This window comes from Flavobacterium fragile (genome assembly GCF_023634865.1).
Taxonomy (GTDB): Bacteria; Bacteroidota; Bacteroidia; order Flavobacteriales; family Flavobacteriaceae; genus Flavobacterium; species Flavobacterium fragile.
In genome coordinates this window covers 1-57671 of sequence record NZ_JAMLJN010000002.1, presented here as the reverse complement: position 1 = coordinate 57671, position 57671 = coordinate 1, and the positions used below count along the sequence as shown (strand labels likewise).

Below are 57671 nucleotides of genomic sequence, written 5' to 3'. Positions count from 1 at the left end.
GTTCTACTAGAACAGTTTTACGTTTACCTTCGGTATTAGCACCAACAAAAGCTGCTGTTTTACCATTGGTTAAAAAAGACGGTTTACCAGAAGTAGCGCGTAAAATTATCGATGATTTGAAATGGGATTTCAACGTAGCCTATGACGAAAAAGACGCCGTAGGAAGACGTTACAGAAGACAAGATGCATTAGGAACACCATTTTGTATTACAGTAGATCATCAAACACTAGAAGATGAAACGGTAACCATTCGTCACAGAGATTCTATGCAACAAGATAGAGTAAAGATTTCAGAATTACGCGATATTATCAACAACGAAGTTTCAATGAGAAACTGGTTGATGAAAATGTAATTAAAGTATTAAGATTTAAGTATTAAGATTTAAGACAAAATCCCGAACTTCATCTGAAATTCGGGGTTTTCTAAATTCTAAATTCTAACTTTCAAGAGCATTCCAACCTCTAGCTTTCAATTCAATCTTAGTATTGGCTCTTGTGATTAAATGGTTTCCTTCGGTAGCCGCAACCATGTGACCGATTACGGTGAAATTTGGATTGCCTTTGATTTTATCAAAATCTTCCATTTTAATAGTGAAAAGCAATTCGTAATCTTCGCCACCACTTAACGCTACGGTTGTGATGTCTAAATTAAATTCTTCACACACATTAATCAACTGTGGGTCAACTGGAATTTTCTCTTCGTATAAATTACAACCTACATTACTTTGCTTACATAAGTGTAAAATCTCGGACGACAAACCATCTGAAATATCAATCATGGCAGTTGGTTTAACTTCTAATTTTGCTAAAAGTTCTTTGATGTCAGTTCTCGCTTCTGGTTTTAATTGTCGCTCGATTAAATAGGTGTAATCGTCTAAAACCGGTTGGTTGTTTGGGTTTACTTGAAACACTTGTTTTTCGCGTTCCAAAACTTGTAATCCCATATAAGCCGCACCAATATCGCCTGAAACTACTAATAAATCATTTTCTTTTGCGCCATTTCGGTACACGATATCTTCTAAATTTGCTTCACCAATTGCAGTTATACTAATAATTAATCCTTTTTGAGAAGAAGTCGTATCGCCACCAATTACATCTACATTGTAAATTTTAGAAGCTAACGTAATTCCTTCAAACAATTCTTCCAAAGCCTCCAAGGGAAAACGATTCGAAACCGCTACCGAAACCGTGATTTGAGTTGGTGTAGCATTCATGGCACATATATCAGATAGATTTGCTACAACCGCTTTGTATCCTAAGTGTTTTAACGGCATGTAAGCCAAATCAAAATGAACGCCTTCTACTAATAAATCAGTAGAAATTACTGCTTTTTTATCGCCAAAGTTCAATACTGCAGCATCGTCACCTATACTTTTAAGAGTTGATTCTTGATGGATCGTAAAGTTTTTAGTTAAGTGTTCGATTAAGCCAAATTCACCTAATTGAGCCAAACTCGTTCTGCTTTGATTTTTATCTTCTAACATGGATTATTTTTTTGCAAAGATAGGTTTTTTAGGTGAAAGCAATTGGGTAAAGGGTAAAAGCAACATTAACAAACCCAACGTCCTTTATCTAACACCTTTTACTTTTCAAGTTCCTTTAACTTTTCATAAATCAAATGTGTTTCATAGCCTTTTCTAAGTAAGAAATCTACGAATTTTTTGTTTTTCTTTTGCCCTTTTCGTTCGGTGATGCTGTTCCAATGTTTTTCGGACAATAGGTGGAAATTTTCTAAATAGGTTTCTTCAGGAATCTCTTTTAAGGCAATTGTGATGATACGCGATGAGATATTTCGGAATTTTAATTCGTTTACAATGCGGTTTTTACCCCAAAACTTATAATTGTGCTTGCCTCGAACAAAACTTTTTGCAAATCGCTCTTCGTTGATGAAATTGTGTTCGATGAGATGAGTTAAGATGGCTTCTTTTTCCGCTAAATTGAGCGAAAAAGAGTATAATTTTTCTTCAACTTCCTTGTAACAACGCTCCTGATACGCGCAATAATATTCCATTTTTGCTCGTATTTCTGAAGGGTTTACATATGTTTTTTGGGGAATCAAAAAAATATTAATTATTTGTTAATACGTTTTTTTTATGATTATTGAGAAATTATTTTAAATTTACCACATAAATCTGAAAAGATTTAACAAAAGCCAAATCTATAACATAAAATTTTATATATGAAATTAAAATTACTAATTTTCACATTGTTGTGTGCAGTGATGTCGTGGGGGCAGGGAACAGAATCTTTCACAAATTCAAATGCTACATCAACATACAGTTCATCTAATTTTGTAGGAGAAGGTTCTGTTACATGGACATATGTAGAATCAAGAAATGAAGATGTATATGGCATAACAGGTAAAGGTTTAATGTTAAGGAGGGCTTCTAGTTCAAGTAAGGTTACTTCTTCTTCTGTAGCAGGAGGAATAGGAAATTTTACATGTAATTTAAGAAAAGCCTTCACGGGTACCGGTAATAGACAAGTTGAGTTGTTTGTAAATGGAATCAGTAAAGGAACATCAATAGCATGGGATAATACGTCAGTACAAACATTTGTAGTTAATAATATAAATATTGCTGGAAATGTAATTATTGAGATAAGAAATATTACTGGTAATCAAGTTGTTATAGATGATATATCGTGGACAGCTTACACAGCTTGTACACCCCCATCAACACAAGCAACAACCTTCACAAGTTCAGCTGTTACACAAACAACCGCTACGTTAGGTTGGGCAAGAGGTAATGGTAACAATGTGTTAGTAGTAGCAAGACAAGGGGGTGCGGTTAATGCAGACCCAGTAAGTGGAACAACTTACACGGCTAATGCTGCTTTTGGTTCAGGTACTCAAATAGGTACAGGAAATTTTGTGGTATATGATGGTGCGGGAACTTCGATTAACTTAACTGGTTTAACAGCTGGCGCTAACTATCATTTTGCGGTTTATGAATATAACACTACAGGTACTTGTTATCATTTAACAGAATTAACGGGGAACATTACCACTTTGGTTCCTTCAGCTCCTGAAATTAATCTTCAAGGGAATAATACTAACATCGTATCAGGAGCTCTTACAGCTACTACAGCAAATCATACTGATTTTGGTTCTGTTTCAACGGTATCAGGTACGATGGTGAGAACATTTACAATTCAAAATACGGGTACAGCGGATTTAAATGTAGGGGCTATTTCAATTTCAGGAGCTAATGCATCAGATTTTACAGTTACTTCATCTCCTTCAGCAACAGTGGTTGCAAGTAATTCTACTACTTTTCAAGTTACTTTTAATCCTTCAGCAGATGGAGTAAGAACTGCAACAATAAGCATTGCTAATAACGATTCAAATGAAAATCCATATACTTTTGCAATACAAGGAACAGGAGTAAGTGCTCCAACAATTACTAGTGCTCTAACGGCAACAGGTACGCAAGGAGCTGCTTTTTCTTATACCATTGTAGCTACCAATACCCCTACTAGTTATAATGCTACGGGTTTACCAGCAGGTTTATCCATCAATACTACTACGGGAGTAATTTCGGGTACACCAACAGTTTCAGGTAGTTTTACTATTTCAATTTCTGCAACAAATGCATTAGGTACTGATACACAATCTTTGGTTTTAACGGTAGGAACTGGGCCTTGTTTAACTCAGTCTACTTTTAGTACACTGCCGTCAGGTTGGGCTGGAACAAATATAACTTATTCGGCTGGTGAGGCTAATTTTGATGCAAATACAGGTTCGTTGTCAACAATAGTAATAGCTAATCCTCAAAGTTTAACATTCGATTTAAGGAGGTCGACTAACACAACTGCTAAGTCGATGATTGTAGAGGTTTCTACTACAACTCAAGGAGGTACATACACTTCTGTAGCTACTTTTGATCACAATAACACTACATCTGGAGGTACAACTATTTGTACAGTTGATTTGTCGGCATATTCTTCATCTTCAGTTGTTTACATAAGATTCAGAAAGGCTTCTTTAACGACATCTCCATGGTATTTAAGTAATGTTAATGTATTTTGTGGTGCTCCTTCCCCAGAAGAGATTTCTATTTCAGGGAATGGTATTGAAATTTTAGATGGAGATACAACACCGGTTGTAACAGATAATACGTATTTCGGTTCAGAATTAGTAGGTGTTGGTGTAACCAAAACGTTTACAATTTCTAGTCAAGGAACAGCAGCATTAACATTAGGGGCAATTACCATTAATGGAGCCAATGCATCTGATTTTGTTGTAACTAGTGCGCCAGCTCCAACAGTTGCAGCAGGAAGTTCAACAACTTTTTCAGTTACATTTACTCCATCTGCTTTAGGAGATAGAAATGCTGAAATTTCAATTGTAAATAATGACCCTAATGAAGATCCTTATAATTTTTTAATTAGAGGAACTGGTGCAGAACCAACTATTACAGTAACCCCTGCAACTTTAACAGCACTAAACTATAATGAAGGTTCAGGGCCTTCTGCAAGTGGGTCTTTTGTGGTAAGTGGTCAACTTTTAACTTCAAACCTTGTAGTAACAGCACCTACAAATTATGAAATTTCTTTGGCTGCAGCTTCAGGTTTTGGAAGTTCAATTACTTTAACACCAACTAGTCGTACAGTTGCCAATACCACCATTTATGTAAGATTAAAAGCTGGTTTATCAGCAGGATTATATAATTCGGAAGTTATTGATGTAACCTCTACAGGAGCTACAGCTAAAACAGTTACTTGTAGTGGTCGTGTTTTTCCACCGCCACCAGTAAATGATGTATGTTCAGCTTCAATAGAGTTGTTTAGTAATGTAGCACCAATTTCAGGAAGTTTTATAAATTCTTCATCTGAATCTTTGGATTCTTATAAAGACGTTTGGTATAAATTTACACCAACATGTACAGCTTCTTATTCGTTTTCGGTAGCTGGTTTTTCAGGAGACATTGATCTTCATTTGTATCAAACTAGTTGCCCTAGTACTACTACATCAAAAATAGCCAGTTCGGCATTGTCTTCTGATCCTGAAGTACTTACTTATCCATTAACCTCGGGTATAACTTATTATTTAAGAGTTTATGCTTTTAATACAACAGCTGCAATGTCTGATTTTACTGTTGCAGCAGCTACTACAGGGTCTTTAGCTTTAACAAATGCTGGTAGTCCAGCAGCAGCTAGTGTAAGTGCAGGTACTCCTAATTATGTTGTGATGGGCTTTACCTTAAATCCTACTTGTGCATCAAATTATGGTGTGTCTACAGTAACTTTAACCAAAGATGCAACAAGTACAGTTGTATCCAGCGATATTTCTAATTTTAGAATTTTTAGAGATGTTAACCAAAACGGTATTATAGATGGAACCGATATTTCTATTTCGACTTCTGGAATTCCATTGGCTAACTCTATGTTGTTTACCTTAAATGGTCAATCTAATGTTTCGGGTTCTAAAAGTTATTTGTTAGTTGCAGATATTTCTCCGTTAGCAATAGCAGGAAGAACTATAAAAGTAGATTTAAATCCAGTTTCTAACATAGTTACTACGATTCCTATTTCGGGGTCAGCTATAGGTACTGTTCAAACAATTGTAGCGCAATCTTGTACTCCAGTTAGTATTGCATCTATTTCACCTGCTACTGGTCCTGCTGGTACCGAGGTTGTTATTACTGCTTCATCTGGTAATTTAACTGGCGCAACAGCTTCCTTCAATGGTTTAACGGCTACTGTAATTTCAAGTAGCACTACTCAATTAGTTGTAAAAGTGCCATTAGGTGCTACGAGTGGAGATTTAGTAATTTCGGATGCGCAACCTTGCTACACTGGAGCTTACTTTGAAGTTATTAGTGAAGTTATTTCAGATTGTGAAGGCTCTGTTTCTGATTTGATTATTTATGAAATTTTTGACGAAGAATCTGGAAGTGGTGGAACTATTGTTTTGTATAATGGTACTACAGCTCCAAAAGATTTAAGTGAGTATGAGTTATTTAGAGATGCTGATAACAATCCCGCAACTAGCTCTTATAGTAATTTTATGAAGGTTGCGTTACCTTTAACAGGTATTTTAGCCCCTGGTCAAGTTGCCATATTAAAAGTTTCAGGTAGTGATTGTGGTCCTGTTGCAACAAACAACGGTGAATTAAATGGTGGATTTAATGAAAAAGATGAATTTCAATTAAGACTTAAATCTAACGGTACAGTTATAGATCATGTTGTTGCTCCTTTAACTGTTGGATATTATTTAAAGAGAAATCCTGGTAGCTATACTGCAAATCCTGTTTATGTTGCTACTGATTGGTCATACACTGATATGGGTGTTGATGTTAATGGAGATAACGAGTGTGTTACTATGGGTATTCCTCCAACGAGTATAGGAAGAAGTCCAATTATTACATCTCAACCTTCTAACGTTTCTGCAATTTGTGGTACTTTACCAGCAGTTTTATCTGTTTCAGCAGTTGAGGGTTATGCAGGAGGTAGATCACTTACCTATCAATGGTTTTATGTAGCTCCAGGCGATACCACTTGGATAGCTGTTACTGATGGAGGGCTTTATAGCGGCGCTACAACAAACTCTTTGACGATTTCAGATGTAAACCCTATTTTAGGATATCAATTTTATTGTCAAGTTAAAGAAGATTCGGCAATTTGTTACATAGCTACTGAAGCTATCAAGTTAACCAATCTGTCTCCAACTACATGGGATGGAACTTCTTGGTCTGATGGCACTCCTACATTATTAAAACCGGCTGTTATTAATGGAAATTATGATACAAGTTTAAATGGTAATATTGAAGCGTGTAGTTTAACCGTAAATCCTGGATTTACAGCAAGAGTAACAACTGGAATGTATTTCAATATTCAGAATGAAGTTACTGTTTTGTCTGGGGCTAATTTAATTATTAATGATGATGGTTCATTAGTTCAAATTAATGATGCAAGTGTTAATTCTGGTAATATTCGCTACGAACGTACGGCGAATGAGATTCATTTAAGCGATTATGTGTATTGGTCATCTCCAGTTCAAAACTTTCTAGTTAGAAACATTTCTCCAACCACACCGGCTTATTATCACTGGAAATGGGGAACGACGGCTCCTAATTACAACAATGGTGAAGGAAATTGGGTTGCTGCTTATAATGATACTATGATTCCTGGTAAAGGTTACATAGTTCGTGCTCCAAATGGATTTAGCAATACGCTGACACAGCCATGGAATGTTGCTTTTACAGGTGTTCCAAATAATGGTTTAATAACTCCACAGGTTTTAAGAGGTACAAACAGAAATTTAGGAACAGTAGGTCCTGATGGTTCCATTAGATCGCGTTATGGGGATAATTTCAATTTAATTGGTAATCCTTATCCGTCAGCAATAAGTATTAATGCTTTTCTTATGGAAAATCCATTTTTAGATGGTTTTGTTAATGTATGGACTCACGGTTCTTTGCCATCTGTACTTAATCCAGATCATTTTTACGATGACTATGATGCTAATTATACTCCAAACGATTATATTACTATTAATAGTGTTGGTGTTCATTCGGGTCCAAATGCTATTAGTTATATAGCTGGTGGACAAGGTTTCTTTGTTGAGATTTCAGAAGATACGCCAGATAATAATCCTGTTGATACAACAGTAACTTTTAGAAACTACATGAGAAGTAAAACATATCACAATCATGAGTTTTTTAGGCCATCGAGAGAAGAGTCTAATTCTGTTCCGGCTTTATCACAAAGTAAAAATAGAATTTGGTTAGATTTGGTTGGTCCTACAAATGTTTCACATAGAATTTTAGTAGGTTATGTGGCCGGAGCTACAAATCAAAGAGATAGAATGTATGATGCAGTTGTAGGATATGGTTCAGGTCAATCTTTTTATTCAATAATCGATAATGATATTTTTAAAATTCAAGGTAAATCGTTGCCATTTGATGTAAATGACAGAATTCCATTAGGAGTAAAAGTGGGCACAACAGGAGTTCATCAAATAGCTATAGCTTACAAGGACGGTCTTTTCTTAGGAAATCAGAATATTTATTTAGAAGATCTTCATTTAGGAGTTATTCACGATTTAAGAGCCACTCCTTATTCTTTTACAGCATCAACTGGAATTATTAATAATCGTTTTGTTTTGAGATATACTGATGTAACATTAAGTAATCCAGATATTCAGAATAACTCAGATGTTTATATTTCTACATCTGAGGTAATCGGAATTGATGCTATTAGTTATCAAATCGAAAGCATCCAAATTCATAATATTTTAGGACAATTGTTATTTCATAAACGTCAAGTGAATTCAGGAAGTTTTCAAATTTCAGATTTACAGAAAAACAATGTGCCTTTAATAGTGCAAGTAACTTTAGATAATGGTGTTACAATAACAAAGAAGATTATTTATTAATTCATTCAAGGTGTAATTAAGCCCAATCGTTAAAGATTGGGCTTTTTTTATTTCATTTGAAATCAATTTTGTATTTTTGAACTTTATCAAACAATCACAATGGACAATATAAGACAATACGTTCAAGAAAACAAAGAACGTTTTTTAAATGAGTTAATCGAACTTTTAAAAATACCATCAGTTAGTGCAGACAGCGCTTATGCTCATGATGTTGTATTAACAGCAGAAGCAGTTAAAGCTAGCTTAGAAAAAGCAGGTTGCGATTTTGTCGAGCTTTGTGAAACACCAGGGTATCCTATTGTTTACGGAGAGAAAATCATCGATAAAAATTTACCAACGGTTTTGGTTTATGGTCACTACGATGTGCAACCACCTGATCCAATCGATTTATGGACTTCACCACCTTTTGAGCCCGTAATTAAAACAACAGAAATTCATCCAGAGGGAGCTATTTTTGCACGTGGTGCTTGCGATGATAAAGGTCAAATGTACATGCATGTCAAAGCATTTGAATATATGATTCAAAATAATTGCTTGCCATGTAATGTTAAATTCATGATAGAAGGGGAAGAAGAAGTAGGTTCAAAAAGCTTAGGTTGGTTTGTAGAGCGTAACCAAGAAAAATTAGCCAATGATGTTATATTAATTTCAGATACAGGAATGATTTCCAATCAGCAACCTTCTATTACCACTGGTTTAAGAGGTTTGAGCTATGTTGAGGTTGAAGTTACGGGGCCAAACAGAGATTTACATTCAGGATTGTATGGTGGAGCTGTTGCTAATCCAATCAATATTTTAGCTAAGATGATTGCGTCGTTACATGATGAAAATAATCACATAACTATCCCTGGTTTTTATGATAAAGTAGAAGAATTATCTGCTGCAGAAAGAGCGGAAATGGCCAAAGCACCGTTCTCGTTAGAGAAATATAAAAAAGCTTTAGATATTGAAGACATTCATGGAGAAGCAGGTTATGTTACCAATGAAAGAAATTCAATTCGTCCTACTTTGGATGTGAATGGAATTTGGGGTGGTTACACAGGAGAAGGAGCTAAAACGGTTATTGCAAGTAAGGCGTATGCAAAAATTTCAATGCGTTTGGTGCCAAATCAAGATTGGGAAGAAATTACAGAATTATTCAAAAAACATTTCGAAAGTATAGCGCCTAAATCGGTTAAAGTGGTAGTAAAACCGCATCATGGCGGACAAGGGTATGTTACTCCAATTGATAGTATAGGATATCAAGCGGCTAATAAAGCATATACTGAAACTTTTGGTGTTCCTGCAATTCCTGTTCGTTCAGGTGGAAGTATTCCAATTGTGGCGTTGTTTGAGAAGGAATTAAAGAGTAAAACTATTTTAATGGGCTTTGGTTTGGATAGCGACGCGATTCACTCACCAAATGAACATTTTGGAGTTTTCAATTACTTAAAAGGTATTGAAACTATTCCATTATTCTATAAGTATTTTACAGAAATGAGTAAATAAAACGAATCCCGATGAAAATCGGGATTTTTTTATAGATTTTTGTGCGTATCCAAAACAGCTTTTTGGTTTTTGTAATCAATCCAAGCTTGTCCTTTTCTTTTTCTCATAAAATTATCGTAATGGCGCATGAAAAACACATTGTAAACGGCTTTTGCCAAATTAGCTGGTTTTCTTGGGAAAGCTCTTAAACTCATTGAAAATCCTGGTGTGACATATTTCATGTAGTGCCAATAACCTTCTGGCATGTACAACATTTCACCGTGTTTTAGATTACAAATTAGTCCTTTTGCATTTTTTAAAGCAGGGAATTTTTCAAAATCAGGATTCTCAAAATCAATATCTTCTCTTGAGATTAATGAATAAGGCACTTTGTACATAAATGGCGTTTGGTCTGGAGCAAACAAAACACATTGTTTTTCCCCATGAAAGTGAAAGTGTAAAATATTCGAATAATCAATATCAAAATGCATGAAGACTTTCGAATTTTCGCCACCAAAGAACAACATCGGTAATTGTTTAACTAGTCGTAAACCAATTTTAGGCCATTTAAAGTCGTTTTGAAGTTGTGGTACTTCATTCATTAAGTTATATAAAAAGATGCGGTAATTGGTAGGTTGAGATTGTAATAAGTCGATGTAGTCGCTCATTTTCATTGTAGCATGTGCTTCATTAAAACCATCCTTATGCGAAACAGGTCTGTCGTCATACAAAGGCACTGTTTTGTCACCAGCAATATCTTTTATGTAGTTCAGATTCCATTTAGAAAACGCAGGCCAATCTTCAGTTAAACTCTCAATAACGACAGGTTTTTGTTTTCTAACAAAATTGTTGTAAAAATCTTCCTTTGAAATGTTCTTCACACGTTCAATTTCGCTTAATTGCATTCCTTTCATAAATCAAAACTTAGTTTAACAAAATTATTAAACACTAGTTAAAGAAAATTCTTTTTAAGAAAATTTTAGGGCTTTTGAAGTACTATCCATTCGTTGTGTTTGAAGTGACTCCATTCAGCTTTAGCCATGTCAAAATTAGGGTCAATTAAAGTCTTGTATTCTTTTTTATTAATATTGTTTTTACATTCTATGTAAATAGCGATGTTTTTATTCTCAAATTCTTTCTTAATTCTTTGACAGTATTGCCAAATAAAATCTGGCTTTGTGGCTAAATTATTTATTTGTTTTACGGTCAAATTTTTATGGTAATCGTAATTACTTAATTGGCCAGAACTAAGATCTTTAATGAGAATATTAATGTAGCCGTTTCGTTCTCTAAGCATCATGCGCCAACTTAGTCGATGCCCTTCTTCTGTCCAAAGGACATCTCCTTCGATGATATGGTGTCGCAGTGGTAAAAGAGCTTGGATAATTAAATAAGGAATGATTAAAAAGTAGACTATTTTTTTTTCGTTGAAGTTAAATTGAGTCTTTTCGAACTTAACGCTAGGTTTATTTTTTAAAAATATTCTTCTTATTGTTTCAGACTCGTAAAAAAATAATGCAAAACTTAGAGCAAAAAACGGAAAAATTCCTATTTGCAAGGTAATTGCATTAAAAATATGAAATAGAAGAGAAGCTATTAAGGCAAGAGTTCTAGTTCTTTTAATTAAAAGAAGGGGAACAATTAATAAATCGAATGCAATTCCAGCATAAGCTATAAATAAGTAAAACCATTTTTTTGAAAATAGCTCAGAAAAAACGGAATTTGATGAATGTTCTGCCAATAGAATTTTTGTGAAAGTACCATCCAACCAATCGGGATAAATTTTAGCGATAGCTGCAAAAAAATAGACAATACCAACTTGAACTATGAAAAGGAACGAAATCCAAAAAGGCATGGTTATCTGTTCAGTTGTTCGGTTTTGTTTAACATCTAATGAGGCATATTTGTTTGCAGGAAGTACTATCATTAAAAAACTAATTAAAAGTAACAAGTAATAATGATTGTTGTAGTGTGATTTTTGCATTAAATAAGCTCCTGCCCATAGAAATGAATATAAGATTATGGAAATTCGGTAGTAGTAACCTAGCATAATACAAAGGCCCAGTATTCCCATAATAATGAAATAATAATACATCCCAAATCCTGGCAAAGGTTGTAGCCATTCAAAACCAATAAAAGAAAAGGTAAATTCGGGATCTATAAAGACACGTTTAACCCATCCGGTAAGTATGGCTCCAAAGCTTTCACAAGCAATTAAAAAACCAAAAAATATTCGGAAAACTATTAATGGGCTATTATCTATTGCTTTGAATAGGAAATTCATTGTTGCTTCTTGATAAAATTCAGAGAGAATATTCTATCTTTTGCTAGCTGTTCTTGTAGCTCTGACAAAGAATTGAATTTTTTTTCATCTCTTATATGTTCTAATATCGAGATTTGTAATTCTTTTCCATAAAGATCTTCATTGATATCTAAAAAATGCACTTCAACTGATTGCTCATTTTCACCAATTGTTGGGTTTTTACCTATATTCATCATTCCATAATATTCCATATTATTCATGATACTTGAAACTACATATACACCATTTTTGGGTAATAATTTGTAATTTTCTGTGATTTCAATGTTGGCAGTTGGGAAACCAATAGTTCTGCCGATTTTTTTACCGTGGATTACTTTACCAGTTAACATAAAAGGGTAGCCCAAATAATCATTAGCCAATTTTATGTTCCCGTCGGTTATAGCTTTTCTAATTTTTGTAGAACTAATGGCAATTTCGTCAATTTCTTCGGCGCTAAGTTGTTCTACTTCAAACCCGTATTTTTTACCAAAGATTATTAAATCATCTATGTTCGCAGCTCTGTTTTTTCCAAAACGATGGTCGTAACCAATAATAATTTTTTGGATATTAAGTTTTTTGATTAGTACTTCAGTCACAAATTTTTCGGGACTTAAATCTGAGAAAGTTTTATCGAAAGGATGAATGATTAAATTTTCAACTTTGAAACGCTTGAGTAAAAGTATTTTTTCTTCTATGGTATTTAGTAGCTTAATTGAATTTTCCTGATTAAGTACCATTCTGGGATGTGGGAAAAAAGTTAAAACCACGCTTGTTAGTTCCTTTTGTGTATCAATTGAGGTTATTTTTTTTAAAATAGACTGATGGCCTATATGAACACCATCAAAGGTGCCAATAGTCATAATCGTTTTTTTTGAACTATAAAAAGAATCTATTGAGTTGAATACTTTCAAAATATTTTTTTTACAAAAATAAAAGGATTGAACGAGTCAATCCTTTTAAAGTTATAAAATTAATTAAAATAATTAATTTTTTATGAATTTAAATGTTTTAGAAGCTTCGCCAACAGTTAAATTAATTAGATATACCCCATCAGCATAATTTGCCACATTTACATTTAAGTCGGCATTTGATTGAATAGGTTTAACTAAAATCTGTTGCCCTATACTATTAAAGATTTCAATTTTTCCATCAAAATTAGTTTGTTCAGGTAAACTAATAGTGAAATAATCTTTTGAAGGGTTAGGGTAAATAGAAACATTTTCTAAAAAACTAAAGTTGTCGTTAGATAATGTTGCGTTATTAGAAAAATAACTAACTCTTGACGATGGTGTAAGTGGCGTGTAATTTGGAACAACGAAATCTGTAACGTTCACTAAACTTGTTGTACCAGAAGTTACGGTATAATATCCTTGTACACTTCCGTCAAATAATCCATCTCCATATTCATCAGTTACTGTTAAATAGTAACAACCATTTGTAGGTAATGTCCATGTTTGATTAACATATTGTCTTGGTGTGCTAGTAGTAACATCATCATAAGGACCACCACTGTATAAGGTTGTTCCTGCTTGATTTTTTAATGTCCATGTAATTTCAGTTCCAAAATTATCACCATAAAGGTTGAAAGTAAATGTTGTTGAATTTGCATATGGAAGAGATGAAATACCACTAAAAGTTCTTGAAGCCGTATTGTTCGTAGTTCTTTGGTCTGTTGTTCCATTTGTAGAAACTATAGAAGCATTTAACGTTCCATAGCCCGTAGTGTTTGTTAATGTTACAACTGCGTACTTGTCAGGAGCTAAATTACCTGTCCAGTTTTGATTGTAGTTAGTGCCGCCATTCATGTTATAGCTTATGGTAGCAGATGTTAAATTTGAAGTTCCTCTGTTGTATAATAAAACACTTTTTGCCGGTACAGATGGGTTGGGAACCGTGCAAGTAGGTTCTATAGTACTACATGAATTTTCAATTTTTATTTCGGCATCATTAGCAAATAAAGGTATCGCTATATTTTTTGTTGATGTTTTTAAAGTAGATCTTCTTGGTGAATTGTTCATTACAGCAACTATTCTTGTTTTTTGATCATTAGTGAATATGTTCATACATGCGTCATTAGTGTAGTCCATGTAATTCTGAACCATATCATTTCCGCCGAATGGACATGAATCTATAGTAGGACAACCTGAATTAGCTGCAGCAGCATTTGGAGTATCATTACAAAAGTCGTCTACAGTACAATCTCCATCACCCCAAATGTGACGTAAACCTAAAAAGTGCCCTACTTCATGTGTCATAGTTCTTCCTTTGTCATATGGAGCAGAGAAACTTCCTTGTGCTAAAGAAGAACTTCCAAAAAAACTGTAACCTGAAACTACTCCATCTGTGTTTGCAGCACCACCATTTACATTTAAGCCATTTAATCCAGAGCTACTAGGAAATTGTGCATATCCTAAAAGGCTTGAATCTGTAAAATTAACTGACCACATGTTCATGTATAGAGCAGGATCCCATATGGTTAGTGGTTTCACTGTGCTATCAATTTCTTCTGTAGACCAAGAGGCTTGACATAGATTTACTCTGTTAATCCCATTAGTTGGATTGCCATTTGGGTCTACCTTAGCAAGCACGAATTCAATTTGAGTGTCAGCTCCTACAGGATTCGAATTAAACCCAGGTGTACCTGTCATTTTTCTGAAGTCTTGAGTAAGAACAGTTATTTGAGATTGCACTTGTTCATCTGTAATATTCTCATTTACACCATATGCATCACCATTGTGAATTACATGTACCACAACTGGTATGTATATAATGTTTCCGGTTTGAGAAAAAGTTTGTGGTGATTTTTTTTGTTTTTCAATTAATGGTGCTAACCAAGTTTCAAATTCGGCTTTAGACATTCTATTTGGATCAATTGATCTTAGATAATCCTCGTATTCTTCAGTAAGACATCTAATATATCCTTCAGGTGTAATGTTGCTTGGAGAAATTTCTTTTCCAAAGTGTTTTACTTTCTTTTTTATTTGGGCTACAGAATTAGTTGAGACTAACATTGTAAAAGAAAGTAATAAAAAAAATATTTTTTTCATTTCTTTTTGAATTAGGTTAAATCGGCCAAATATATAAAAACAAGTTTATTTTTTTTGTTTTTTATTTTATTTTTTTGTTTTTAAGCAATTTACAAGAGATTTTTTTGATTATTTTTTAATTTTAAAAAATTTTTCAAAACCAATTTTTGAATTTATTAATTTCCATAATATGAATTAATAATTTAAAGCAATGAAATTATTATACAAAATTTATGATATTTTTTTAAAAAAGTTATAAATTTGCTAATTGACCTAATAATTTTTTATATAATGAGAAAAAAATTACAAATTTCTTTAGTTTTTCTTTTGTTCGTCTCTTTTTCTTTCGGACAAAACAAACTATGGACTAAGACATCTGACGAAAATTTAGTTGGTTTACAAAAGATGGAACGTGCCTCGCATCCATCTCTATATCAATTAATGAATTTAAATTTCGAGGCTTTTAAACAATCTCTTGTTGGTGCACCAATTGATACGGATGGTGTTTTTTCTAATGTAATTGTTGATTTTCCAAATTCTAATGGTGAATTGTCTAAATTTAGAATTTATGAAGCGCCTGTAATGGAGAAAGGTTTGGCTGATAGATATCCAGATATCAAGTCGTATGTTGCTATTGGTATAGATAATCCATCAGTAAAATTAAGATTCAGTGTTACTTTATTTGGATTACATGTTATGTCTTTATCAGGTGATGAAGGAACATATTATATCGATACGTACACAAAAGATCTTAACAGTTACATTGTGTATAATAGAAAAAATATACAAAGAGTAAGAAGTTTTGCTTGTGATTTTCAAGATAATCATGAAGAAATTGCCGAGCAAAATAGAAGTACTTTTGACAACCAAACTTTAGCTAATGATGGTATTTTCAGACAATACAGATTAGCGATGGCGTGTACTATTGAATATGCTGCTTTTCATGTTAATGCTGCTGGTTTAAATGCGGGATCACTTGCTCAAAAGAAAGCAGCGGTACTTGCAGCAATGAATGTTACCATGACGCGTGTAAATGGTATTTACGAAAGAGACATGTCATTAAGAATGAATTTAGTTGCTAATAATGATTTGATTATTTTTATTACTGCTGATAACTTCTCAAATGATAATGCAAATTTATTAATTAATGAGAGTCAGAACGAAATTACAACTGCAATCGGTGTAAATAATTTTGATATTGGACATACCGTAAGTACTGGTGGTGGTGGTTTAGCAGGGTTAGGGGTTGTTTGTAATAGTACAAATAAAGCGCGTGGAATTACTGGTTCTCCATCTCCAGTGGGAGATCCATTTGATATTGATTATGTGGCGCACGAAATGGGACATCAATTTGGAGGACCTCACACTTTTAGTTCTAATGATGATACTGCAGGAAATTGTAAATCTGGGAATGTGAGTACTCTTAACGCTGTTGAGCCTGGTAGTGGTTCGACAATTATGGCGTATGCAGGAATATGTGAAGAAAATGTTCAGTCGAATTCAGATGCTTATTTTCATGCTGTTAGTATTGCTAGTATGAATGCGGTTATGATAGGTACAGGAAATTGTGCACCTCAAACAAATAATGGGAATAATGTTCCTGTTATAGCAGCTTTAACTAATCGTACAATTCCGAGAGGTACAGCTTTCATGTTAACAGGTTCTGCTACAGATGTAGATGCGTCTGCTTCTTTAACTTATTGTTGGGAACAAACAAATGCGGCAGCAGGTACTAATTATCCAACAACAACTCAAACAACAGGTCCTGTTTATAGATCAAGGGTTCCAAGTGCTTCCCCAACTAGATATTTTCCTCAAATGTCTGATATTTTGGCAGGAAATTTAACACCAACATGGGAAGTAACACCTAATGTAGCAAGAACTTTAAATTTTGCCTTGACTGTAAGAGATAATCAAGTTCCTACAGGTGGACAAACAGCAAGGTCTAATATGAGTGTAACCATTGATGATACAAGAGGTCCATTGTCTGTAACGTCTCAGAATACTGACGGGATTGTTTGGACACCGGGTTCTTCACAAACAGTTACTTGGGCAGTAAATAATACAAATACTAGTGTAGGAGGAGCAAATGTTGATATATTATATACCACTGACAACGGTGTTACTTGGACTACAATTTTGGCTAATACTTTAAATGATGGTTCTGAAACCATTACTGTTCCAAGTGTTACCGCTCCTAATTGTCGTATTATGGTAAAAGCTTCTGGAAATATCTTTTTTAGTGTAAACACAAAGAATATTGCAATAGGTAATTATACCTATCAACCTCAAAATGTTTGTAGAGATTATCCATTTAATTTAAATGCTGCAATTACTCAAAGTACAGGTGGGTATCCGGGTTATAACTTACCAATTACTGACTCTTTTACTATTTCGGCTATAAAATATAAAGCTAACATTACACATCCTAGTATTGGTCAGGTAAATATTTTATTAGCTCAACCATGGGAAGATACTTCAGGAGGTTTAATTACAGCTTTATGGTATAATAATACTTGTACTACGGCAAATTTAGATAAATGGTTTTATACAACAGCTCCAGCTGTTGATTGTGCTCAAACTACAAGTGGACCAGATTTCAGAACATATTCTATAGCTAATATTAATGCAGCTGTTGGTCAAAATAGTGCTGGAAACTGGGGAGTTTATTTTAAAGATGGTGTTGTAGATGGTTCAAGTGGTACATTTAATACTTTTACAATTCAATTATGTTATTCTGAACTAGTTCCGGTTTTATCAAATGATGATTTTTCAGGTATCGATTTCATGATTTATCCAAATCCTAACAACGGAAACTTTAATATTCAATTTACATCTAATACAGGTAATGAAATTAAAGTTAATGTTCATGATATTAGAGGAAGAGAAATTTTTACTAAATCATATAACAATAATGGTTTATTTAATGAAACATTACAATTAAATGGAGTTCAATCTGGAGTATATCTTGTAACAGTTCAAGATGGCGCTAGAAAAGAAGTGAAGAAAATTGTAGTTCAATAAATGGAATAATTTATAAATACAAAAAAGGGAAGCTTTTAGCTTCCCTTTTTTATTTTCCATTATACGTATTCATCGTATTGTTTAAGCCTGCCAGGGCAAATGATTTTATTATTTCTGAGCTAATATCTAAACGCTCTTTTAGTTTCTCTTTTTCTTCTTCACTCCATTCGCCTAGTACGTAATCCACTTGTTGGCCTTTTTTAAAGGCATCGCTAATCCCAAATCTATATCTTGGATATTCCGTTGAATTTAATAACAATTGAATGTTTTTAAGTCCGTTATGACCACCATCGCTTCCTTTGGTTTTGATTCGGATGGTTCCAAAAGCTAAATTCAAATCATCGGTTATAACCAACATGTTTTCTTTTTCAATGTTTTCCTTTTCTAACCAATATTTTACGGCTTTCCCGCTCAAGTTCATATAGGTATTTGGCTTAAGTAATAATAAGGTTCTTCCTTTAATTTTTAGTTCGGCTATTTCACCCAATTTTACGGTTTGAAAAGAAATTCCTTCCTTGTTAGCTAAATAATCCAAAACTTTAAATCCGATATTGTGTCGTGTATTTGCATATTCTGAGCCAATATTTCCTAGCCCTACGATTAAGAATTTCTTCATGGGTAAATGCTCTTGTTTTTGTTTCTTAAATAGATTTGATAGCCAATTCATTTTGCAAAAGTAATGCAAAGTTTAGATACTGAAAAGCATAAAAAAAGCACCAGTAAAAACTGATGCTTCTTTTGTATAGATTGAAAAGAAATTATTTTTTCTTTTTTGCTCCTTTTTCTGCTTTTGCTGCTTCTTGAGCTGCTTTCATTGCCGCACGAGAAATTCTCACTTGACAAACTACAGTATTATCTGGGTGCATTAATTTAAAATTGTTAGTTTCAATTTTAGTAACATACAACTTGTTACCCATTTGTAATTCTGAAATGTTCGCTTCAACGAAGTCAGGTAAAAATTTTGGTAAAGCTTTTACTTTTAAACGACGTTGGTTCAAACGTAAAACACCACCTAATAATACTCCAGGAGAAGTTCCTGTAACTTTAACTGGTACTTCCATAATGATTTCCTTGTCATCACTTAATTGGAAGAAGTCGATGTGTAAAATTTTGTCAGAAACTGGGTGAAATTGAATGTCTTGCATGATTACATTGTAAGACGTTCCGTTTAACTCAACTACAACTGTGTGTGCGTTTGGAGTGTAAACCAAATCTTTAAATGCTCTTTCGTCTGCAACAAAATGAACTGGTTGATTTCCTCCGTAGATAACGCAAGGAACCATTCCAGCATCACGTACGGCTTTAGTTGCCTTTTTGCCTACGCTTTCTCTTTCTGATCCTTTAATCGTAATTGATTTCATTGTAAAATATATATAATTAATAAATACTTGTTAAAGTGGTTTCTTGATTACATCAAAAATTTACCACTAATAGAGTTGTTGTTTTGTACCATATGCATTACTTCTGCAAATAAAGGGGCACAACTTACAACTTTAATTTTCTTTGATTCTTTTCTTAACGGAATTGAATCGGTAACTATCAATTCTAATAATTGAGAATTCTCTATTTTTTCATATGCTTCACCTGATAAAATAGGATGCGTACATATTGCTCTTACGCTTAATGCTCCTTTTTCCATCATGACATCAGCTGCTTTGGCTAATGTGCCTCCTGTATCAATCATGTCGTCAACTAAGATAACATTTCGCCCTTTCACTTCTCCTATTAGCTCCATGGTGTCGATGACATTAGCTTTTTTTCTTTGCTTGTAGCACACCACTACATCTGATTCTAAAAATTTAGAATACGCATAAGCTCTTTTTGAACCTCCCATGTCTGGAGATGCGATAGTTAAATTCTCTAAATTTAAACTTCTCACATAAGGTAAAAAGATAGTAGAAGCAAATAAATGGTCTACTGGCTTTTCAAAGAACCCTTGAATTTGATCGGCATGTAAATCCATAGTCATAATTCGGGTAGCTCCAGCTGTTTCTAATAGTTTTGCTACTAATTTGGCTCCAATTGGCACTCTTGGCTTATCTTTTCTGTCTTGTCTTGCCCAACCGAAATAAGGAATTACCGCTGTGATATGACGAGCCGATGCTCTTTTTGCCGCATCAATCATCAATAATAATTCCATTAAATTGTCTGAACTTGGGAAAGTCGAACAAACAAGGAAAACGCGTAATCCTCTTATTGATTCTTCAAAAGAAGGCTGAAATTCGCCATCACTATATTTAGAGAACGTTACTTTACCTAGTGGAACACCATACTTTTCAGCAATTTGTTCGGCTAGATACACACTTTGAGAACATGCAAAAATTTTTGCTTCTGGTTCTTGATACAGCATGTTAATTTATTGTTTAGTAGTTAGTTAGTGTCGTGTTGTGCAATTGAGGTGCAAATTTAGAAATAAATTCGAACTCTGAAAGCATATTTTTAACTATTTTTTTATGAATTGAAGAAATATTTTTTACATTTGCACCCACTTAATGATACTAAAATCATTTCCCATTGCCCGGATGGCGGAATTGGTAGACGCGCACGACTCAAACTCGTGTACTTAGGTGTGTGGGTTCGATTCCCACTCCGGGTACGATTTTAACTACAAAATCATACAAAACCCCTTAAATCACACGATTTAAGGGGTTTTTTCATTTTCAATCCCTCCAAATTATTCAAGAAATAGCATTCGCAAGGTGTCCAATTAGGTGACCTATTTTGAAATTCAAAAAAGGGTCCCCTAAAATGACGAAAAGCCCAATAAAATAAGGCTGTTCAATCATTAAACATCTTGACTAAATAATAAAAAATTAGTAAATTATTTAATCAAAAGGTTACCAGACTATGAATGCAAAAATCTCTTCAACATTTATTTTGAAGTCCGCTAAAACGACTTCAAAAGGACTAATTCCAATTTACATGAGAGTTACTGTAGATGGAAAACGATTCGAAATTTCTACACAAAAACAAGTAGAAAAATCCAAATGGTCAACTGAAATGCGCAAAATGAAAGGAAATTCAGAAGAAGCTCGTTCAGTGAATGAATATCTAACATTGTTAAGCAACAAATTGTTTGAAGCTCAAAAACAACTACTTCTGGAGAATGAAGTAATCACATTTGAAACATTACGAAGTAAATTATTTGGTAAAGAAGAAAAAGCAATCACCATTGTAAAGGTGTTTAAAGACCACAACGATAAAATGGATAAACTTATTGGAACTGAATATTCCTATAACACTTGGAAGAATTTCAAAACTACTTTGTCTCATTTTGAAAAGTATCTTGTTGAGAGTTATAATGTTTCCGATGTTCCTGTTAAGAAAATAGATTTTGCAATGATGACCGGATTTGATTTTTATCTAAGATCTACTTTGAAGTGTAACAACAATACGACTATTAAATATGTAAAAAGCGTCGGTAAAATCATCAATATCTGTCTTGATAATGGTTGGATAGAAAAAGACCCACTATCTAACTACAAAGCCAAACTCAAAGTTGTAGAGAGAGAATATTTAACCGAGCATGAAATTGAAAGTATGTTGAACAAACAATTCGTGGTGCCAAGATTAGAACTTGTAAGAGACATTTTTGTTTTTAGTTGTTTTACAGGTTTAGCTTATGTGGATGTGCAGCAGCTTAAAAAGGAAAATATTAGTATTGGGATTGATGGTAGTAAATGGATTTTTAAAAATCGTCAAAAGACTGATATAGCTTCAAAAATTCCATTATTGCCAGTTGCGGAAATGATTATTGATAAATATTCTGATAATCCAGTTTGTTTGAACACAGGCAGTATTCTCCCTATTCTCTCCAATCAAAAAATGAATGCCTATCTGAAAGAAATTGCGGATGTATGCGGAATCAATAAAGAACTAACTTTCCACATAGCACGTCATACTTTTGCAACAACCGTAACATTGAGTAATGGTGTTCCAATCGAAACCGTAAGTAAAATGTTAGGACATACCAATCTAAAAACCACACAGCACTATGCCAAGATTTTAGACAAGAAAATTAGTGAGGATATGCTAATTTTGAAGGATAAATTAAAAAATTTGCATAAACAGGAAAACATTGTAAATCAAAGCTTTACTTTATAGGAAAACTTTTATAGTTTTAACAAAATTCTTGCAATATTATTAATAGATTTTAGTTTAATTTGACAAACTAAAATCTATTTTTTTTATGATAACAGCTATAAAAAACAACTCCCTATTAGATTTTGAAAACGAATTAAGTTTAATCCTTAACACCTATTCCGATGAGATAGAAAAAGCAAAAAAGATAATAATGTTTATTGAAGACATTTTAAAACAGCTTTCCGATTGGTTAAAGAATCATGCCTTTGAAACGGTACAAGATGAAATCACTTTTTTTAAAGAAGTAAAACCAAATATAGTCGCTAAACTTATATTTTACAAAGAGGTTTTATTGTTGATTGCTACCCAGCCGATTGACAAAAACAAAAAAGTAAAACATTTCGAGAAAAAACTGGATTCAATCAATCAATTTCATAGAAAGAATAGAGAATTTATTAAGTACATTAAAAGTCAATCAACTCAATTTGACGAATTATACTTCACTAGAAAAGAATACAAGGACTTAATTTTGAACGATTGTATTGTTATCAATCAAGATGCGAAACTTTGTACATCGCATGATTATTTATTAGCAAAAGTAATTGCATACGAATTACTTGCTTTACATGTTGAAAATAGAATAGACAATTTAAATAAATCATGTTCAATTATGAATATTCAATTCAATTCCAATCTACACTGGACAGCCAAAAAAGTAGATTTAATAGAACTCATATACGCCTTACACGAATCTAAAGTTTTCGATAACGGTCAAGCCGACATCAAAGAGATTACCCATGTTTTTGAAAAAGCCTTTCAAATCGATTTAGGCGATAACATCACTAGAAGCTTCATTGATATCAAAAACCGAAAATCGGATCAAACCCGATTTTTAAATCAATTGCAAGATGCATTGGAGACAAAAATCGAAAACGATTTAAACTAAAAACAACTAATTTTCCTCAAAAAGTATAAAAATCGTTCCCAAGTTGGTACCAACTTGGGAACTTTTCTTTTTTAAATGTAATTGTTTTGTACCAAATAATTTCAAAACATAGCATTATGAATTTTAATCACAAAGCCCTGTTCCCAGAAACAGACAACATCGAATTACTTAACCATCAAATGGTAACTAAACGAGATTTGTTAAACTTCGGTAATCTGCTACTTCAAGAAATCACAAACTCCACAACAAAAACTAACACTTCTGAAGCTTCACCTAAGCCTTGGCTCAAATCAGCGGAAGTTCGTGAAATCCTGAGAATCTCTCCTGGGACATTACAAAACCTCCGCATTAACGGAACGTTAAAGTACAAACGCATTGGTGGAATAATTTACTACAACTACGAAGACATCGTAAAAATGCTAGAAAAGTAACATGGAAGACAATACTGTAAACTGTAACGGAACTTGCGAAGTATGCATTTGCAAGTCAACAAATGAAGTTAACCAAATTATTGTCATGTCGAGAGCAGTCGAGACAACTACAAAGTAGGCTAACCTCTTGAACGCAGTTCAAGCAACACTATTCACTAATTACTATTCACTAATCACTCAAACATGAACTACATCAAACACCTCACCGGCTTCTTCGAAAAAGTAGGTGCCGATTATGAACTCAACGCTACCCACATAAGCCTATACATGGCCATATTCCAACTATGGAATCAAAACCGCTTTCAAAATCCAATCAGTATTTCTCGCGATGAACTCATGCGTATAAGTAAGATTGCCTCAACTGCAACCTACCACAAATGCATGAAAGATTTAACAGAAAGAGAATACGTGATTTACAAACCTTCATTTAATCCTTTCAAAGGATCCATTTTGGAAGTTTGCAACTTGGATTTTTATACCAAACCAGTACCAAAAAAAGAACTAAAAAAGCGTTCAACCTCATCAAAAAATGACCAAGTTATTAAACAGGTTAATGAACAGGTTACTAAACAAGCTCTAAACAAGCATCAAACAAGCTCTAAACATGTACCTTATATAAACAATATAAACAATACAAACATTATAAACTTAGATAAGCAAGAAATTTCAAAAAACGAAAAAAATTCAATTTTTAGAAATTCAATTTTTGATGAGGTTCAAGAATCGGATTTAAAAGTTGAAGAAGAAAAAGAAAAAAAGTTGCGCGAAAAAAAGAAAAAGATTTTTTCAAACAATAGTGCTGTCATTTCGAGCGAAGTCGAGAAGTCAATTTCAAAACATTCAAAGCCTACTCTCGAAGAAGCTCAAATCTACTTCCTTGAAAAAAACTTTTCAGAAATCGAAGCACAACGCTTTTTTAACTACTTCGAGAGTAACGGCTGGCTTGTTGGTGGTAAAACCAAAATGAAAGATTGGAAAGCAGCTGCAAGAAACTGGATGCTAAACACGAAGAAGTTTGGATACAAACCGAATACTTCGGTTAGTAAAGAAACCAAAACCATTAATCTAAATCCAAACCACCTCCACGTAACAAATCAAAAAAACTATGGAGAAGCACTATAACACCATCAAAGACACTTTCGTTATTCAAAACGGAATCAAAGTTTACAACTTCAATTGGTGCTTAAACTACATCGAGTACCAGGGCAAACTCATCTACGGTCGCTCTTTCAAAATTGAAGTGGTTGACCATCAAACCATTCTCAAATTGGTAATTTATGCCATTCGAGACGAAAAAAAGGCTTTAGAGCTTAATTTAGACCTCGACAAAGGTATTTTATTATCGGGACCAATTGGATGCGGGAAAACGTCAATTATGGCATTAATCCGACCGTTTTTTTACCACAAACACGACTACAAAATCAAAACTTGTAGAGAAATATCTTTTGAGTTTGCAAAAAATGGCTTCGAATCACTTCAAAATTACACTCAAAAAGAGCACACGCAATCGCGCTTAACTGGCTATTGTTTCGACGACTTAGGCGCCGAACAAAACATCAAACACTACGGAAACGACCTCAACGTAATGGCAGAAATAATCATTTCACGATACGAAGATTTTGTGCAAAATCATTCCATCACCCACATAACTACAAACCTCTCTGCAAGCGAAATCGAAGCCCTCTATGGCAACCGCCTTAGATCAAGAATGAGACAAATGTTCAACCTAATCTCCTTCAGCAATGAATCCAGGGATAAAAGATGATTCTTTTTTTGTCAATGAGTTTGTCATACCGCGCGAAGCTAGGTATCTCCTGCAAAGCAGGCTTACACTTTTAAGCGCAGCTTAAAACCACAACCTTAAACCTTTAACCCAAAACCTTTAATCCTTCATAAAATGAATAAACAACTAAACCCTCGCCAAATAAAAACCATCCAAAACTTCTGGAACTGGTTCCAACAAAACGAACAAGCAATTTACCACGCCTACAAACTAGGAATTAATTCCGATGAAGTAATAGAAAACCTACATCGAAACCTCAACTATGTATCCAAAAGAATCGTCATTTACATTTACACGCAAAACAATCATCCTAACAAATTTTGCATCTTATTTTCAGCTCACGGTTATCGCAAACTATTCCCTAAAATAATAGCGTTAGGTGAAAATAAACCAAGATTAGAATACTTCATAGCTCACACATTTCTAAAGCCATTATGTGCCGAAAACAAAAACCAATTTTCAGATAAAATAATTGAAATAATCAATTCAATTTCAATCAAGTTGGAAGACTATAACACCGCAAATAAAAGAGTAATTTTGACTCTGTATTATCCAAATTCCTTGACTAGTGAAGACACGTTAATTTCAAAGCAATATGTACAAACATTACTCCGTTTCATACTCGGTGAAGTCAATTATAAAAAACACATCAAAGAAGTTTATGTTAAACCATTACCAAGAAACACAAACGGCTTATTGTCTCTATCAGAACTCCCTGAATTCATAGATTATCTGGCTAAAATTAATTTCAGTAGAAAACTCAAAATCTTATTTGAATAGATAGATTATGATTAAATTACATCAAATTGAACCTTAAGTAAAGAACGCTTTTTAAGATTTGTTTTGCACAGAAAAAAATATGCAGATGTTTTAACCAATAATTGGTAATGAAGTAACTGTAGATAAAGAGAAAAATCCTAGAAATTATAAAAGTGGTAGTCGAATAAAACGTAAAAAGATTGGAATATAAATGTGACAAAAGCAAATAATTGAATGAGGTGTTGAGTAAGTTCGTTTTTAAAACTATATTTTTTTGATTAATTGATTACAATGAATTAATCACATAAATGAAATTTATAAAGTGAAAAAAACAACAAAAAATAGAATGAATGTTAAACAATCATTGCTTTTTTTTAAATTTATATGATATATTTGTTTTTTAGATAATTTCATAAAAAAATGTCTTTGCGAAAATGAAAGAAAGTTTATTTTATTTGAAAACATTATGCATTTTAATTTTCGTATTAAAATGTAGTTTTCTCATTGCGCAAACACCACAAAAGCATAACTTAAAAAAAGAGGTTGAGGAATTAATGTATTCCAAACCAAGTCAAGCTTTAAAGATAGCCCAACATTTATTAATCAATCCTGATATTTCAGAAGAAGAAAAAGCAAAAGTAAATTTGCTAATTGCAAAAACTCATTTTGTAAAAGGTGATTTTAGTGCTTCGTTGAAAGTGCTTTTTGAAGAGAAAAAGTTTAATGACCATTTAACCACAAAGGAAAAAGTAGAAATAGAGGTATTTAAAGCAGCAATTTTTAGAAAATTATCGTTGAATAAGGAGTCAGAGATTGAGATTAGCGATAGTGAGTTATTGCTTAATAATATTTCAGAGAATAATCTTTCTTCAGAAGCCAAAATGTTTGTTCAAATTGAAAAAGCAAAAAACTATTTACAATCCAACAAATTAAATGAAGCATTACAGCTACTACAAAAAGCCGAAAGGAATGTAAATGATAATTTGAATTTAGAAACAAAAGTTTGGCTTCAAATTATTTTAGGCCAAATATATTTAGAAAAAAAGGAGTTACATAAATCTGAAACTTGTTTTAAAAAAGCCTTAAAACTTTCAGAAAAAAATAGTTCAGAAAATTTATTTGCAAAATCGTATGTTTTATCAGGATTAGCTTCGGTATACTTTTTAGAAAAAAATCACAATAAAGCGGCCACAGTATTAAATGAATCTTTAAGAAATTCGGAGGTTCTTAATAATGTGTTTTTAAAAGAAATGATAATTCGCCAACAAATTGTGAATTATTTAGCACTGAATGACACCACAAATTATAAAATTGCAAACAAAGAGTTTAATAAAATTAATAATCAGGCAGATTTATTAGAAGAGGATGCAACTAATGTAGCATATAATTTAATATCGGATGAATATTTAGGAAATTATGAAGAGGCAAAAGGGAATTATTTAACTCTACTATATGTTGCAATTTCTACATTATTGGCTGTAATTTTTGGTGGATTATTCTTTTGGTGGCGCTACTATCAAAGAAAGAAAAGTTTAGACGAAGTGATACGATATTTAGAGATCACACGCGCTAACCTAATTAATCGCTACACTGAAAAAGAAGTTGTTGTTAAAGGCTTGCCTAAACGTGTCCTTATTCCTGAGGATACAGAAAAGTTAATTTTGGCAAAGTTAAAACGATTTGAAAGCACAACACGTTTTACAAATAAAGATATTTCTTTAGCTGTTTTAGCAGGTCAATTTGATACGAACACTAAATATCTGTCTGAAATAATTAATACCCATTATCATGTAAACTTCAATACCTACATAAACAAATTGCGTATTAATTATTTGGTAGAAAAATTAAAATCTGATCCTAATTATATTAATTACAAAATTAGTTATTTAGCTGAGGATTGCGGTTTTGCATCGCATAGTAGTTTTGCAACAGTTTTTAAATCCATTACTGGAATTTCACCTGTTACCTTTATTGAGTTGTTAAAAGAAGAAAAACAAGCTATTGCCGTATGATAAAATTACATTTACATAAGATTACGGTTTTATATCTTCAAACGCTATTTCTTTCTTTGATGATGACTGTATCATTTTATGCACAAAGCAAAAATGATATTGATGTAAAAATAAAAGAGGGTACTTTATTAATGTATAAAAACCCTGATGAAGCAATTCGAATCGGTGATAAAATTATTAAAGATGCTAATGGAAATGTGGACTACAAAATTAGAGCTTATAAACTAATTTCGGATGCCTATTCTTCAAAACGAGATTATCAAAAGTCCTTAGAATATGTAATCAAAGCAAGCCAAATTCTGCATTTAAGTAATGATGCTTTGCTTAAGATTATCATTACCAATAAAATGGGGATTCAATACCACCAACTTAAGATTTATGATAAGTCGATTCAATATCTTGATCAAGCAGAGCAATTGATGTTAGATTATCCTGTTAAAGATTCAGTCTTGTACTATTTAGGTTCCAATAATACGGTTAGAGGATTTATTTATAAAGAAAAATTAAATTGCGATTTAGCTATTGAATTTTTTGATAAAGGTTTAAAATATTTGTTAGAATCAAAATCAAAATTAGCAAATTCTATCATTAGTATCAATAGGTACAACAAAGGGAATTGTTACATTCAAATGGCCAATTATCCTGATGCTAAGAAGAACTTTGAGATTTCAATTAAATATGCCTTAAATGTAAACGCATCAAGTTTACATGCTTTTGCTTTGAAAGGATTGGCTCAAGTATATACTTTAGAAGGAAAATTTCAGGAAGCAGTTGTTACTCTCTTAAAAGCCAAAAATATTTCCAAAAATGTTGAAGATTTAATTTTGAATCAAGAAATATATAGAGGCTTATCAGAGAATTATTTGGCTTTAAATAAATGGGATAAGTTTAAAGAATTTCATCTTAAATATTTGTTAACTCAAAAATTAATAAAAGAACGCGAACGAAAATCGATAAGTGATTCCTTAGTTGAGAAGAAATCCGAATTGTCTTCAAAGTTTGAAAAAACAGTTTCTTTATTTAATTTAATTAATTTGACCATTTTTGTAATTGTATTAATCGTAATTATTTTTGTATTAAATAGAATTAAAGGGGCAAAAAAAGACATTGAAGCACTTCAAAACAAGATTAGTTTGCTACAAAACCCAAAAAACATATAGTTTGTCAATTATTACACTTAAAGCCTTGAATTTCAAGGCTTTTTTTATATATTAGACTTTTGAAATTCAGTAATTTTGAAATAGGTGTCAATGTATATAGGAATATTTATACATAATTTTACCTTACTAACATATAAAACCAAAGTGTATGATTATGAAAGAAAAATTACTCAACTACAAAGTACTCGAATACTTTGTTTCAAAAAATGCGACCAAAGAGTTTTTTAAAAAACTAATGGTTTTCGCATTTTTTTGTTTGGCTGGTAATTTGTATTCTCAAACAACATTAATTAATCCTGCTGCTGAAGGAGGATTCAATTTAGGGAATACTTTTGCCGCAAATGGTTGGACTGTTGCTAATGAAGGAACAGGTCCTATTAAATGGGTTGTAGGAACAGCAGCTTCTGGGACCACTTCGGTAGGTTCAATGACAAGTGGTTCTGCAACCATTACTTTAAATGCTCCAAATGCAAATATTGTTCAAGGACAAATTGTTTATGGTGCTAACATTCCTGCCAATACATTTGTTTCAAGTATCTCAGGGACTACATTAACATTGTCTCAAAACGCAACGGCAACTGCTTCCGACATAACTTTAGGATTTAGTAAGCTTCCAGGTGCCGTTAGTGTAAATGCAGTTCAAAATACAACTGCTTCTATTGCAGCAAATGCACTTACAGTAACTTTATCTGCAGTAAATCCTAATATTTCTGTAGGTATGGAAATAACTCCTATTGCAGGTGTTATTGGTTCTAATACATATGTGGCAAGTATTAATGGTACTACATTGGGTTTATCAAGACCTACATTAAACGCAGCAGCTCTGGCTGTTGCTCAAACATTAAATTTCACTGCAACAGCTGCCTCTATTTCAGGTAACGCTGCTTATGTAACAAACGATAATGGATTTACCAATTCTTATGCAGGTTATCCTGCTCCTAGAACTGTTTATTTTCATCGAGATGTAACTGTTCCTGCTGGTGAATCTGCGATGACTTTAACATTTGATGTTAAATCACCAGTTACTTCAGGATCGGGTTGGCAAGTATGGGCGGCTCCTATTACACAAAACGTTGTGGGTACTAATACTCAAGTAACAAACGCATTTGCATATGGAGTTTCTTGGCCAGGTGCCACTCTAATTTCATTTAATTCAAACCCACAAGCAGCAGTTACAAAAACAACGGCTTTCATTCCTAAGTCTTTTGCAGGTACTACTTTTAAATTAATTTTTGTTTGGACAAATAGTTCTTCTGCAGGTACACTTCCTCCAGCAGCAATTGATAATATATCACTTACTTCAAGAGTTCCAGAAGAAATTACGTGTGCTCATTCAGGTCTTTGGTCACAACCAACTACTTGGGATGGAGGAAAAGTTCCAACTCATGCTGATACGGTAGTTTTAGACAATGAAAATGAAACGGTAATTATCGATTCAAGATATTCAGGTTGTGAGGATTTAATTCTTGTAGGAGCTAATTCATTAGTTCAATATGCTATTAGTAATATAATAGATGAGTTTGTTATTCATAATGATTTGAATATTGCGGGTAGTGGTGCTAGATTTAATAATCATGACGGAACTACAAATGGAAAATATTTGAAATTAGGACATAATTTAGATGTTGGACCAGGAGCTAGATTCGACTCCAGTTTAGGAGGATCACAAAACTTCCAAGGAAGATTAACACTTAATGGAACAACCGTTCAAAATATAACAATAGATCCAGCAGGATTTATCGGTGGTTCTGCAGCAGGAGTTAATACTTCTTCAAATGTATCGGGGGTATTAAATCAATTTGAGGTTACAAATACAGCTTCAGTTTCAACTAATGTAATTTGGAATGTAAATTTAGTAAGAATTAAATCTAATCTTATTTTAATTTCGGGAAGAATAAATGTTACTTCAGGGAATAGATTTGTTTTAGGTAACTTTAGTAATTTATCTACTGTAACAATTAATCCAAGTTCTGGATTTAAAGGTGGAACAATTTCTAGATGGATAAGTAGTGCTAACACAAAAAATGTTCAACCAGGTACAGAATACCCTGGAACAGATAATAATTATAAATCTTATTGGTATCCATTTATCAGCGCAGCAGGTCAAGACAGATCATTATATCTGTTGCCAGAAACAAATCCATCTATGGCTGGAGAAGTAGGGTTAACTTACACTGATGCTAGTACTGTAACAAATGCTCTTTCAATAGCAGATGGTACTTATACCATTACTGACAGATACAATGGAAATTGGGCTTTTTCAACTCCAGATGCTAATGCGATTCCTAGTGGATCAGCAGTAGTTTACAATAATTCGGGTAATCACAGAGTGGGAATTTATGCCAATGGAGCTTACGAAGCAATTGACGGTTCTTCAAGATTAATGAATTTATCGACTGCTGCACCAGGGGTGCACCAAGAGGGAACAGCACAACTTTTTGTATTCAGAAAAGATTTAACATTAGCCCATTTAACTGCGGCTCCATTTTATATCGGTGTGAACAGCACCTCTAAATTAAATACATCTTCAGCAATTGTTTCTGCTGCTAGTGGTGATTGGAATTCTCCTTCAACTTGGGTGGGTTCAGTAGTTCCTTCATGTACAAATGTGGTTACTATTGCCTCAGGACATAATGTAAATGTAACTACAGTTGCAAGTGCAGCTGGTGTAGTAATTTCAGAAGGAGCAACTTTAACAAATGATGGGAATACTACAGAAATGACTGTGGGTTGTACAAACAACAATGCGGCTTTTTATAACTATGGTACCCATACCATGACAAGTGGAAAATTAAAAGTAAATGGTTTTGTTGCTTATAAATCTGGAAGTTTCTTTAATCAATCTGGTGGAGAAATTATTGTCGATAGTAACAACAATGGTGATGCTGCTACATCTGTAGCTTTTGGTGGTGCTTCTTGTAAAATTGAAACCTCTAATTTAGCTTTAACAGGTGGTAAAATTACTATAGTTGACCCATTGGTAAATGAGGGTACTACAATTTCAGCTACTTCATTAGGGAATTTTTCATTGAATACTGCTGGAGCTACAGGTACATATACACAACCTACTAATTCAAGTGCAAATGCAGGTGTATTTACTGTGAGAGTTTCTTCTAATGGAGGAGGTCAAAATATTTATTCTCCAGGTCAGTTTGTAACGGGAACCAATATTGGTGCTGGTGCAAAAATTGTTTCAGCTATTCCAGACTTCACAGGAAATAATATTACTATTACTTTAGATGTAGCTCACACGGCTTCGGTTCCATCAGGAACTGTTTTAACATTTTCATCCATGTCGAATGGATGCAATGGTGTAAATCTAGAACCATCAGCATCTAATGCTAATGTAGCTATAGGACAAGTAGTAACTGGACCTGGAATTCCGCCTGGTACTACAGTTATTGGTAGAGCTATTAATGGATTAGATGTTTCATCTGCAGTAATGAAAATTATTTTGTCAAATGCAATTACAGGATTAACTACATCACCAATAACAACTTCACAGACTATTTCTTTTGCTGCTGTTAATCCTGGTGCTTACAGTACAGTTTTGACTACGGCTGATCCAAATATAATTGCAGGAATGATTGTTTCAGGAGCAGGTATTGCACCAGGAACATTTGTTACGATGTACACAGGTGGTACAGCTATTGAGTTTTCTCAACCTATTCAAGTAGGAGCACCATCGCCATTGGTTTTGACATTCAGTCCTTTTAATACCCTTTCAAGTGGATCTTTTATCTATTCTTCACCAAATCATTATGCTGCTGGTTTAAACCATACCTTACAAATTGGAGATGGTATTTCTACTCAAAGAGGAGCATTGATTTCTAATGGGTTTAATTGTCAGTTTCAAGCGGCAGGTGGTTTATTTTCATTAGGTAATCTTACTGTAGATGCGCCTAATGGTGCAGAACGTTATATGAATGTGAGCAGCAATAACATCAACAATGCTTACAATATGAACGTACAAAATGATTTCATAGTTACTGCTGGAAGTCATTTCAGAAAAACTTTTGGAAATGCAACTGTTTATGTTGGAGGTGATATTGTAAATAATGGAACAATTAATTTCCCTTTAAGTACCACTACACTGTATTTAGGAAATTACATCAATGGATCAGCAGTTCCAACTACACTTCCTCAAACAATATCTGGAAATGGTGTTTTTGCAAGCAACCAGTGGTCGGAAACAAATAATGGATTTAGCACTGCTTCTTTTGCTTCAATTTCTGTAATGAATACAAGTTTAGAAGGAGTTACATTGAATGTGCCTTTAAGACTTTCAACTAATTTAACGTTGATTAATGGTATCGTAAACACAACAGATATAAATTTACTATCTATCGGTAATCCTGATGTAACGTCTTCTGTTGGAGCAACAATTTCTGGAGGTAGTGCAACTTCATATGTTAATGGACCTCTTGCATTTGCTAATAACAGTTCTTCAACTATTGGACAATTCAGGTTATTGCCACTTGGTAAAAATGGTAAATACCTTCCGATAGCTTTCGCTGCAACAGGAGGAGTTGAATTAATGGGTGAAGCTTTTGATTCAAATTCAGGATCAGTAAATGCAGCTAACGCTTCAAATATAAGTTCTGATAGATGGAAACTTACAAGAGTTGGTACTGCAGGAAGCTTTACAGGTTATAATGTAAGATTAGGTTCTAATACTATTTCGAATAGAAATATAATTGTTCATTCTACTTCAGAAAATGGGGTTTACGATGTTGTTTCAACACCAACGTCAGCAATTACTTTTGACGCAGCTCATTTTTCGATGCCGACTGTTCCTTCAATAGTTTTAGCAACAGCTCAAACAGGAGGTTTCTTAGGTAACTTTGCTTATGCTGAAGGAACTGCATGTACAGGAACACCTGCGCCTGGTGCTACAATTGCTTCAACAACTTCTGTTTGTTCAGGTGTTTCAGTAGCATTGAGTTTAGAAACTGCTACGGTGGGTTCAGGAGTAACTTATCAATGGCAAAGTTCTGTTAATGGGGGTACAAGTTGGTCTAATATTCCAAATGCAACATCTTCTACGTTTACAGCTACACCAACTGTTGAAACATCTTACAGATGTAATGTAACATGTTCATCTAGTACAGTTTCATCTACACCAGTAGTAATATTAGTAACGTTACCTGATGTAATGACTACCGGAGCAACATCATGTTCATCAGGAACTCTTAATTTAACAGCTACAGGTGTTGGTATCTTAAATTGGTATGATGCGGAAGTAGGTGGTAATTTAGTAGCAACAGGAACTTCTTACAGTCCAACGGTTGCTAGCACAACAACTTATTACGTGGCATCAGCTACAGAAACTACTAATGCGGTAAATACTGCTGCTTACGCAGGAACTGCAACATCTTCAGCTATATTTAGAGGTATTGCTTTCGATGTTACGAAACAAATTAGATTAAAAACGGTAACAGTATATCCTAAAAATACGGTTTCTTTAACACCTATTACAATAGGATTGTTTGATGAAACAGGAAATATGGTTTCGGGTACAACACCAGTTACTTTTATACCAACCTCAAACACTGGTACTGTTGGAACTGTTTCTCAAGTTGTAACTTTAAACTATATTATTCCAGCTGGAAGAGGTTACAGACTAGTGGTAACAGATGGATTGGTAGCAACAAACAATCTTTTAGGGAATAGTACAGCAGCTATTACATATCCAACGTCTGCTGGTTCAGTAGTATTATTAGGAAATGTTACTAATCTTACCACTGCAGTAACTACAACGGCTAATACTACAAATTGTTTCCACAACTTAACATTTGATGAGATTTGTGAGTCGTCAACAAGAGTACCAGTAACTGCAACTATAGTGGATGCACCTGTGATTAATTCAGCACCAGCAACTTGTACTGAGGCAGGAGTTTCTACCATTACAAATTATAATAGCAGTTTAACCTATACTTTTAGTCCATCTGGACCTAGTGTTGATGCTAATGGTGTAGTTCTTAATGCTGTAGCAGGAACTCAGTATACAGTATCTGTTGTTGGATGTCCATCAGCGACTACTACGTTCACTAATAGCCCAATAGCTACTACTAATAATGTGTTTTTCTTTGTAGGGTTAATTACACAACAAGGATGTACCATTACATTAACAAATACAGCAGATCCATCCATTTCATATACGATTAATGGTACGAATCCTATTGGAGATTATATGTTTGAAAACATTCCATTTGGAACGTATAATTATGAAGTAAGAAAGGATTGTTTTGTTACAAGAACTGGTTCAGTTGTAGTTAACTGTCAGCCAAATGGTGATGGTGTTGGAGTTTCTATAGGAGCTTTAACGGCACAAACTACAAATAATGTTTTCTTCTTTATTGGTAATTTAATAACTACCCAAGGTTGTACAGTTACATTAATAAATACTACAGATCCATCTATTACATATACGATAAATGGTACGAATCCTATTGGAGATTATATGTTTGAAAACATTCCATTTGGAACGTATAATTATGAAGTAAGAAAGGATTGTTTTGTTACAAGAACTGGTTCAGTTGTAGTTAACTGTCAGCCAAATGGTGATGGTGTTGGAGTTTCTATAGGAGCTTTAACGGCACAAACTACAAATAATGTTTTCTTCTTTATTGGTAATTTAATAACTACCCAAGGCTGTACAGTTACATTAATAAATACTACAGATCCATCTACTACATATACGATAAATGGTACGAATCCTATTGGAGATTATATGTTTGAAAACATTCCATTTGGAACGTATAATTATGAAGTAAGAAAGAATTGTTTTGTTACAAGAACTGGTTCAGTTGTAGTTAACTGTCAGCCTAATGGTGATGGTGTTGGAGTTTCTATAGGAGCTTTAGCTGCAGTAAATTTAGATACTACTATAACTAGAGTTGGGGATACACTAACAGTGGCAGAATCAGGAGCAACTTATCAGTGGGTAGACTGTGATAATGGAAATACTCCAATTTCAGGTCAAACAGCTCAAAGTTTTACTGTAACAGCTACGGGTAATTATGCAGTAATAGTTACAACACCTGATTGTGTGAGAACATCTAGTTGTTTTTCTGTTGCAACTTTACAAGGTCAAGAATTTACTTTTACTAATTTAAAATATTATCCAAACCCAGTATCAAATCAGCTTACAATTGCTGCAAATGAAACAATTACAAAAGTGGAGTTATTTAATTTGGTAGGTCAATTAGTTAAGGTAGTTAACACTAACTCATCTGAAATTCAGGTAGATTTTAGTGAATTACCTACGGCAACTTATTTAGTTAAAGCGTATTCAGAACAAAATGTTCAAACTTTTAAAGTAATAAAAAAAGAATAAATATAAATTAGAATAGTAAGGCATTTATTTGCCTTACTATTTTATTTTTTAAGATCATAATAACTATAATTCACAAAAAATGCTAAAAGAAATTTCAATATCAAAATGGATATCTATTTCAAATGTTTTTCTTAGTCTAAGAGAAAGATTTGAAATAAGTGTTTTTATGATATTACTATTTGGATTTTTTTCAAATTCTACATCAGCACAATTAACACTTCAAGATTTTAATTCCGGTATTCCAGCAAGTTGGGCAATCACAAGTAATCAAACTGTTAGTAATAACTGGGGGCCTACTACTGCTACAGGAGGGTATCAAAATACACCTGGAGCAGTGGTAAATCCTGCATTAAACAATACAGTAGGGGTTACAGCAGAATACTATTTTATAACACCTCAATTTATTACTCCAGCCAATAGTGAAATTAGATTTCTTACTAAACAAGGAAGTTTTACCAATAGAGGGACTATTTATCAACTTAGGCTTTCTACTGCTGTACAGCCTGATATTGCAAGTTTTAACGTGGTGTTACAATCATGGACTGAAGCGCAATTAAATGTTTCGGCTACTACTTTTGAAGAAAAAATTGTAACGATTCCATCTATTCCACAAGGTGTTCCCGTTTTCTTGGCATTTGTAGCTATAACGCAACAAACCGGAACAACAGCCACTAGTGGTGATAGTTGGTTCATAGATAATGTTCGTGTTATCGAAAGTTGTTCACAAGTAACAGGCATTGTGAGTACCATGTCTGCAAATAGTGGTTTAATTAGTTGGAACCATTCAAGTGCAACAAATTTTGAGATTCAAATTGTACCCCAAGGATCTGGTATTGGTGCTTCTGGAACTCCAGTAAATGGATTTTCTTATAATGCTACTGGTTTAACCGATGGTACTAATTATGATGTGTATATAAAAACTATTTGTGACGCAACAACAGCTAGCCAATGGGCAGGTCCTTTTCCTGTAACTACTGCAAGATTGGGATTAAGTTGTGCTACTCCAATTGTTATTCCAAATACGGTTACTTCAACTCCGTATGTATTGAGTTCTAATTTGAGTTTGTTTCACGATTTTCAAAATTATACTCCAATGAATTCGCAAGGGTTAAGTTGTCAGCCAGTGGGTCAAACCATGAATTGGCTTGAGGGAGACCATGCGATTCTATCTTATACTCCAACAGTTTCAGGCTTGGTCAACATCAGCCAAGTAGCTACTGTGAATAGTGCATCAGGTTGTTACAATGCTTCTTCAAGTGTTTTCGTTTTTGATAGTTGTTCAGGAATTGGATCAACAGCCAATTGTTTAGCTGCTGTTGTAACAGGTTCTTCAGCTGGGAATTCGGTACAAATTGAGAATCTTTTTTTACAAGGGGGACAAACGTATTACTTTGTGATTTCTTCACCTTATCAATATTATCCTGATAGACCTGGCGCTAGTGTATGTTTTACTTTTACATTATCAGCCCCAACTTGTCCAAGACCTTCAGGTTTGGCTTATGAAAATTTATTACATAACAATGTTACTCTATCTTGGGAAAACCCTCAAAACTTAGTTAGTAATTGGGAATATGTTGTAAAGCTTGCATCTGATGGAGTTCCTGCTGCTGGTGATATAATTACGCCAACTAACACGAATACTAACGTTAACGTTTCAGGATTAAATCCTAATACACGATATCATTTATACGTTAGATCAGTATGTGGTGGAGTACCTGGGGAATGGAGTAGTCCTTTGTTGTTTAGAACGCAATGTACTACTTTTTCAACTCCTTATTCAACACAGTTTACAAACGCTACCGATGCGGAACCACAATGTTGGACTTCATTAGATTTAAATAGAGATGGTAGAATCTTTGTTTATTCGGGTGCGCCTGATAGTCCACCAGTACAAGGACAAATTGTAAGACTTCGTACTTCTGATTCTGGAAATCAAACGAATGACATGTTGGTTTCTCCTAGGATTAATTTTGATGGAGTTAATCAAAAACAAATCCGTTTTAAATATAAAGGTTTTGGTGGATATACCAATGCAACAGGTTATGTTTTAGGAGAGTCTTCTTTTATGATGAAACTGTCTACAACAGGTATTGGTCCAAATAATTTTACTACAGAGTTATTACCTATTGCTACTTATGAAACAGGGAATAATTACGTAGAAATGATTGTGGTCGTTCCGGCAAATATTGTAGGTGAAGTTAATATTGCTTGGTATTTACCTCCAGGATACATAAATACATCTACAAACTTTTATATAGATGATGTATACATAGAAGATCTACCTGCGTGTTCTCCTCCAAGTTATCCAGGTGTAACGGCGGGAACAATTACTCAAACTTCAGCTCAATTTTATTGGACTAATGGCTATAACAATTCACAATGGGAGATTGCTGTTCAACCACTAAATTCTGGGGTACCAACAGGTAGTGGTGAATTAGTTACATCTAATCCATTTATCAAAACAGGTTTAACGCCATCAACACGTTATGAATACTACATTAGAACATATTGTAATACAACTGAACAAAGTGTTTGGGTAGGACCAGTTCCTTTCAATACATTATGTGATGCACAGCCTGTTCCTTATTTTGAAAGTTTAAATACGGTCGATGTAAATACTAAAAAATTCTGTTGGTCTGTAATCAATAGAAATGGTGATCGTAATTCTGTGTGGACGATAGGAGATACTGAGGCATCAATCTCTGGTAGAGACTTGTTTATGAATCCATTTGTATCTTATGACGACTACTTAGTTTCGGCTCAAGTAAACGTTGTGGGACAAAAAATGTTAAAGTATAAGTACAAAGTTGCTTCAAATATTTTTAATCCTGTAGAGAGAGGGAATTTTGAAGTTATAATGTCTTCTTCTCCAGATTTCAGCACTTATACTGTATTGATTCCGGCTCACGATTTTACAAACGTGGATTATCAAGAGAATTTTGTCATTTTTAATGGAACAGGACCTGCTTATTTTGCATTTCACTTACCATCCAATATGAGTAACCCAAGAAATACTGGTTTGGTTTTCATTGATGATTTCAGTATAGAAGATGCACCTTTATGTCCAAATCCATCAGATTTATTGGTTTCTAATATTGGAACCAATACTGCTACATTAACTTGGACTACTGGTTTCTCAGAAACACAATGGGAAGTAGTAATTCAAGATCCTTCTTTAGGAACTCCTTCAGGTTCTGGAACTATTGTAAATATAACTCCAACATTTAACGCAACTGGATTAACAGAAAATACAGTTTATGAATATTATGTAAGAGCTGTTTGTGGTAGTAATGGGAATAGTGAGTGGATTGGTCCTTTCGAATTTAGAACTATTTGTAGTCCTTACTCAACACCATTTACAGAAACGTTTGATTCCAATTCATTAACTGAGTCTTGTTGGAAGGTGGTTGACAACAATCAAAATTCAAACTTTTGGGGATTAAATCAGCCTGTAAATCCAATTTTTGGTGACCAAATGGCAGCCATATTTTCAGGGACTAATGGTAATAATGACGATTGGTTAATTTCTCCAACTTTGATGGTAAGACCTAACCAAAGATTACGTTTTTATTATAAAACGTTAAGTTCAAATTTTGAAGAAGATTTGAAGGTAAGAGTATCAACTAACGGAACAGATATAAGTCAATTTACTACTATTTTATATGAAAACAATTACCTTACCAGTACTGCAACCGGAACCACTGCTGGTTCTAATATCATAACAGTTGCTGACGCACAAGGAGCTCGAGTAGGTGATAGGGTTTGGATTCCGGGTTGGCCTTTGCCATATCCTACAAACGTAGCTAGTATATCTGGAAATACTATAACACTAACAAACGCAGCTACATTAACTCTAGCAGGACCATTGTCTGTTGAATTTATTCATGAAGTAATTAACAATACAGAGGTTCGCGAAATGGTAATTAACCTTACTAATATTACGGTACCTTCAAATATTAATATTGCTTTTCAAGTACCTTACTATCCACCAAATGCATGGAATTATAGAGGACAATTCTTATTTATTGACCAGGTAATTATAGAAGATATACCTTCTTGTCCTCCTGTATATAATGTGGCTATAAACGCTAATACAATTACAGATACATCAGCTGAAGTTAATTGGGATTCAGGTAGCAACGAAACACAATGGGAAATTTCAATTCAACCATATGGTTCTCCTGCGCCATCGGGTAATACTTTACCACAATATTTACAAACGACAACTTCACATCCATATCTAATTTCTGGCTTAACACCTTCTACTAGATATCAAATTTATGTAAGAGCTATTTGTAGTGGAACAAATCAAAGCGTTTGGTCGGGTCCTTTCGACTTACTTACAAAATGTGATTTAACAAACATTTGTTTATATACCATAACTTTAGATAATGGTACTACGGGTAGGGCTCAAGAAAGTATAAACGTAATGCAAAACAATCAAATGATTCAAGCATTAAGATTTCCAACAAATACAACTCCTCTAGATTATCAGGTGTATTTATGTAGAGGAATGGAATTTAGTTTATATTGGCAAGGTCAAGGTAATGGAACTCAGTATTCAAATGCGCAAGTAACAATTCGTGATTATCAAGGAAATATCGTTTGGACTAGTCCACGTGGAATGGGTTCAATAAACGCTACAATTTATTCGGGTGTTTCAAATTGTGGTGCAGTTACTTGCCCACAACCAACAAATTTAGCGGTTAGTAATTTAGGAGTACTATCTTGGACACCAGGAGGTACGGAAACACAGTGGGAAGTATTCGTACAACCTTTAGCTTTAGGTTCGCTGCCACAGTCAGGTGTTATTGTTAATACGCCTTCTTATACTCCGCAGGCATCAGACTTTATTAATTCTTTAACCGGTACTAATGAGTTTTTTGTGAGAGCAGTTTGTAGTGCTTCAGATAAAAGTTACTGGTCGGGGCCAAAAGTTTTTGTTAAAAATGACGAAGCTTCTACTGCAATAGTACTACCTGTTAATACAGGAGGAACTTGTACAAATAAAGGAACTCAAGCTTCTTTCTTAGGGGCTACCGTATCTCCAGAAATGTCATCTTGTGGTGGTCTAAATGGGGGTGATATTTGGTACGAATTTGTAGCAACATCTAAAGTACATACAGTTGAATTGAGTAATTTTGGTCCAGGTAGTTATTATACAGGAGCAAGTTCTTCTAATGGCACTTGGCCTAGAACTATAATTACACTTTACGAAGTACAACCTGATGGAACTTTATTTCAAAAAGCGTGTAGTGAAAATAACGCTATTGTAGCTGAGTATGCATCAGAATGTGTAATAGGATCAACTTACAAAATTAGAGTAGCTTATAATGGTGTTACTCCAAATAATAAAAAATTCGATATTTGTGTGAGCACGCCAGCAGATCTTTGTGAAAGAAATGCATTCAATTATAGTTTTGAAAAATTACCTATGCAATCAGTAACAGGAATTTCAACTATTATTGATGGAACTGTTACTCCAGGATGGAGAGTAAGTACCAATTGGGGAACCATGTTCTTCCAAGAAGAAGGAAATTCTCCGGGAATTATTCCTTATGAAGGGGGGCAATGTCTTCAGTTAACTCATGATAATGCGAGTACTTGGAATCCTGCAGATCCAAATATCAAAGGATTATACAAAGATTTTGATACTTCGGAAATTCAAAAAATGAGTTATAGTTTTGCCTCTGCATCTAGATTAGCCTCTGCTCCAGGAACAACACTCGAATTATGGGCTGGACCTCCAACTGGTCCGTTCACAATGGTTACGGAACATACTTCAGCTACTTTAGTGTGGAGCTTAATTGAAGGTATTTACAATGTGCCGCAAGGACAAACTACTACACGCTTTATTTTTAGAGTGAGAAATTATGAAATAGGCCACCTTTTAGATGCAGCCAACTTTAAACCTATAACAAATATTGTAACTCAAGACACTACAATAAGTTGTAATCAAATAGTTACTGTACAAGCTAATGGTGTGGGACAATGGATAGCAGACGCTAATAACCCAGCGGAAACGATTATTCAAGATTCAAACAGTAACACTACTACAGTTTCAGGTTTTAATACTCCTGGGGTTTATGTTTACCATTGGAAAACACGTTATTGTGAAGAATCTTTAACTTTAACTTATCAAGGGATAAGTGAAGTTCCAACAGTTACAACACCTGTTATATATTGTGCAACAGAAACCGCTACTCAATTAACTGCTACTGCTCCTTCTGGATACACATTAGAATGGTATACAGTTGCAGTAGGAGGTACAGGAGATGCTAATGCACCAACTCCTTCAACTGCTACAGTAGGTACAACTACTTATTATGTAGCTTTAGTGGATGGTAATGGATGCGCAGGACCAAGAACTGCTATTGAGGTTGTAGTTAATGAATTAATTACTCCTGTTGTTGATTTTACATATGATTCTAATGAGTACTGTACTTCAGGCACTAATCCTATGTTAATTCCTTCAACTGGTTTTACATCAGGAGGTACTTATAGTGCTGCACCTTCAGGATTGACAATTGATAGTGCAACAGGTGCTATTAATTTGGCAACAAGTTTAGCAGGTACTTATCAAATTACTTACGATTTACCTCGTGTAGATTGTACATTGGCAGGTAGCGCAACATTTACTTTAAATGTAACGAAAGCAGTAGCTTTCGAAATTGAAAGTAGTTGTGATTCTCAAATAATGTACTTGAATGTAATTCCTACTGATGGTGCTGATTTATCTGGAGTAAATTATATTTGGCAAGATGGTAATGGTAATACAATAGGGACTAATGCACCAACATTAAATGTTAACGATTATTTAGCTCTAAATAGTACAATTTCTTTACCAACAACACTTACTGTAACTACTACAGAATTAGCATGTGAGTTTTCTCAGTCATATGTATTAGAAGCCAATAAATGTTCGCTAATTCCAAGAGGAATTTCTCCTAATGGTGATGGTGATAACGATACTTTTGATTTAACAGGATTAGGAGCTAGAGAAGTTAGTATATTCAATCGTTATGGAAGAGAAGTGTATTCGTATAGTGGTAACTACACCAATCAGTGGAAAGGTACCGAAAAGAATGGTTCTAACTTGCCAGATGGTACTTACTTTTATAGTATCACTTTACAAAATGGTGATACAGTAACGGGTTGGGTTTACGTAATTAGACAATTTTAAAAATTAAATACAGTCTGCCTATTTTTTTAAATAGGTAGACTATAACTTATTATAATTTATTTCATAATGAAAAAACGAATTATAACCTTACTAGTACTAACATTTTTTAGCTGTAAGGCAAAGGCACAACAAGATCCACATTATACACAATACATGTATAATATGAATGTTATGAATCCTGCCTATGCGGGGTCTAAGGAGTCTCTGTCTATTGGATTGCTTTACCGTCAACAGTGGGTAAATGTTGATGGTGCTCCTAAAACAGCTACCTTATCAGTGCATAGTCCAGTAGGAAAAAATGTAGGTTTAGGACTATCTGTTATATCTGATAAAATTGGACCAGTTGAAGAAAATAATATGTATGGAGATTTTTCCTATACTCTAAATTTAGGAGGAGAGCATCGATTAGCCTTAGGATTAAAAACGGGACTTACTTTTCACAAAGTAGGTTTGTTTAGTGATATCGGTAATGGTTATGTACCTCAGCCAGGAGATATTGCTTTTCAAGAGAATACTAGTAATATCTATTTTAATATTGGAACTGGATTGTTTTATTATACTCAGAAGTATTATTTAGCGGCTTCAATTCCAAATATGCTAGAAACCACGTATTTGGATGTTCGTGAAAATGGACAACAATATGAATTTGGTAGTGAAAAACAACATTTTTTTATTACCGGTGGATATGTGTTTGACGTATCAGAGACTATGAAATTTAAGCCTTCATTTATGATGAAATCTGCTTTTGGAGTACCAGCTTCTATTGATGTATCAGCAAATGCTTTATTCTTAAATAAATTTGAGATTGGCGCTACTTATCGCTTGGATGATTCTTATGGAGCAATGGTTAATTATGCTATTTCGCCAAGCATTCGAATAGGATATGCTTATGATCATATTGTGTCTGACTTAAATGTTACTACACCAGCATCTCACGAATTCATGCTGTTGTTTGATTTAAATATGCCAAAAAGGGTTTCCGTTTCACCAAGGTTTTTCTAATATTATACGAATTGACAAATGAAAAAAAAATATATTGTTTTTAGTTTATTTTTGGTTTCTCTTTCAATAGGGGCTCAAACCAAAGCTTCTAAAAAAGCAGACCAGTTTTTTGAAAGTTATCAATATGTGAATGCAATTGATGCTTATTTACAATTGGTTAATAATAAAAATGCAGATCAGCACGTTTACAAAAATTTAGCAGATTCGTATTACCATATTTTTAATACAAAAGAAGCTGTGAAATGGTATGAAAAAGCAATTCAAGGAGCTGCAGATTCGGAAACATTTTATCGTTATGCACAATGCTTAAAGTCTAATGGTAATTATAAAGAAGCGAACCATATCATGGATAAATTTGCTGATTTAGCACCAAGTGATGAAAGAGCTAAAGCGCATAAAGCGAACCCAAACTATTACAATTCATTGAACGAAGCAAAAGCTCTTTTCTTTGTTGAAAACACCTCTTTTTCTACTGAAAAAAGTAATGATTTTGCACCTTTTTTAACGAATGAAAACGAATTGTATTTTGTAAGTTCAAGAAAATCAAATAAAACTGATAAATGGTCTAATCAGCCTTATTTTAATATTTTTAAGGCAAACCGTAATGAAAATGGTGTTTTTACGGAAGTGACAGAAGTAAAAGAATTGAATACGCCATTTCATGATGGCCCCGTAGCAATTAGCCAAGACGGAAATACAATGTTTTTTGCTAGAGATGGACATAGTTCTAATTTGTATACAAAAGACAAAAAAAATAATGCTAAAATTGCTCAATTAGGAATTTACAAAGCAGTCAAAGTGAATGGGAAATGGTCAATCGGAGAGGCGTTACCAATAAACAGTACTTCGTATTCCGTTAGTCATCCGTCTTTGAGTTTAGATGGTAAAACATTATATTTTTCCTCTAATATGCCTGGTGGTTACGGAGAAAGTGATATCTGGAAAATAGAAATAAAAGAAAATGGTTATGGAAAACCTGAAAACTTAGGAAAAAGAATAAATACTCCGGGTAGAGAAGTGTTCCCATTTATCGCAGCTGACTCTATTTTATATTTCTCGTCAAATGGTCTTCAAGGATTTGGTGGATTAGATATTTTTAAAGTGGATCTTAGAAATCCAAAAGAAGCGGTTAATCTTGGCAAACCTGTAAATACCGAAAGTGATGATTTTTCTATAAATTTAAATAGTTCCAAAAATGTAGGATACTTTGCTTCAAATCGTTCAGGATACGATGCTATTTATCAAGCAACTCCAGTTTGTGGTACAGAAGTCACAACTATTATAACCGATGTAAAAACAGGTAAACCAATTGCGGATGCTCTTGTTTCTGTATTGGATGCAAAAAATAATATAATTGAAGCTAAGAAAACGGATAATACCGGAAAAATTATTTTTAATCTTACATGCAATTCAAACTATATGTTACAAGTAGTGGCTCCAAATTATGAAACCATTACGCATAAGTTTGAAAATAATAAAGAAGCGTTTTTAATGATTCCATTAAGATTGAATCCAAATGAGGTAACGATTACTGAAACAGAAGTTATTTTGGGTAATGTGTATTTCGAATATAATAAATCTAATATTACGCTGATGGGAGCTGAAGAACTTAATAAATTAGTTAAAGTGATGCAGGAAAACCCATCTATGATAATTTTTGTTAAGTCACATACAGATTCTAAGGGTAGTATGCAGTATAATGCAAAATTATCTGAACAACGAGCTCAAGCTACTGTTCAATACATTGTTTCTAAAGGAATTAATAAAGAACGTATTTCTGGAAAAGGGTTCGGTAGTTCAGAACCTAAGGTAAATTGCGGATCAAACTGTACCGAAGAAGAAAACGCTACCAACAGACGTTCTGAATTTATTATAGTAAAAAAATAATTTTATTGTTAAGCGACAAAAAATTGTTTAAATAAAGCAATAGCTAATCTGTTTTTACTAGGTTAGCTATTGTAAATTGATTATAAAGTTAAGTTAATGATTCGTACAGTATATTTTTTTTTATTAGTATTAGCAACGTTTAATCTTTTTGCTCAAGCTCCTAATGATTGTAGTAATGCAGTTATAGTTTGTGGCAATGGTAATTTTAGTTCAAATGCTACGGGTATTGGTAACCTTCAAGAAGTGGCGGGCTGTGGGGGCTTCGAACACAATTCTTTTTGGATGAAAGTCAATATTGTAAGAACTGGAACTTTAGGTTTTAACCTAATTCCAGATGACCCATCAATATCCGTAGATTATGACTTTTGGGTGTATGGACCAAACAGATCTTGTGGTAGTCTTGGTTCACCAATTCGCTGTTGTACAACAAATCCGCAACAAGCCGGTCTTACAAGTAATGTTACCGGTATGATAGGAACTTCTGCTACAACAACTGCCGGTCCAGGAGCTAATGGTAATGGATTTGTTAGATGGCTAGATGTGGTTGCCGGACAATCGTACTATATCGTTATTGATAGACCAGTTGGCGCTGGTGGTTTTCAAATCCAATGGACGGGGTCAGCAATGGATGCTGGCGGTGCTTTTCCAACTCCACCTGTAGCTAATAATTTACCCGAGGTAAGAACTTGTAGCGTTACTCCAAACGTTGGAATTTTTGATCTTAACAGTGTTAGACCTCAAATTAATTCTGATTTAACGAATAATACAGTTTCTTTTTACACTAATCTAGCAAATGCAACAGATGGGGTAAACGAACTTCCTAGTATCTATGGAAATACATCAAATCCTCAAACGATATATGTAAAAGTAAAAGATAATGTTTCAGGTTGTAATACAATTACCACACTTCAATTAAAAGTATACCCAGTGCCCGATGCTTCTATTTCTGTTGCTGAGAGTACTGTTTGTGCTAATACGAATGCAACTATTAATTTTACTGGAACTCCAAATGCGGTTATTGAATATACAGTAAATGGAGGTAGCGTACAATCTGCTACTCTTGATGGTTCGGGTTCATTTCAAATCATTACTCCAATAACCAGTACCACAGTTTACAGACTAGTGAGTGTTAGAACACTTGGAACAGATAATGTAACAACCTTATGTTCAAGAAATAAGAACGTATCGGTAACGATTAATGTGTCAAATCCACCTGCACCTACTGTATCATCTAATAATACTATATGTTTTGGTGATATTGCTATTTTTGATTTAACGGGATTACCTAGTGCAATTATTAATTACACTATTGATGGTGGTGCTACTCAAACAGCAACATTAAACGGAAGTGGAACTTTTCAAATAAGTTTACCGGCTTTACCTGCTGGAACTCATACCTTATTAATTACTAGTATTACTGAGCCAAATGCTCCATATTGTACTACTAATACTAATGTTTCGGCAACAGTATTAGTTCAACCTCAATTAATTGCAGGCCTTACCGCTACTAGTTCAGTATGTTCAGGAACCTCAGGAACGGTAACCTTTACAGGTACTCCAAATGCTCTTGTGACCTATACTGTTGATGGAGGTGCTAATCAAACAATTACATTGAATGCATCTGGAACAGCAACATTGACAACCCCAGTTTTAACAGCTAATTCAACTTATCAGTTGGTAAATGTTGAAACCACTTCAGCACCCTTATGTACTATAGCACAAAATGATAGCGTAACTATTTTGGTTACAGGATTACCTACGGCATCAATTTCAGGAACAGCTTCTATTTGCTCTGGAAATACTTCGGTTATTACATTTTCAGGTTCTCCTGGAGCTACAGTAACTTATACTATTAATGGAGGTTCTAATCAAACAATTTTACTTGATGCAAGCGGAAACGCTTCATTAACTACTCCAGCTTTAACAGCAAATACAACTTATGATTTAGTTAGTGTGGCAACAACTTGTACTAATGCTGCATCGGGTAGTGCAATCATATCAATTTTAAGTTTGCCAACAGCAACTATTTCAGCTAATACAACCATTTGTTCCGGTTCTTCAGCAACGATTCAATTTAATGGAACGCCTAACGCTACAGTGACTTATACAATAGATGGTGGAGCTAATCAAACTATAGTTTTAAATGCATCTGGGACTGCTTCAGTCACTACTCCAATACTAACAACAAATTCAACTTATACTTTGGTTAGTGTCGCTTCCGCAACAACACCTATATGTACGCAACCACAAACAGGGTCAAGTTTAGTCACCGTTCAAGCCTTACCTACAGCAATTGTTTCTGCCAATACGGTATGTTCAGGAAATACTGGAACAGTAACTTTCACAGGAACACCAAATGCAGTAGTAACTTATACCGTAAATGGAGGAGCTAATCAAACGATTACATTAAATGCCTCTGGAAATGCTACATTAACTACTCCTGTTTTAACAGCAAACGCTACTTACCAATTGGTGAGTATTGTAACAACATCAGCTCCAATTTGTAGTCAAAATTTAACTACAAATGCAACCGTTATTGTGACTGGTTTGCCAACAGTTTCTATATCGGGATCAGCTACTATATGTTCAGGAACAACTACAGTAATTAATTTTACTGGAACAGCTGGGGCTACAGTGACTTATACAGTAAATGGTGGTGCCAATCAAACTATTGTTTTAGATGTAAGTGGAAATGCAACGTTAACAACACCTGCATTAACAGCGGAGACCACTTATACTTTAGTAAGTGTAAATGGCGCTTGTCCTAATACGGCAACTGGTAGTGCAATAGTAACGGTTTTACCATTGCCAACTGCTTCGGTTATTGCGCCTACAATTTGTAGTGGAACTTCTGGAACCGTTTCTTTTTCGGGAACACCAAATGCAGTGTTAACTTATACCGTAAATGGAGGAGCCAACCAAACGATTACATTAAATGCTTCTGGAACAGCTTCAGTAGCTACACCAATACTTACAGCAAATTCAACATATGCATTAGTGAGTGTGGCATCTGCAACGACTCCTGTTTGTACGCAAATAATAACTACTAGTGCAACTGTAACGGTTTTACCTTTACCTACAGCTTCTGTTTCTGCCAATGCCATATGTTCAGGTAATACAGGAACAGTAACTTTCTCTGGAACACCAAATGCAGTGGTAACTTATACAGTAAATGGTGGTGCTAATCAAACGATTACTTTAAACGCATCGGGAGCAGCGACATTAACTACTCCTGTATTAACAGCTAATGCAGTTTATCAATTGATAAGTGTTGTTACAACGGCAACACCTGCTTGTAGTCAAAATTTAACTGCAAATGCAACAGTTGTAGTAACGAGTTTGCCAACTGCTTCTATTTCAGGAACAATATCAATTTGTTCAGGTGGAAATACAATAATAAGTTTTTCAGGAACCCCAAATGCAGTAGTAACTTATAATATTGACGGAGGAGCGAATCAAACAATAACATTAAATGCAGCAGGTGTTGCTTCTATTACAACTCCAAATTTAACAGCAAATTCGACTTATCAGTTGGTAAGTGTTAATGGAGCTTGTTCAAACACAGCATCTGGAAGTGCAGTTGTAACGGTTCTAGGATTGCCAACAGTGGCTATTTCTACTCCAACAATTTGTTTTGGAACTTCAGGTACTGTAACTTTCTCAGGTACACCAAATGCTGTAGTAAATTATACTATTGACGGCGGTGCCAATCAAACTATAACATTAAATGCAGCAGGAAACGCTTCAGTAGCTACTCCGGTTTTAACTGCAAACTCAACTTATACTTTAGTAGATGTTACACTAACAACTCCAAGTTCTAGCTGTAATCAATCTTTATCAACAAGTTCGACGGTTACGGTTACTCCAATTCCAGATGCAATTGCAAATCCTTCACCTCAAACGATTTGTTCTGGAACTACAACGGGTATCAATTTAACGAGTTCTGTTGCAGGAACTACTTTCAATTGGACCGTGGTTAGCCAAACGAATGTTACAGGAGCTACCGCAGGAAGTGGTACAGTAATTTCAGATACATTAACAGCTACAACTGCTTCAAATGGAGTAGTGGTGTATTCGGTTACTCCAATTGCTAATGGATGTCCGGGTACTCCAATAACAGTTCAGGCTATTGTTACTCCTTTGCCTATTGTGATACCAACAAATTCAAATCCTAGTTTCTGTTCTGGTGGTACAACTAATATCCAATTATCAAGTAATGTTACAGGTGCCACTTTCTCTTGGACAGTTGTAGGTGCAAATATTACAGGCGCTACAGCAGGTTCGGGAAACACTATAAGTCAAACTTTAAATATGGTTGCAGGTACAACGGCTCCAGCTGAAGTTATTTATGAAATTATAGCTTTAGTTAATGGATGTGCAGGGCCTGCACAACAAGTTAGGGTACTCGTAAACCCAATACCTGATTTAGTTATCATTAGTAACCCAAATCCAATTTGCTCGGGCCAAAATACTAATATATCTTTTATAAGTTCAATTTCTGCTACTACTTTTAATTGGGTTGTTCTTAGTAGTAACGGTATTACAGGTGCATCAAATGGAACAGGAACAATCATCCAACAAAATTTAACAACAACTGGTTTAAATCAAGGGTCTGTTACTTATGAAGTAACACCTAGTTTAAATGGTTGTAATGGTCTGCCTAAAACTGTTACAGTATTAGTTAATCCTACTCCAGAAATGTTTGCAGATCCTTCTCATCCTCCTATATGTACCAATCAAGCTACAGCCATTTTGGTTTCTACATTTAATCAAAATACTATTTTTGATTGGACAGTAAATGCCGTAAATGTAAATGGTGCATCTTCAGGAACAGCAACAGGTTTAAACGCATTGATTCAACAAGTTTTAACCACAACAGGGAATACACAAGGATATGTTGATTATACAATCATACCTCGATTAGATAGTTGTACTGGAATTCCAATTGTAGTCAGAGTATATGTGAATCCTTTACCACAACCCGTTTTAACAGATGGAAATATTTGTGTGGATGCATTGGGTAATTCTTTTCAAACGTATCTATTAGATACTGGTTTAAACAATGTAGAATATGATTTTGTTTGGTTTTATAATGGTAATCAAATACCAAATTCTAATAGTTATACTTATGAAGCATCTGAAACTGGCACATATAGTGTGATAGCAACAAGTACAGTTACAAATTGCGAGTCCCTAGAAGTCAGTGCAAATGTTGGGTCAACAATTCCTGCATCGAGTTTTACTACCACACAAACAGATTATTTTAATGATAATGCTACCATAACAATTGAAGTGTCAGGTGGCTCAGGAACTTTTCAATACCAATTAGATAATGGTGCACTTCAAGAATTAAATAGCTTCACAAATGTTAGTCCTGGAAATCATATCATTACTGTTATTGATACTCAGGGTTGTACATATCTTGTTCAAACGGTTTTTGTCATAGATTATCCTCAATACTTCACTCCTAATGGAGACGGATTTAATGATGAATGGTTCGTAGCAGGATTAAAAGATACAGATGTTATTCACATTTTTGATCGATATGGTAAATTAATTAAAAAACTAAGAGGTGTTGAAAAATGGGATGGAACTTTTAATCAACAACAATTACCATCTACTGATTATTGGTTTACCATAGAATATTTTGAACCCGATGTTTTAAAACAATTCAAAGGGCATTTTTCTCTAAAAAGGTAGTCTATCTAATGCATTGTTCAAATAAATTTTGCATAAGGTAAGATTATAAAGATAGTTTTTAAGTTTTAATATTGGTTTGATTAATTAAGATGCTGGATTAGTTTTCGGCATCTTTTTTATTAGAATAAAAAGTAATTTTTTTTAAATATGACGAACAACCAAAGCAATTAAACGATACAACCTAAAATAAAATGTACTTTTTTTTATTTCAAGCGAATAGCTCGGGCATTCTTGGTTTCCATTTTCCCGCTGTCTGTTAAACACGGTATCACTCCCATCGGGGCTAGATGATAAGCAAATGGCTTTCTTGTTTTCTTTGTTTTAAATAGGAACGCTTCGCTAATTTATTTGCGCCCACCCAGTCCAACGCTCCCCACCGCACTAGTGGTATTTTGTGTGTTTTTAGCACTTGTTTTCCCCAAAGTAAGTCAATAAAAAAAGGCTCCCTGTTTTCCCAACCCCTCGCGCACAGTCCGCCTTTTTTTATCCACTTACACCCATTCCAAAAAACAAACGCTAAAAACACACAAAAACCACTCCCAAGCTATATTTACATAATAAGTGTTATAATGCCTTCCATCTCCCAATGCTACGCCAACGGCAGTTATAACAGTTATTATGTAAAATATCCGCGCCCAGCCGCACCCACCCGAAAAAGAATAGGAACGCTATCGCTAACGTAATTTTCATTGTTTTTTGAAAATGCCATTCATTTCCAGTTCACTGAATTCTAAAAACTGAACACTGAACACTTTTTAGGCATTATCAAAAATCAAATTTCCCCCACAAGAGTATGGTTTTCTAATCACTATTCACTAATCACTCAAAAAAACCATACCCTTGTTCCGCTACTGCCCTCTCACTAGGAAGTATCATATTGTTTTTTGAAGATGCCTCCCTTTTCCAATTTGCTGAACACTAAAATCTGAATACTGAACACACATCAGGCATCCTCAAAAATCAAACCACCACAAGAGTGTGTTTTTCTTTTTTATCATCTTCATAAAGCCATATTGTCAAACCGTGCCTAGTCGAGGTCGTCTAGCAAAAAAAAGAAAACCACACCCTTGTTCACCACTCCCGATTGAACACCCCCTAAAACCTCAGTTCACAAGAAAATTTGGGGTAAACATTTTTACAAAAAAAAGGATAAAAAAGAAGCCAAAGATTTGCTCCGGGTATTCAAAAAAGCAAGTTCAAGCCTTCGGTTCCGGATAAAATCTCCACCCATACATTTTCAATACCACCACATCCACTTAGCGTTTCCACAGACGCATATGGGTAGTATTTTACCCGTAAAACTTGCTTTTTTGAAACCCTCCACAAGGCAAGACGGCTTTCTTTTTTTTCCTTTTTTCTTTTGCAAAAATGTGTGTGGGGCATCTCGGTTTCCAATCACATTTCGGGCAATCACGTAGGAAAGACGAAGGAAGTTAACCTGTTAAATCCTTGTACTATGGACACAATTTTTATTAAAACCCACCAACCTGGGGCGCACTATGCCAAACCGCATTTTTTCGTATTATCAAAAGGACTAAATAGCGGAAAACCACAAAACGAACCTTTTACAAACAGCTTTGTACTAGTCTTCCAAACCGAAGAACAAAAAGAAGACGTTTACTGGATAGCCATGAGCCTCTGGAAATCCAAATTCTGGCCCCAATATCTGAGAGGTTCTGTAATTCCTTTCTTATCACTCTATGAATTCAAAAAAGAGTTCAACCCAAGAGCAACGCGAATGATGCGAGAACACGAACTACACAAAAAAAACATTCAAGCACTAAAGCTGCTGAAGGAACAAGAAAACCACCACCACAAAAACATCCACCTCATCAACGAACTCAAAAACGCTATTATGATGAGGTATAGAAGAAAATAACTGCAAGCTCAGATCTAAAGGTCTGAGCTTTTTAATTTTACTTTAGAAATTATATTGAGAGAATTTATTTATATTTGGAAGACATAAATTATTTTATCTTTTAGATTAAAATACGAAGTTTTTTTGTCTTGGAAAAGTTTGTAATTTAATCTTACGATTTAATATTCAATAATTAAAAAATTATCACATATGCTAAATATAGACGAATCCAAAAATAATTTTGATGTATACAAAGAAAATATAAGTGATTTTGAAAAAAATGATCTTAATGAAAGTGATACACGTTCTAAACTTATTGATGCCCTTCTAATTAATGTTTTGGGGTGGTCAGAAGCAGATATTAAAAGAGAAGGTAGGTTAGAATCAGGGTATTTTGATTATCAAATTTCCTCACCAGGATTTACTTTTATAATTGAAGCAAAAAGAAATTTTAAAGATTTTTCAATTCCAACAAAACATAAAAAAGCTAAAATCAAATCTATATATTCTGAAAATGAAGAATTATTTAAGCAAATTAGAAGTTACGCAATTGATAGTGGTTTACAATTTGGAATTTTAACAAACGGTCGTCAATTCATTTTGGTTAAATTATTTAATACAGATGGGAAAAATTGGAAAGAAAATGAATGTTTGCTTTTTAATGGTATTGAAGATATTGAAGCTCGTTTTGTGGAGTTTTATGACAATTTATCAAAATATGCTATTGTTAACAATGGTGGTTTTATTTTTGATTTTCCTGTAAAAAAATTCGAATCAAATACAATTCTTTCAACTCTTATTGATCGGGATAAAGAATTGGTTAGAAATTCACTTAGTATTAAACTGACACCGATAATAGAAAAAGTATTTGGTGAAATATTTAGTGATGATAACGAAGATGATAAAGAATTTATAGAAAAATGTTTCGTTGAAAATAGTGAAACGAAAAAGAACAGAGATGAGATTGATAGATTGTTTGGAGACAAAGCCCCACAACTATCCAACGTGGTGAAAGCTGTTAATACTGCTAGTATAAAAGGACAAATTTCATCAGAAATAAATCATGATGAAATAAATATAAGAAATTTAGTGCCACCAAAACCAATTGTAATTGTTGGTTCAAAAGGCGCAGGAAAGACTACATTTATTAATCACTTATTTAAGACTGGGGATAATGATTCTCTTAAAAATCATCTAATTGTTTATATTGATTTAAGAGTTTTTTTTGATTCTTATAATTCGTTTGAACCAAGTAATATAGCAAAGCAAATTATTGAAAAAACTCTCGATTCATATACTGAATTGGAACTACATTCTATTAAAGCTTTAAGAAGGATATATTCTAAAAAAATAAAAGAAAATGATGAAAGTATATGGCTTTACGACAAACAAAATTCTGAATCATCTTATCAAAGTAAACTTGCAATTTTCCTTGAAGAATCTAAAAAAGATTTCCCAAAACATTTAGAACATCTAAATAAATACCTTATCAAGGAACATAGAAAGCGTATAATTGTAGTTGTTGATAATGCAGATCAATATTCATCTGAAATTCAAGAAAAAGTATTTCTATTTGCACATTCATTAGCTAAAAGTTCTTATTGTGGTTCAATAATTTCATTGCGTGAAGGATATTATTACAAATGGAGATATTCACCTCCATTTGATGCATATGAATCTAATGTTTATCATATTACTGCCCCCAAATATTCAGAAGTACTTTTAAGGCGAATAGATTATACATTAGAAAAATTAGAGGAGATTGATGGAGTTACTAAGGGTCAAAATGATATGGGGCATAAAATTGAAGTACCTAACCAGGCTGTAATAGAATTTATGTCAGGTTTAAAAGATTCTCTTTTTTCTGACCAAAACACTGAATTAATCAACTATTTGAACTTTACTACTTATCCAAATATTAGGGAAGGACTTCGTGTATTTAAACAATTTCTTATATCTGGTCATACAAATGTAACGGATTACATTCTTAGAGAAAGATATAAGAGTTCAGATAGAGACAATAAACAAGTAATTCCAATTTTTGAATTTGTGAAAGCTATTGGTTTACACAACAAGCTTTATTATAATTCTGAATTTAGTATTATTTATAATTTATTCATTCCGCCTACAGACAGTGATGATCATTTTGTGAATTTCTATATTCTTAAAGACATGTTTGATATAATGGAATCAAAAGGTTCTGCAAATAAAAATGTTCTAAGTAATGATCTTATTGACAAATTTGTTTCGGTTGGATATAGAGCTAATGTTATTGTAAATTCGTTGACAAATCTTTTAAAATTCAATTTAATTGATACTGACGAACAGCTAAGTGATGTTGAATGGGATGTTTTACCTAAAAATCTAAATATTGGAATCACCTCAAAAGGTCATTACTACTTTAAAGAGCTTTGTACTAGATTTCACTATATTGATTTATGTTTACAAGATACACCAATTTTTGATAAAGGATACTTTGAAAAATTAAAAGCTATTTTTCCACAATCGGATGCTACCGGAAAACGACTATTGTCAGAAAGACTTGAATCTGTAAATGTTTTTATCGATTACTTAAAAGAAAAAGAAAGTAAGCAAGCAAATAACTTGAAAATCATGTATGGAGAAATAACTGATCATATTTGTAATGGTTTAGCGGCAGATTTAAAACGAATTGAAAAGAAAGTTTAATTTTTTTTTAATTTAAATTGGTTTTTGAGAAACTAATTAATTCTTAAATACTGTAGATTTTATAAACTATGAGTTATTAACGAGAAAAAAGCCTAATCGTAAAAAAATTAGGCTTTCTCACACTCAGTAAAGGTTACCAATCAAAACTGAGCTTATTTCTTTTTTGAGGTCAATTGCTTTAAAAGCAACGTAACACCAAAACTCACTACTGCTCCAATAAAGGCTAAAACTATGGTTTTCACGACATCTGCTGAGGTTAAATTAGGAATAACACTCAATGCAAATCCTCCAAAAGTTCCTGCCCTCAAAGTTAAGGAATTATCCATTTTCTCCAACGTCAGTTTCGGGCTTAACCTCATCTTTTTTGTTGCCCAGGATAGTATTATCCTTAACCTGTACTGAGCATTCTAAGATAAAAACAAGTAATCAAGCAATTAATTTTACAAAAGGTTCATTTCTTTTTGCAACGGCGAATATTCTTAGTACAATTTTGTTTGCAACAGCATTTAAAGCTGTAAGCTTGTGCTTTCCTTTTTCTAATTTTTGTTGGTAATATTTTTTTAATTGAGGATCGTGCTGAATGGCACTTCCCGCAGCCTTAAATAAAATAGACTTTAGTGTTTTGTCCCTCAAAAAGTGTG

The 57671-nt window shown here is 33.8% G+C and carries 29 protein-coding genes, 1 tRNA gene and 1 pseudogene (1 of these 31 running past the window's edge); 20 read left to right on the top strand and 11 right to left on the bottom strand.

Annotation, left to right across the window (positions count from 1 at the left end; all coding sequences use genetic code 11):
• Positions 1-353 carry the 3' portion of a glycine--tRNA ligase gene (locus NAT47_RS02725; protein ID WP_250580025.1) on the top strand. 1189 nt of this gene lie to the left of the window's left edge, so the window shows 353 of its 1542 coding nt (coding positions 1190-1542); its start codon lies off the left edge, out of view; the stop codon is at positions 351-353.
• An 84-nt stretch (positions 354-437) separates the two neighbouring features.
• On the opposite strand, the gene thiL is transcribed toward NAT47_RS02725, so the two are convergent.
• Together thiL and NAT47_RS02715 are read right to left on the bottom strand one after the other, a co-directional pair.
• Positions 438-1484, bottom strand: coding sequence for a thiamine-phosphate kinase (gene thiL, locus NAT47_RS02720; RefSeq protein WP_250580019.1), 1047 nt, complete (start codon positions 1482-1484; stop codon positions 438-440).
• A 98-nt stretch (positions 1485-1582) separates the two neighbouring features.
• Complete coding sequence (locus tag NAT47_RS02715; protein ID WP_250580018.1) at positions 1583-2011, bottom strand: regulatory protein RecX; 429 nt, start codon at positions 2009-2011, stop codon at positions 1583-1585.
• 168 nt (positions 2012-2179) lie between these two features.
• Here NAT47_RS02715 and NAT47_RS02710 point away from each other — a divergent pair, with 168 nt between their 5' ends.
• Together NAT47_RS02710 and NAT47_RS02705 are read left to right on the top strand one after the other, a co-directional pair.
• Positions 2180-8380, top strand: coding sequence for a choice-of-anchor D domain-containing protein (locus NAT47_RS02710; protein WP_250580017.1), 6201 nt, complete (start codon positions 2180-2182; stop codon positions 8378-8380).
• 99 nt (positions 8381-8479) lie between these two features.
• The gene (locus NAT47_RS02705; RefSeq protein ID WP_250580016.1) at positions 8480-9868 is read left to right on the top strand and encodes a dipeptidase; all 1389 of its coding nucleotides are present in this window, start codon (positions 8480-8482) and stop codon (positions 9866-9868) included.
• Between the two features lie 29 nt (positions 9869-9897).
• On the opposite strand, the gene NAT47_RS02700 is transcribed toward NAT47_RS02705, so the two are convergent.
• The 4 genes from NAT47_RS02700 to NAT47_RS02685 form a co-directional block, all read right to left on the bottom strand.
• Positions 9898-10761: a cupin-like domain-containing protein gene (locus NAT47_RS02700; protein ID WP_250580015.1), complete on the bottom strand. Its 864-nt coding sequence runs from the start codon at positions 10759-10761 to the stop codon at positions 9898-9900.
• Between the two features lie 65 nt (positions 10762-10826).
• A complete protein-coding gene (locus NAT47_RS02695) occupies positions 10827-12131 on the bottom strand; it encodes an HTTM domain-containing protein (protein WP_250580008.1) in 1305 nt (434 codons plus the stop codon).
• A complete protein-coding gene (locus NAT47_RS02690) occupies positions 12128-13060 on the bottom strand; it encodes a bifunctional riboflavin kinase/FAD synthetase (protein ID WP_250580006.1) in 933 nt (310 codons plus the stop codon). Before NAT47_RS02690 ends, NAT47_RS02695 begins: the two co-directional genes overlap by 4 nt.
• Before the next feature lie 72 nt (positions 13061-13132).
• Complete coding sequence (locus tag NAT47_RS02685; RefSeq protein ID WP_250580004.1) at positions 13133-15196, bottom strand: M43 family zinc metalloprotease; 2064 nt, start codon at positions 15194-15196, stop codon at positions 13133-13135.
• 270 nt (positions 15197-15466) lie between these two features.
• On the opposite strand from NAT47_RS02685, the gene NAT47_RS02680 reads away from it, so the two are divergent.
• Positions 15467-18199, top strand: coding sequence for a reprolysin-like metallopeptidase (locus NAT47_RS02680; protein WP_250579997.1), 2733 nt, complete (start codon positions 15467-15469; stop codon positions 18197-18199).
• A 49-nt stretch (positions 18200-18248) separates the two neighbouring features.
• Here NAT47_RS02680 and pth read toward each other — a convergent pair whose 3' ends face one another.
• The 3 genes from pth to NAT47_RS02665 all read right to left on the bottom strand — a co-directional run bounded on the left by pth (position 18249) and on the right by NAT47_RS02665 (position 20549).
• Complete coding sequence (gene pth / locus NAT47_RS02675) at positions 18249-18815, bottom strand: aminoacyl-tRNA hydrolase (RefSeq protein ID WP_250579995.1); 567 nt, start codon at positions 18813-18815, stop codon at positions 18249-18251.
• Between the two features lie 142 nt (positions 18816-18957).
• Positions 18958-19560 (bottom strand): 50S ribosomal protein L25/general stress protein Ctc, encoded by a 603-nt coding sequence (locus NAT47_RS02670; protein WP_250579992.1) that lies wholly within the window; start codon positions 19558-19560, stop codon positions 18958-18960.
• A gap of 47 nt (positions 19561-19607) precedes the next feature.
• Positions 19608-20549 carry a ribose-phosphate pyrophosphokinase gene (locus tag NAT47_RS02665; protein ID WP_250579991.1) on the bottom strand — a complete coding sequence of 314 codons (942 nt, stop codon included), beginning with the start codon at positions 20547-20549 and terminating at the stop codon, positions 19608-19610.
• Between the two features lie 166 nt (positions 20550-20715).
• On the opposite strand from NAT47_RS02665, the gene NAT47_RS02660 reads away from it, so the two are divergent.
• From NAT47_RS02660 to NAT47_RS02585, 16 genes are all read left to right on the top strand, one after another.
• Positions 20716-20795 (top strand) — tRNA-Leu (locus NAT47_RS02660).
• 251 nt (positions 20796-21046) lie between these two features.
• Positions 21047-22303, top strand: a complete 1257-nt coding sequence (locus tag NAT47_RS02655; protein ID WP_250579988.1) for a site-specific integrase — start codon at positions 21047-21049, stop codon at positions 22301-22303.
• Between the two features lie 85 nt (positions 22304-22388).
• On the top strand, positions 22389-23228 hold the full coding sequence (locus NAT47_RS02650) for an RteC domain-containing protein (RefSeq protein WP_250579986.1): 840 nt from the start codon (positions 22389-22391) through the stop codon (positions 23226-23228).
• 116 nt (positions 23229-23344) lie between these two features.
• Positions 23345-23659 carry a helix-turn-helix domain-containing protein gene (locus tag NAT47_RS02645; protein ID WP_250579984.1) on the top strand — a complete coding sequence of 105 codons (315 nt, stop codon included), beginning with the start codon at positions 23345-23347 and terminating at the stop codon, positions 23657-23659.
• A gap of 183 nt (positions 23660-23842) precedes the next feature.
• Positions 23843-24781 carry a transcriptional regulator gene (locus tag NAT47_RS02640; protein WP_250579982.1) on the top strand — a complete coding sequence of 313 codons (939 nt, stop codon included), beginning with the start codon at positions 23843-23845 and terminating at the stop codon, positions 24779-24781.
• Positions 24765-25424, top strand: a complete 660-nt coding sequence (locus NAT47_RS02635) for an ATPase (protein WP_250579979.1) — start codon at positions 24765-24767, stop codon at positions 25422-25424. The genes NAT47_RS02640 and NAT47_RS02635 overlap by 17 nt, the downstream gene beginning before the upstream one ends.
• A gap of 132 nt (positions 25425-25556) precedes the next feature.
• Positions 25557-26222, top strand: coding sequence for a hypothetical protein (locus tag NAT47_RS02630; RefSeq protein WP_250579978.1), 666 nt, complete (start codon positions 25557-25559; stop codon positions 26220-26222).
• Positions 26223-26635: 413 nt separating this feature from the next.
• Positions 26636-28213 (top strand): helix-turn-helix domain-containing protein, encoded by a 1578-nt coding sequence (locus NAT47_RS02625; RefSeq protein ID WP_250579977.1) that lies wholly within the window; start codon positions 26636-26638, stop codon positions 28211-28213.
• Entirely contained in the window at positions 28210-29373 is a 1164-nt protein-coding gene (locus NAT47_RS02620) for a tetratricopeptide repeat protein (protein WP_250579976.1), read from the top strand. Before NAT47_RS02625 ends, NAT47_RS02620 begins: the two co-directional genes overlap by 4 nt.
• Before the next feature lie 154 nt (positions 29374-29527).
• The gene (locus tag NAT47_RS02615; RefSeq protein ID WP_250579975.1) at positions 29528-36712 is read left to right on the top strand and encodes a T9SS type A sorting domain-containing protein; all 7185 of its coding nucleotides are present in this window, start codon (positions 29528-29530) and stop codon (positions 36710-36712) included.
• A 166-nt stretch (positions 36713-36878) separates the two neighbouring features.
• On the top strand, positions 36879-43895 hold the full coding sequence (locus NAT47_RS02610; protein WP_250579974.1) for a choice-of-anchor J domain-containing protein: 7017 nt from the start codon (positions 36879-36881) through the stop codon (positions 43893-43895).
• Positions 43896-43961: 66 nt separating this feature from the next.
• Positions 43962-44897, top strand: coding sequence for a PorP/SprF family type IX secretion system membrane protein (locus tag NAT47_RS02605; RefSeq protein WP_250579973.1), 936 nt, complete (start codon positions 43962-43964; stop codon positions 44895-44897).
• A gap of 18 nt (positions 44898-44915) precedes the next feature.
• A complete protein-coding gene (locus NAT47_RS02600) occupies positions 44916-46784 on the top strand; it encodes an OmpA family protein (protein ID WP_250579972.1) in 1869 nt (622 codons plus the stop codon).
• 96 nt (positions 46785-46880) lie between these two features.
• On the top strand, positions 46881-52484 hold the full coding sequence (locus NAT47_RS02595; protein ID WP_250579971.1) for a PKD-like domain-containing protein: 5604 nt from the start codon (positions 46881-46883) through the stop codon (positions 52482-52484).
• Between the two features lie 1456 nt (positions 52485-53940).
• Positions 53941-54363, top strand: coding sequence for a DUF6943 family protein (locus tag NAT47_RS02590; protein WP_250579969.1), 423 nt, complete (start codon positions 53941-53943; stop codon positions 54361-54363).
• 189 nt (positions 54364-54552) lie between these two features.
• Positions 54553-57030, top strand: coding sequence for a P-loop NTPase fold protein (locus tag NAT47_RS02585; RefSeq protein ID WP_250579967.1), 2478 nt, complete (start codon positions 54553-54555; stop codon positions 57028-57030).
• Between the two features lie 152 nt (positions 57031-57182).
• Here the strand turns inward: NAT47_RS02585 and NAT47_RS02580 are convergent, their stop codons facing one another.
• Together NAT47_RS02580 and NAT47_RS02575 are read right to left on the bottom strand one after the other, a co-directional pair.
• A complete protein-coding gene (locus NAT47_RS02580) occupies positions 57183-57356 on the bottom strand; it encodes a hypothetical protein (protein WP_250579965.1) in 174 nt (57 codons plus the stop codon).
• A 100-nt stretch (positions 57357-57456) separates the two neighbouring features.
• A pseudogene (locus NAT47_RS02575) lies at positions 57457-57671 on the bottom strand (IS110 family transposase); the annotation flags it as partial.

Coding starts and splice junctions, on each gene's coding strand:
- pth (WP_250579995.1), bottom strand. CDS start 18,815: ATGAAGAAATTCTTAATCGTAGGGCTAGGAAATATTGGCTCAGAATAT.
- thiL (WP_250580019.1), bottom strand. CDS start 1,484: ATGTTAGAAGATAAAAATCAAAGCAGAACGAGTTTGGCTCAATTAGGT.
- NAT47_RS02615 (WP_250579975.1), top strand. CDS start 29,528: ATGAAAGAAAAATTACTCAACTACAAAGTACTCGAATACTTTGTTTCA.
- NAT47_RS02705 (WP_250580016.1), top strand. CDS start 8,480: ATGGACAATATAAGACAATACGTTCAAGAAAACAAAGAACGTTTTTTA.
- NAT47_RS02685 (WP_250580004.1), bottom strand. CDS start 15,196: ATGAAAAAAATATTTTTTTTATTACTTTCTTTTACAATGTTAGTCTCA.
- NAT47_RS02700 (WP_250580015.1), bottom strand. CDS start 10,761: ATGAAAGGAATGCAATTAAGCGAAATTGAACGTGTGAAGAACATTTCA.
- NAT47_RS02680 (WP_250579997.1), top strand. CDS start 15,467: ATGAGAAAAAAATTACAAATTTCTTTAGTTTTTCTTTTGTTCGTCTCT.
- NAT47_RS02665 (WP_250579991.1), bottom strand. CDS start 20,549: ATGCTGTATCAAGAACCAGAAGCAAAAATTTTTGCATGTTCTCAAAGT.
- NAT47_RS02635 (WP_250579979.1), top strand. CDS start 24,765: ATGGAGAAGCACTATAACACCATCAAAGACACTTTCGTTATTCAAAAC.
- NAT47_RS02695 (WP_250580008.1), bottom strand. CDS start 12,131: ATGAATTTCCTATTCAAAGCAATAGATAATAGCCCATTAATAGTTTTC.
- NAT47_RS02590 (WP_250579969.1), top strand. CDS start 53,941: ATGGACACAATTTTTATTAAAACCCACCAACCTGGGGCGCACTATGCC.
- NAT47_RS02595 (WP_250579971.1), top strand. CDS start 46,881: ATGATTCGTACAGTATATTTTTTTTTATTAGTATTAGCAACGTTTAAT.
- NAT47_RS02610 (WP_250579974.1), top strand. CDS start 36,879: ATGATATTACTATTTGGATTTTTTTCAAATTCTACATCAGCACAATTA.
- NAT47_RS02640 (WP_250579982.1), top strand. CDS start 23,843: ATGAACTACATCAAACACCTCACCGGCTTCTTCGAAAAAGTAGGTGCC.
- NAT47_RS02625 (WP_250579977.1), top strand. CDS start 26,636: ATGAAAGAAAGTTTATTTTATTTGAAAACATTATGCATTTTAATTTTC.
- NAT47_RS02650 (WP_250579986.1), top strand. CDS start 22,389: ATGATAACAGCTATAAAAAACAACTCCCTATTAGATTTTGAAAACGAA.
- NAT47_RS02655 (WP_250579988.1), top strand. CDS start 21,047: ATGAATGCAAAAATCTCTTCAACATTTATTTTGAAGTCCGCTAAAACG.
- NAT47_RS02585 (WP_250579967.1), top strand. CDS start 54,553: ATGCTAAATATAGACGAATCCAAAAATAATTTTGATGTATACAAAGAA.
- NAT47_RS02580 (WP_250579965.1), bottom strand. CDS start 57,356: ATGGATAATTCCTTAACTTTGAGGGCAGGAACTTTTGGAGGATTTGCA.
- NAT47_RS02620 (WP_250579976.1), top strand. CDS start 28,210: ATGATAAAATTACATTTACATAAGATTACGGTTTTATATCTTCAAACG.
- NAT47_RS02600 (WP_250579972.1), top strand. CDS start 44,916: ATGAAAAAAAAATATATTGTTTTTAGTTTATTTTTGGTTTCTCTTTCA.
- NAT47_RS02630 (WP_250579978.1), top strand. CDS start 25,557: ATGAATAAACAACTAAACCCTCGCCAAATAAAAACCATCCAAAACTTC.
- NAT47_RS02645 (WP_250579984.1), top strand. CDS start 23,345: ATGAATTTTAATCACAAAGCCCTGTTCCCAGAAACAGACAACATCGAA.
- NAT47_RS02670 (WP_250579992.1), bottom strand. CDS start 19,560: ATGAAATCAATTACGATTAAAGGATCAGAAAGAGAAAGCGTAGGCAAA.
- NAT47_RS02715 (WP_250580018.1), bottom strand. CDS start 2,011: ATGGAATATTATTGCGCGTATCAGGAGCGTTGTTACAAGGAAGTTGAA.
- NAT47_RS02605 (WP_250579973.1), top strand. CDS start 43,962: ATGAAAAAACGAATTATAACCTTACTAGTACTAACATTTTTTAGCTGT.
- NAT47_RS02710 (WP_250580017.1), top strand. CDS start 2,180: ATGAAATTAAAATTACTAATTTTCACATTGTTGTGTGCAGTGATGTCG.